The 57,671-nt window shown below is 60.3% G+C and carries 50 protein-coding genes and 1 pseudogene (1 of these 51 running past the window's edge); 25 read left to right on the forward strand and 26 right to left on the reverse strand.

From position 1 onward, the window contains the following. Window positions 1-52: 52 nt before the first annotated feature. Genes AC0L3D_RS17785 through AC0L3D_RS17795 form a run of 3 tightly spaced genes read right to left on the reverse strand, consistent with a single transcriptional unit; the run spans window position 53 to window position 2,145 of the window. Window positions 53-1,108, reverse strand: a complete 1,056-nt coding sequence (locus tag AC0L3D_RS17785) for an HAD-IC family P-type ATPase (RefSeq protein WP_473645215.1) — start codon at window positions 1,106-1,108, stop codon at window positions 53-55. A gap of 7 nt (window positions 1,109-1,115) precedes the next feature. Continuing rightward, complete coding sequence (locus tag AC0L3D_RS17790; RefSeq protein WP_473645309.1) at window positions 1,116-1,649, reverse strand: hypothetical protein; 534 nt, start codon at window positions 1,647-1,649, stop codon at window positions 1,116-1,118. After that, the gene (locus AC0L3D_RS17795) at window positions 1,552-2,145 is read right to left on the reverse strand and encodes a DUF2189 domain-containing protein (RefSeq protein ID WP_473645217.1); all 594 of its coding nucleotides are present in this window, start codon (window positions 2,143-2,145) and stop codon (window positions 1,552-1,554) included. Before AC0L3D_RS17795 ends, AC0L3D_RS17790 begins: the two co-directional genes overlap by 98 nt. 299 nt (window positions 2,146-2,444) lie before the next feature. Between AC0L3D_RS17795 and petA the strand changes: the two genes are divergently transcribed. The 4 genes from petA to AC0L3D_RS17815 all read left to right on the forward strand — a co-directional run bounded on the left by petA (window position 2,445) and on the right by AC0L3D_RS17815 (window position 6,063). Beyond that, complete coding sequence (gene petA / locus AC0L3D_RS17800) at window positions 2,445-3,005, forward strand: ubiquinol-cytochrome c reductase iron-sulfur subunit (RefSeq protein WP_027151039.1); 561 nt, start codon at window positions 2,445-2,447, stop codon at window positions 3,003-3,005. Window positions 3,006-3,022: 17 nt separating this feature from the next. Beyond that, entirely contained in the window at window positions 3,023-4,327 is a 1,305-nt protein-coding gene (locus AC0L3D_RS17805; RefSeq protein WP_287064209.1) for a cytochrome b, read from the forward strand. A gap of 89 nt (window positions 4,328-4,416) precedes the next feature. Continuing rightward, window positions 4,417-5,289, forward strand: a complete 873-nt coding sequence (locus tag AC0L3D_RS17810; protein WP_473645219.1) for a cytochrome c1 — start codon at window positions 4,417-4,419, stop codon at window positions 5,287-5,289. Between the two features lie 228 nt (window positions 5,290-5,517). Beyond that, entirely contained in the window at window positions 5,518-6,063 is a 546-nt protein-coding gene (locus tag AC0L3D_RS17815) for an adenine phosphoribosyltransferase (protein ID WP_091598429.1), read from the forward strand. A 189-nt stretch (window positions 6,064-6,252) separates the two neighbouring features. On the opposite strand, the gene AC0L3D_RS17820 is transcribed toward AC0L3D_RS17815, so the two are convergent. The 7 genes from AC0L3D_RS17820 to AC0L3D_RS17850 form a co-directional block, all read right to left on the reverse strand. Beyond that, entirely contained in the window at window positions 6,253-6,723 is a 471-nt protein-coding gene (locus tag AC0L3D_RS17820; RefSeq protein WP_023799902.1) for a MaoC family dehydratase, read from the reverse strand. After that, the gene (locus tag AC0L3D_RS17825) at window positions 6,720-7,235 is read right to left on the reverse strand and encodes a MaoC family dehydratase (protein ID WP_287230760.1); all 516 of its coding nucleotides are present in this window, start codon (window positions 7,233-7,235) and stop codon (window positions 6,720-6,722) included. Before AC0L3D_RS17825 ends, AC0L3D_RS17820 begins: the two co-directional genes overlap by 4 nt. A gap of 127 nt (window positions 7,236-7,362) precedes the next feature. Beyond that, a complete protein-coding gene (gene corA / locus AC0L3D_RS17830; RefSeq protein ID WP_287260237.1) occupies window positions 7,363-8,337 on the reverse strand; it encodes a magnesium/cobalt transporter CorA in 975 nt (324 codons plus the stop codon). A gap of 257 nt (window positions 8,338-8,594) precedes the next feature. After that, the gene (ychF, locus tag AC0L3D_RS17835; RefSeq protein WP_473645221.1) at window positions 8,595-9,698 is read right to left on the reverse strand and encodes a redox-regulated ATPase YchF; all 1,104 of its coding nucleotides are present in this window, start codon (window positions 9,696-9,698) and stop codon (window positions 8,595-8,597) included. Window positions 9,699-9,795: 97 nt separating this feature from the next. After that, entirely contained in the window at window positions 9,796-10,521 is a 726-nt protein-coding gene (gene pth / locus AC0L3D_RS17840; protein WP_473645223.1) for an aminoacyl-tRNA hydrolase, read from the reverse strand. 22 nt (window positions 10,522-10,543) lie between these two features. Next, window positions 10,544-11,185 (reverse strand): 50S ribosomal protein L25/general stress protein Ctc, encoded by a 642-nt coding sequence (locus AC0L3D_RS17845; protein WP_023799895.1) that lies wholly within the window; start codon window positions 11,183-11,185, stop codon window positions 10,544-10,546. 319 nt (window positions 11,186-11,504) lie between these two features. Continuing rightward, window positions 11,505-12,008: a DUF2938 domain-containing protein gene (locus AC0L3D_RS17850; RefSeq protein ID WP_473645225.1), complete on the reverse strand. Its 504-nt coding sequence runs from the start codon at window positions 12,006-12,008 to the stop codon at window positions 11,505-11,507. 76 nt (window positions 12,009-12,084) lie between these two features. On the opposite strand from AC0L3D_RS17850, the gene AC0L3D_RS17855 reads away from it, so the two are divergent. Next, entirely contained in the window at window positions 12,085-12,804 is a 720-nt protein-coding gene (locus AC0L3D_RS17855; RefSeq protein WP_473532585.1) for an ArsR/SmtB family transcription factor, read from the forward strand. 42 nt (window positions 12,805-12,846) lie between these two features. On the opposite strand, the gene AC0L3D_RS17860 is transcribed toward AC0L3D_RS17855, so the two are convergent. Further along, the gene (locus AC0L3D_RS17860; RefSeq protein ID WP_473645226.1) at window positions 12,847-14,109 is read right to left on the reverse strand and encodes an MFS transporter; all 1,263 of its coding nucleotides are present in this window, start codon (window positions 14,107-14,109) and stop codon (window positions 12,847-12,849) included. Between the two features lie 119 nt (window positions 14,110-14,228). On the opposite strand from AC0L3D_RS17860, the gene AC0L3D_RS17865 reads away from it, so the two are divergent. Further along, a complete protein-coding gene (locus AC0L3D_RS17865) occupies window positions 14,229-15,095 on the forward strand; it encodes an AraC family transcriptional regulator (protein WP_287230749.1) in 867 nt (288 codons plus the stop codon). Window positions 15,096-15,191: 96 nt separating this feature from the next. Here the strand turns inward: AC0L3D_RS17865 and AC0L3D_RS17870 are convergent, their stop codons facing one another. The 7 genes from AC0L3D_RS17870 to AC0L3D_RS17900 form a co-directional block, all read right to left on the reverse strand. Further along, window positions 15,192-16,127, reverse strand: a complete 936-nt coding sequence (locus AC0L3D_RS17870) for a ribose-phosphate pyrophosphokinase (protein ID WP_023799890.1) — start codon at window positions 16,125-16,127, stop codon at window positions 15,192-15,194. Window positions 16,128-16,294: 167 nt separating this feature from the next. Next, window positions 16,295-16,924, reverse strand: a complete 630-nt coding sequence (locus AC0L3D_RS17875) for a hypothetical protein (protein WP_473645228.1) — start codon at window positions 16,922-16,924, stop codon at window positions 16,295-16,297. A gap of 54 nt (window positions 16,925-16,978) precedes the next feature. Continuing rightward, complete coding sequence (locus tag AC0L3D_RS17880; RefSeq protein ID WP_023799888.1) at window positions 16,979-18,130, reverse strand: M24 family metallopeptidase; 1,152 nt, start codon at window positions 18,128-18,130, stop codon at window positions 16,979-16,981. After that, the gene (pgeF, locus tag AC0L3D_RS17885) at window positions 18,130-18,924 is read right to left on the reverse strand and encodes a peptidoglycan editing factor PgeF (protein ID WP_473645230.1); all 795 of its coding nucleotides are present in this window, start codon (window positions 18,922-18,924) and stop codon (window positions 18,130-18,132) included. Before pgeF ends, AC0L3D_RS17880 begins: the two co-directional genes overlap by 1 nt. A gap of 111 nt (window positions 18,925-19,035) precedes the next feature. Continuing rightward, window positions 19,036-20,124: a class I SAM-dependent methyltransferase gene (locus AC0L3D_RS17890; protein ID WP_473645232.1), complete on the reverse strand. Its 1,089-nt coding sequence runs from the start codon at window positions 20,122-20,124 to the stop codon at window positions 19,036-19,038. Between the two features lie 72 nt (window positions 20,125-20,196). Next, the gene (gene lgt, locus AC0L3D_RS17895; RefSeq protein WP_473645234.1) at window positions 20,197-21,072 is read right to left on the reverse strand and encodes a prolipoprotein diacylglyceryl transferase; all 876 of its coding nucleotides are present in this window, start codon (window positions 21,070-21,072) and stop codon (window positions 20,197-20,199) included. A gap of 126 nt (window positions 21,073-21,198) precedes the next feature. Then, window positions 21,199-21,357 (reverse strand): hypothetical protein, encoded by a 159-nt coding sequence (locus AC0L3D_RS17900; protein WP_473645236.1) that lies wholly within the window; start codon window positions 21,355-21,357, stop codon window positions 21,199-21,201. Between the two features lie 154 nt (window positions 21,358-21,511). On the opposite strand from AC0L3D_RS17900, the gene AC0L3D_RS17905 reads away from it, so the two are divergent. The 4 genes and pseudogenes from AC0L3D_RS17905 (at window position 21,512) to AC0L3D_RS17920 (ending at window position 23,845) form a co-directional block, all read left to right on the forward strand. Beyond that, window positions 21,512-21,814, forward strand: a complete 303-nt coding sequence (locus AC0L3D_RS17905) for an accessory factor UbiK family protein (protein WP_027151060.1) — start codon at window positions 21,512-21,514, stop codon at window positions 21,812-21,814. A gap of 311 nt (window positions 21,815-22,125) precedes the next feature. Beyond that, window positions 22,126-22,626 carry a type III secretion system chaperone family protein gene (locus tag AC0L3D_RS17910; protein ID WP_006202532.1) on the forward strand — a complete coding sequence of 167 codons (501 nt, stop codon included), beginning with the start codon at window positions 22,126-22,128 and terminating at the stop codon, window positions 22,624-22,626. Window positions 22,627-22,644: 18 nt separating this feature from the next. Continuing rightward, a complete protein-coding gene (locus tag AC0L3D_RS17915; protein WP_027151061.1) occupies window positions 22,645-23,004 on the forward strand; it encodes a tRNA-binding protein in 360 nt (119 codons plus the stop codon). A gap of 398 nt (window positions 23,005-23,402) precedes the next feature. After that, window positions 23,403-23,845 (forward strand): annotated as a pseudogene (locus AC0L3D_RS17920) (YybH family protein). A 233-nt stretch (window positions 23,846-24,078) separates the two neighbouring features. On the opposite strand, the gene AC0L3D_RS17925 reads toward AC0L3D_RS17920, so the two are convergent. Together AC0L3D_RS17925 and AC0L3D_RS17930 are read right to left on the reverse strand one after the other, a co-directional pair. Then, window positions 24,079-25,164, reverse strand: coding sequence for a glycosyltransferase family 4 protein (locus tag AC0L3D_RS17925; RefSeq protein ID WP_473645238.1), 1,086 nt, complete (start codon window positions 25,162-25,164; stop codon window positions 24,079-24,081). 151 nt (window positions 25,165-25,315) lie between these two features. Further along, window positions 25,316-26,728, reverse strand: a complete 1,413-nt coding sequence (locus tag AC0L3D_RS17930) for an ATP-binding protein (protein ID WP_091598380.1) — start codon at window positions 26,726-26,728, stop codon at window positions 25,316-25,318. A 295-nt stretch (window positions 26,729-27,023) separates the two neighbouring features. Here AC0L3D_RS17930 and AC0L3D_RS17935 point away from each other — a divergent pair, with 295 nt between their 5' ends. After that, window positions 27,024-27,245: a hypothetical protein gene (locus AC0L3D_RS17935; protein ID WP_473645240.1), complete on the forward strand. Its 222-nt coding sequence runs from the start codon at window positions 27,024-27,026 to the stop codon at window positions 27,243-27,245. 92 nt (window positions 27,246-27,337) lie between these two features. Here AC0L3D_RS17935 and AC0L3D_RS17940 read toward each other — a convergent pair whose 3' ends face one another. The 3 genes from AC0L3D_RS17940 to AC0L3D_RS17950 all read right to left on the reverse strand — a co-directional run bounded on the left by AC0L3D_RS17940 (window position 27,338) and on the right by AC0L3D_RS17950 (window position 29,206). Beyond that, the gene (locus AC0L3D_RS17940; protein WP_473645241.1) at window positions 27,338-27,580 is read right to left on the reverse strand and encodes a hypothetical protein; all 243 of its coding nucleotides are present in this window, start codon (window positions 27,578-27,580) and stop codon (window positions 27,338-27,340) included. A 209-nt stretch (window positions 27,581-27,789) separates the two neighbouring features. Then, a complete protein-coding gene (locus tag AC0L3D_RS17945; protein WP_473645243.1) occupies window positions 27,790-28,365 on the reverse strand; it encodes a hypothetical protein in 576 nt (191 codons plus the stop codon). A 97-nt stretch (window positions 28,366-28,462) separates the two neighbouring features. Then, window positions 28,463-29,206: a hypothetical protein gene (locus tag AC0L3D_RS17950; protein WP_473645245.1), complete on the reverse strand. Its 744-nt coding sequence runs from the start codon at window positions 29,204-29,206 to the stop codon at window positions 28,463-28,465. Between the two features lie 1,034 nt (window positions 29,207-30,240). Here AC0L3D_RS17950 and AC0L3D_RS17955 point away from each other — a divergent pair. The 3 genes from AC0L3D_RS17955 (at window position 30,241) to AC0L3D_RS17965 (ending at window position 35,653) form a co-directional block, all read left to right on the forward strand. Beyond that, window positions 30,241-30,675 carry a helix-turn-helix domain-containing protein gene (locus AC0L3D_RS17955; RefSeq protein ID WP_473645247.1) on the forward strand — a complete coding sequence of 145 codons (435 nt, stop codon included), beginning with the start codon at window positions 30,241-30,243 and terminating at the stop codon, window positions 30,673-30,675. A gap of 248 nt (window positions 30,676-30,923) precedes the next feature. Then, window positions 30,924-34,259: an AAA family ATPase gene (locus AC0L3D_RS17960; RefSeq protein WP_473645249.1), complete on the forward strand. Its 3,336-nt coding sequence runs from the start codon at window positions 30,924-30,926 to the stop codon at window positions 34,257-34,259. A gap of 1,241 nt (window positions 34,260-35,500) precedes the next feature. Continuing rightward, the gene (locus AC0L3D_RS17965) at window positions 35,501-35,653 is read left to right on the forward strand and encodes a hypothetical protein (protein ID WP_473645251.1); all 153 of its coding nucleotides are present in this window, start codon (window positions 35,501-35,503) and stop codon (window positions 35,651-35,653) included. A gap of 36 nt (window positions 35,654-35,689) precedes the next feature. Here AC0L3D_RS17965 and AC0L3D_RS17970 read toward each other — a convergent pair whose 3' ends face one another. Further along, window positions 35,690-36,511, reverse strand: a complete 822-nt coding sequence (locus AC0L3D_RS17970) for an NYN domain-containing protein (RefSeq protein WP_473645311.1) — start codon at window positions 36,509-36,511, stop codon at window positions 35,690-35,692. A gap of 288 nt (window positions 36,512-36,799) precedes the next feature. Between AC0L3D_RS17970 and AC0L3D_RS17975 the strand changes: the two genes are divergently transcribed. The 4 genes from AC0L3D_RS17975 to AC0L3D_RS17990 all read left to right on the forward strand — a co-directional run bounded on the left by AC0L3D_RS17975 (window position 36,800) and on the right by AC0L3D_RS17990 (window position 39,658). Beyond that, complete coding sequence (locus AC0L3D_RS17975) at window positions 36,800-36,970, forward strand: hypothetical protein (protein ID WP_473645253.1); 171 nt, start codon at window positions 36,800-36,802, stop codon at window positions 36,968-36,970. Between the two features lie 707 nt (window positions 36,971-37,677). Further along, window positions 37,678-38,550, forward strand: coding sequence for a DUF4238 domain-containing protein (locus AC0L3D_RS17980; protein ID WP_473645255.1), 873 nt, complete (start codon window positions 37,678-37,680; stop codon window positions 38,548-38,550). A 107-nt stretch (window positions 38,551-38,657) separates the two neighbouring features. After that, a complete protein-coding gene (locus tag AC0L3D_RS17985) occupies window positions 38,658-39,086 on the forward strand; it encodes a hypothetical protein (protein WP_473645257.1) in 429 nt (142 codons plus the stop codon). Between the two features lie 92 nt (window positions 39,087-39,178). Beyond that, window positions 39,179-39,658: a DUF488 domain-containing protein gene (locus AC0L3D_RS17990; protein ID WP_473645258.1), complete on the forward strand. Its 480-nt coding sequence runs from the start codon at window positions 39,179-39,181 to the stop codon at window positions 39,656-39,658. Here AC0L3D_RS17990 and AC0L3D_RS17995 read toward each other — a convergent pair. Further along, entirely contained in the window at window positions 39,600-40,442 is an 843-nt protein-coding gene (locus tag AC0L3D_RS17995) for a hypothetical protein (RefSeq protein WP_473645260.1), read from the reverse strand. The genes AC0L3D_RS17990 and AC0L3D_RS17995 overlap by 59 nt on opposite strands. Window positions 40,443-40,861: 419 nt before the next feature. Further along, window positions 40,862-42,310, reverse strand: a complete 1,449-nt coding sequence (locus AC0L3D_RS18000; protein WP_473645262.1) for an RES family NAD+ phosphorylase — start codon at window positions 42,308-42,310, stop codon at window positions 40,862-40,864. Window positions 42,311-43,493: 1,183 nt separating this feature from the next. On the opposite strand from AC0L3D_RS18000, the gene AC0L3D_RS18005 reads away from it, so the two are divergent. The 7 genes from AC0L3D_RS18005 to AC0L3D_RS18035 all read left to right on the forward strand — a co-directional run. Beyond that, entirely contained in the window at window positions 43,494-43,796 is a 303-nt protein-coding gene (locus tag AC0L3D_RS18005; protein ID WP_473645264.1) for a hypothetical protein, read from the forward strand. A gap of 379 nt (window positions 43,797-44,175) precedes the next feature. Beyond that, on the forward strand, window positions 44,176-49,353 hold the full coding sequence (locus AC0L3D_RS18010; protein WP_473645266.1) for a DEAD/DEAH box helicase: 5,178 nt from the start codon (window positions 44,176-44,178) through the stop codon (window positions 49,351-49,353). Then, window positions 49,350-52,112: a helicase-related protein gene (locus AC0L3D_RS18015; RefSeq protein ID WP_473645268.1), complete on the forward strand. Its 2,763-nt coding sequence runs from the start codon at window positions 49,350-49,352 to the stop codon at window positions 52,110-52,112. Before AC0L3D_RS18010 ends, AC0L3D_RS18015 begins: the two co-directional genes overlap by 4 nt. After that, the gene (locus AC0L3D_RS18020) at window positions 52,112-56,119 is read left to right on the forward strand and encodes an Eco57I restriction-modification methylase domain-containing protein (RefSeq protein WP_473645270.1); all 4,008 of its coding nucleotides are present in this window, start codon (window positions 52,112-52,114) and stop codon (window positions 56,117-56,119) included. The genes AC0L3D_RS18015 and AC0L3D_RS18020 overlap by 1 nt, the downstream gene beginning before the upstream one ends. Before the next feature lie 219 nt (window positions 56,120-56,338). After that, window positions 56,339-56,626 (forward strand): hypothetical protein, encoded by a 288-nt coding sequence (locus AC0L3D_RS18025; protein ID WP_473645272.1) that lies wholly within the window; start codon window positions 56,339-56,341, stop codon window positions 56,624-56,626. A gap of 39 nt (window positions 56,627-56,665) precedes the next feature. Then, window positions 56,666-57,427, forward strand: a complete 762-nt coding sequence (locus tag AC0L3D_RS18030) for an HNH endonuclease (protein ID WP_473645274.1) — start codon at window positions 56,666-56,668, stop codon at window positions 57,425-57,427. A 232-nt stretch (window positions 57,428-57,659) separates the two neighbouring features. Next, window positions 57,660-57,671, forward strand: partial view of a GIY-YIG nuclease family protein gene (locus AC0L3D_RS18035; RefSeq protein WP_473645275.1) — the 5' portion only. The gene runs 381 nt beyond the window's last position; only the first 12 of its 393 coding nucleotides appear in the window; it begins with the start codon at window positions 57,660-57,662; the stop codon falls past the right edge of the window.

Here is a 57,671-nt window from a genome sequence, read left to right on the forward strand (position 1 = left end):
CCGGCGATAACATCAGCAAATCATCCATCGTGGCACCTCCGCCAACAATGAATCAGCCGCTCACCATCAATTCAACCGGATTAATAGGTCCTGACCCTAGCTTCCGGATGGCACGCGTCGCGCTAGGACGGACTTCGTCGGCAATCGCAAATGAACCCGCAAGCTTTCCGTCTTTCGAAAGCCACGTGGCGGCTTCACTCGGAACGTTGGCCACGCTTGCGGAGACCCAATCCTTCCTTCCTAGCCTGTAAAACGCTTCGCCAACGCGCCCTTCGATCCCGTACCCGGCAACTTCGCGGAACCCTTCGATAGCCACTCTTGCGACTGTCATCGCGGCCACCGCGCGCCCCACCGGGTGCCTGGAAAAGGAGGCGAGTGCTGCGGCGGCCACAACATCTTGCGGAGCTACCGTGTGCCGTTCGACGCGGGCGGCGCCCGTCGTGAGCGTGCCCGTCTTGTCGAAGACCACGGTGTCGGTCTCGGCAAGGCGCTCTAGCGCGCTGCCATCCTTGAGGGTGACGCCGAGATCGAACAGCCGGCGCGCCGCCACGACCTGGACCATCGGCACGGCAAGGCCGAGCGCGCACGGGCAGGTGATGATGAGGACGGAAATCGCAATCGTAACCGATCGATGCCAGTCGCCTGTAAGCAGGATCCAGGCGGCGCAAGTCGCAAGCGCCAGCAGATGGATGACAGGGGAATAGAGCGCGGCCGCGCGGTCGGCGATGCGGCGATAGCGGGCGCGGCCGTGCTCAGCCGCCTCCATCAGCCTGACCACGTCGGCGAGGAAGGAATCCCGTGCACGCCGCTCGGCACGGACAGTGAGCGCGCCATCAAGACTTAGCGCTCCCGAAAGAACGGCGCTGCCCGGCTGCGCGCGTTCGGGCTTGAACTCACCGCTCACCGCCGAAACGTCGAGGCTGCCCGCGCCCATGACAACCGTCCCGTCCACCGGAATGCGTTCTCCGGGGGCTACCAATATCATGTCGCCCGGCTCGATTTCTGTCAGGTCGCGGAACTCGCGGCTTCCGTCCGCCCCAACCACCGCCGCACCCCTCGGCATCAAGCGGGCAAGACCGGTGACGGCGTTCCGCGCCTTCCGCCTCATCGCATGGTCAAGCCTGCGCCCGACAAGCAAAAAGAAGATCAACGACGTTACCGCATCGAAATAGGCGTGAGGTCCTCCGACAGACGTGTCGTAGAGGCTCAAGCCCAGAGCCAGCAGGATTCCGACTGAGATGGGAAAGTCCATGCTGGCGGTGCGCTTCATCGCCAAATTCCACGCCGAAACGAAGAATATCCGTCCGGAATAGGCGACGGTGGGGACGGCCAGCAGCGCCGAGATCAAGTGAAATACATCGAGTTCCCTGATCTGCGCCAGACCAGACGGACACCGACAGCAACATGATGTTCATGGCGGCGAATCCCGCCACGGCTGTGGCCCGCAGCAGCCGCGACAACTCGGCATCGCATGCGCCGTCTTCCGTCTCCGTGAGGCAGGCATCGTATCCGACAGCCTTCAGGGCGTCGAGCATCGGAGGGACACGACCTTCATTCCTCCACTTCACGGCGACACGTCGGGACGTGAGATTCACTCGTGCCGCGATGATTCCGTCGAGACTTTGCAGCGCGCCTTCGATCGCAGCTATGCAGGCAGCGCAATGCGCTTGCGGTACCGAAAACTGGGTCTGGAAAGCGCCATCCCCCATGTCGCGCCGCACGCGTCCACAGAAGCAGGAGCAAACACAGTAGTAGGCCCGTGAAGAAGACCTGTGCGCCGCCGGTGGGGCGCACCAGGAGCATCGAGGCGAGGCCGATGGCGCGTCCTTCCTCTATTGCCCGGCTCTTTTCATACAGGCCTAGCGCCAAAAAGGGGACCACGATCATGAACCCGGCAAGCGCCGGAAACAGAATGTAGTCACGACCGAATCCGACAAGCGTCCAAACGAAGGCGTCGGACAGGAGAAAGACGACAATCCCATAGGCCAGGCTCGACGCGGGCCGGATCCAGAAATCCCGCCAGCCCGCAGAGAGCCAGCGGAGTCCCTCGAAAAGCGGCAGTCCCCGGTCGAGGCGCCGGTCGCGCGTTTCGCCAATGCCCGAGGTCTCGCTGAGCAGCCAATACGACTTGTCGGTCTCGCTCATCTCACTCCTCCTCTCCTGTCGAGACAGACGCCGGCGCTGCTTCGCGGGTTGATTTCGCTCGTTTTCGCCGTGTTCGACATGTGCGAGTCGCCACGCCGTCCGCCGTCGAATTGCGTCCCCGCGACAATCTGCCCTTGTGCCTTCACCCGTCTGGACAAAAACGGGCTTCACGCATAAACCGAAGGCCAATTGCCGGAGGAATTCGCTAGCCTGTTCGCCATGCGCTGTCGGGTTGGCGTGAAAGAGCGGGGAACAAGCCTCGGCCACCGGCACGGAAGAGGCGAAAGGATCAGGCACCCGTGAGCGCAACCGACATCCAGGATCCCAACCGTCGTGATTTTCTCTACGTCGCCACGGGCATGGCCGCGGTGGTCGGCGCGGGTGCCGTCGCTTGGCCGTTCATCGACCAGATGCGCCCGGATGCCTCGACGCTGGCCCTGGCCTCGGTAGAGGTCGACGTCTCCTCGCTGACTCCGGGAACGTCGCTTGTCGTGAAATGGCGCGGCAAGCCGGTGGTGGTGCGCAATCGCACCGAACAAGAGATGAAGGACGGCGAGGCGGTCAATCTGGCCGAGCTCAAGGATCCGCTCGCTCGCAACGCCAATCTGCCGGCCGATGCGCCGGCGACCGACGCCAACCGCACCATGCCGGGCAAGGAGGCCTGGATGGTGATGGTCCAGGTCTGCACCCATCTCGGCTGCATTCCGCTCGGCCAGGAAGGCGAGTTCGGCGGCTGGTTCTGCCCATGCCACGGTTCGACATACGATACCGCCGGCCGCGTCCGCGGCGGACCGGCGCCGGAGAACATGTCGGTGCCGGTATTCCAGTTCATTTCCGACACCAAGATCCGTATCGGCTGAGGCGAGGGGACATTTCGATGAGCGAGGGACACTCGACCTATACGCCCAAGACCGGTATCGGACGCTGGGTCGACGCCCGCATGCCGCTGCCGCGGCTGGTCTATGACAGCTTCGTCGCCTATCCGGTGCCGCGCAACCTCAATTATGCGTGGACCTTCGGCGGTATCCTGGCGCTCATGCTGGGGGCGCAGATGCTGACCGGCATCGTGCTGGCCATGCACTACGCGGCGGACAGCAGTCTCGCCTTCGATTCGGTCGAGAAGATCATGCGCGACGTGAATTCGGGCTGGCTGTTGCGCTATCTGCATTCGAACGGCGCGTCGTTCTTCTTCGTCGCCGTCTACATCCACATCTTCCGCGGCCTCTATTACGGCTCCTACAAGGCGCCGCGCGAGCTTCTGTGGATCCTCGGCTGCATCATCTATCTCCTGATGATGGCGACAGGCTTCATGGGCTATGTGCTGCCCTGGGGACAGATGTCGTTCTGGGGCGCGACCGTCATCACCGGCTTCTTCACCGCCATCCCGCTGGTCGGCGAATGGATCCAGCAGCTTCTGCTCGGCGGCTTCGCCGTCGACAACCCGACGCTGAACCGCTTCTTTTCACTGCACTATCTGCTGCCGTTCATGATCGCCGGCGTCGTCGTGCTGCATATATGGGCGCTGCATGTGGTCGGCCAGTCGAACCCGACCGGCATCGAGGTCAAATCGAAGACCGATACCGTCGCCTTCACCCCTTACGCGACCATCAAGGACGCGTTCGGGATGCTGGTGTTCCTGTTCATCTTCGCCTATTTCGTCTTCTACCTGCCGAACTTTCTCGGCCATCCGGACAACTACGTCGTCGCCGACCCGCTGAAGACGCCGGCCCACATCGTGCCGGAATGGTACTTCCTGCCGTTCTACGCGATCCTGCGCGCCATCACCTTCAATATCGGGCCGATCAACTCCAAGCTCGGTGGCGTGCTCGCGATGTTCGGCTCCATCGCCATGCTGTTCCTGGTGCCGTGGCTCGACACCTCGAAAGTGCGCTCGGCGGTCTACCGGCCCTGGTACAAGCTGTTCTTCTGGCTGTTCGTGATTGATGCCGTCCTGCTTGGTTGGCTGGGCTCGCAGCCGGCCGAGGGCAGCTATGTCTTCATGGCGCAGATGGCGACATTGTTCTACTTCGCCTTCTTCCTGGTCGTGCTGCCGGTGCTGGGCTTGGTCGAGAAGCCGCGGCGATTGCCGAACTCGATCACCGAGGCAGTTCTCGAGAAGAACAAGGGTGGCGGTGGCGGGCATCCGGCTCGCGCGACAGCCGCGCCGGAAACCAAGGGCTGAGCATGACCCCGAAAAGTGGAGACCGGTTTTCGGACAAGATCATGCTCGAGACGACGACAGCGCGCCAGAGAATCTCAAGGGGATTTGGTATGAAGACGATTCTCACCTCGCTGGCGCTGCTCGGCCTTGTGCTGGCAGGCACTGCGGCCGCGACCACCGGGGCGATCGCCCAGGAGGAGGCGCACAGCGAAGCCGCGCCGACGCATTTCCCGATACACCAACCGAAGGAGATGGACTGGAGCTTCGCCGGGCCTTTCGGCACCTACGACAAGGCGCAGTTGCAGCGCGGGCTGAAGGTCTTCAAGGAAGTTTGCGCCACCTGCCATTCGATGAAATTGGTGGCGTTTCGCACGCTGGAAGATCTTGGCTATTCGGAAGCGCAGGTCAAGGCGCTGGCCGCCGAGTACACGATCAACGATGGTCCCAACGATGCCGGCGACATGTTCGAGCGTCCCGGCATACTGTCCGACCATTTCCCGGCGCCGTTCCCCAACGATCAGGCAGCAGCGGCCGCCAATGGCGGGGCTGCGCCGCCCGATATGTCGCTGCTGGCCAAGGCGCGCGGCGTCACGCGCGGTTTTCCGCGTTTCGTCTTCGACATCTTCACGCAATACGCCCAGGGCGGTCCCGACTACATCCACTCGCTGCTGACCGGCTATGACGAGCAGCCGCCGGCGGGCATGGAGATACCGGAAGGCACCCACTACAATCCGTACTTCATAGCCGGCGTCTCGCTGAAGATGCCCAACCCGCTTTCCGACGATCAGGTGACCTATGACGACGGCTCGCCGCAGACGGTCGACCAGTATTCCCGCGACGTGTCGGCCTTCCTGATGTGGGCAGCCGAGCCGCATCTGGAAGCCCGCAAGAAGACCGGCTTTCGCGTGCTGGTTTTCCTGTTGCTGTTCGGTGCGCTGGTCTATCTGACCAAGCGCAAGGTGTGGGCCGGCGTGGCGCACTGAGCTACGGAAAACCACGAAATCGAAAAGGGCGTCGAAGGGGCGCCCTTTTTGCATGTTCTGAGGACTGCCTCCGAAGACGCCTCCGAAGGTAGCCGGCTCCAGTCCTTTGCCGGACAATTTTCTTCCAGGCGCCACATCGCGGTAGCCGTCGCCGGCCGCGCCGGGTTACGATCGGCCAAAATTCCCTTTCATGTCTTCAAGTCGGACGAACGCCCGGAGAGCCGCCCCATGAAACCTTCGCTCGAAGACACGCTGCTTGCCGCGATCCGCACCATTCCAGACTATCCGAAGCCGGGCATCCTGTTTCGCGACATCACCACGCTGCTAAGCAATGCGCGCGCCTTCCGCCGTGCCATCGACGAGCTGGTGCATCCCTATGCCGGCCAGAAGGTCGACAAGATCGCCGGCATCGAGGCGCGCGGTTTCATCCTTGGCGGCGCCGTCGCCCACCAGCTCTCGGCCGGCTTCGTGCCGATCCGCAAGAAGGGCAAGCTGCCTTACGAGACGGTGCGCGTCGCCTACAGCCTCGAATACGGGCTGGACGAGATGGAGATGCACAGGGATGGCGTGTCTCCGGGTGAGAAGGTGATCCTCGTCGACGATTTGATCGCCACCGGCGGCACGGCAGAGGCAGCGGTCAAGCTGCTGCGGCAGATCGGCGCCGACATCCTCGCCGCCTGCTTCGTCATCGACCTGCCGGACCTCGGCGGTCGCGACAAGCTCGAGGCGCTCGGCGTGCCGGTCAGGACGCTGATCGGGTTCGAAGGGCATTGAGAGAGTGTTCTGCCTTCTCCCCTTGTGGGAGAAGGTGGCCTCGCGAAGCCGAGGTCGGATGAGGGGTGCTGCATAGAGGTCGGATGAGGGGTGCTGCATGGAGTGCCGCAGTGCCAAGCTGGAGCACCCCTCATCCGTCTCGGCGCGGCGCGCCGCTCCACCTTCTCCCACAAGGGGAGAAGGAAGAAACTATTCCACCTTCACCAGCACGGCGCTTTCGAACTCGATGACCTTGTCGCCGGTCGAATCGAAAGCTTCCGAGCGCAGTGTCAGCACTCGCCAGCCCGGCCGCGATGCGATGGGGCGGTGGGCAAGCGCGGTGCGGGTGAAGGTCACGGTTTCTCCGGCATAGACGGGTTTTAGCCATTTGAGGTTCTTGAAGCCGGGCGATGGCCCGAATTCGGGGGCGGGCCCACCGCCGGCCCAGCTGATGCCTTCGGCCTCCACGCCGGTCTCGAGGTTCAGCTTCATCCAGGTTGCAGCTGTGTGCCAGCCGGAGGCGCACAGGCCGCCGAACACGCTGTTCTTCGCCGCCTCTTCGTCGAGATGGAATATCTGCGGATCGTATTTCCTGGCGAACGCCTTAATCGCCTCGGGCTCGAATCTATGCGACCCGAGGGTGACGGTGACGCCGATGCAGAAGAACTCGTCCAATGTCATGAGCGGCCCTGTGCGGCATCACGGGCGAGGAACATGACCGTGTTCTCGAGTTCGAAGACGCCTTCGCCACGCTGGTTGAAAAGCTCGCTGCGCAAAGTGACGAGGCCGAGCTGGGGCTTGGACCTGGACAGACGTTTGGCAAGGACGGTGGTGCTGCCGCTCAAGATGTCGCCGGCCAGCACCGGCCTCTTCCACCGGACCTGGTCGACCCCGGGGGCGCCTTGCGAGGTCGAGTCCAGCAGGAAGGCGTCGCACAGCATGCGCATGAACATCGCGCAGGTGTGCCAGCCGGAGGCCGCCAGCCCGCCAAGGATGCTGGCCCTGCCCGCCGCCTCGTCGAGATGCATCGGCTGCGCATCGAACTCTTGCGCGAATTCGACGATCTCGGCCGCACTCACCAGCTTCGTGCCGAGGTCGAGCGAGGCGCCCTCGACGAAATCCTCATAGGCCCAGGTCTTTTCATAGGCCCCAGTCTTTTCATGGGCCGAGGTCTTTGCGTTCTTTCCGGTCATGGTCTGGAATCCGGTTCAAGATTGTACGATCGCCACGGATCGTGGTTTCCCGGATGCAGGCGGGGCGGTCAAGTCATTTCTGGTGCGCCAGGCCATCACGCCCAACCCAATAGAAGCTCCGAAGCCTCTAAAGCCAGCCGCGGCGGCGGAAATACCAGAAGGGCAGGATCGCCGAGAGGATCATCAAGCCGATGGCGAAAGGATAGCCGAAGTTCCAGGTCAGTTCAGGCATGACGTTGAAATTCATGCCGTAGATCGAGGCGACCAGCGTCGGCGGCAGGAAGATGACCGCGGCGACGGAGAAGATCTTGATGATGGCGTTCTGCTCGATCGAGATCATGCCGAGCGTCGCGTCGAGCAGGAAGTTGATCTTCTGCGACAGGAAGGTGGCGTGGTCGGCGAGCGACAGCACATCGCGCGACAAGGTCTTGATGCGCGCGCGGATGTCCTTGCTCATCTTGGTCTGGGTCGAGGCGTGGGTGAGGAAGCCGGCGAGCCGCTGCAGCGAGATCAGGCTGTCGCGGATCGAGGAGGCGATGTCCTCCTTGCGGCCGATGGCTTTCAGCAATTCCTGGAAATCGCGATTGCGCTTCGACGCCTTGGTCGAGCTTGGCTGGAAGATGTCGCGCGAGATCGCCTCGATGTCGCGGCCGGCACGCTCCAGAATGTCGGCGAGGCGGTCGACGATCGCCTCCAGCAGACCGATCAGGATGGTGTCGCCGCTGGTGCAGCCGGTCGCCACCTTCTCGGCACGCTGCGGAAAGGTCTTGAAGGCCTTCGGTTCGTGGTAGCGCACGGTGATCAGCCTGTTGCCGGCCAGCACGAAGGTGACCGGCGACATCAGGGGATCGTCGGCCTCGGTCTGGGCCGGCAGAATGGCGGTCATGAAATAGGCGCCGTCCTCGACATAGAGGCGGCTCGAAATCTCGATCTCCTCCATCTCCTCGCGCGTCGGAATGGCAACGCCGAGCCACGCCTCGATGGCCGCTTCCTCTTCCTTTGTCGGGCTCACAAGATCGACCCAGACGACCTGGTCGCTGTTTGCCAGGAGATCGTCGGCAAGGCGCAGGCGATCATTGTCGACGACGAATGCCTTGATCATCGCCGGGTCTCCCTTGCTGAGGCCAAAAGGATGGGTTCGAGCGGACGCGTCGTTTCGAATTGCACGCGCTTTCGACGAAAGCAGGGCCGGTGCAGACGCCCCTTAGACCGGGCGTTGCGGGCAGTCAAGCCGCGCCGGAGGGAGCCGCGCAGCCTCTTCCTTCTCCCCTTGTGGGAGAAGGTGGCCTCGCGAAGCGAGGTCGGATAAGGGGTGTTCCAGCTTGGCACCAGAGAAGGAAGAAGGCGCCGTCGGTGACCTCAAGTATTGAACTTGAACAGCATGATGTCGCCGTCCTGGACGACATACTCCTTGCCTTCGTCGCGCGCCTTGCCGGCTTCCTTGGCCGCCACTTCGCCGCCCAGCGTGACGAAGTCGTTGTAGGCGATGGTCTGGGCGCGGATGAAGCCGCGCTCGAAATCGGTGTGGATGACGCCTGCCGCCTGCGGCGCCTTGGCGCCCTTGTGCACGGTCCAGGCGCGCGTCTCCTTCGGCCCGACGGTGAAATAGGTGATGAGCTGCAGCAGCTCGTAGCCGGCGCGGATGACCTTGTTCAGGCCGGGCTCGTCGAGCCCCAGGGTCGCCAAAAATTCCATTTCCTCTTCATCGCTAAGCTGCGCGACCTCGGCCTCGATCGCCGCTGAAATCACCACGGTGCGGGCGCCCTGCGCGGCAGCCATCTGTCCGACCGCTGTGGTGTGTGCGTTGCCGGTGGCAGCATCGGCCTCGGCGACATTGCAGACATAGAGCACGGGGTGCGATGTCAGCAGGTTCAGCCCCTGCAGGATGCGCAGATCCTCCGCGGAGATATTTTTGAGCAGGATGCGGGCCGGCTTGCCGGCCTGCAGGAGTTCAAGGGCGGCTTCCATCATCGGAAGCACGGTCAGCGCCTCCTTGTCCTTGCCGGAAGCGCGCTTGCGGAACTGCACGATGCGGCGCTCGAGGCTGTCGAGATCGGCGAGCATCAGTTCGGTCTCGACGGTTTCGGCGTCGGCGACGGGATCGATGCGGCCCTCGACATGGGTGATGTCGTCATCCTCGAAGCAGCGCAGCACATGGACGATGGCGTCGACCTCGCGGATATTGGCCAGGAACTGGTTGCCCAGCCCTTCGCCTTTCGAGGCGCCACGCACCAGGCCGGCGATGTCGACGAACGAGATGCGGGTCGGGATGATCTCCTTCGACTTGCCGATCGCGGCGATTTTTTGCAGGCGCGGGTCGGGCACCGCCACTTCGCCGGTGTTCGGTTCGATGGTGCAGAACGGATAGTTGGCGGCCTGCGCCGCCGCCGTTCTGGTCAGCGCGTTGAAAAGCGTCGACTTGCCGACGTTGGGCAAACCAACGATGCCGCATTTGAAACCCATTTTTATCCGGTCCTATCGGGAAATCGTAATTTGTTGAGGGCTATGGGCGAAAGGGGTGACGAACGTCAAGCCCTGCAGCCCCGATCCGTGGCCAGGCTCAATCCTTGCCGCCAAACAGCTTCTTCAGCATGGCGGCCATCGGGCCGGTTTCGGGCAGCTTGGCTGCCGGCTGCTGCGGCCGCGCCTGGCGAACGTGGCTTTGTGCTTTCGGCGCCTTGGGTGGCGGGCGGTCGTCGTCGCCCGTCGGCGTGAGCTTGTCGCGCAAGGCCAGCGTCACGCGATTCATGAAGGAATTGTCGTCGCCCTTGGCAAGCAGTCCGGCATCGTCGGCGATGGTGTCGAGCAGCACGTCCAGCCACTCGCGGTCGCTTTTGGCGAAATCGCCAAGCACATGGCCATGCACCATTTCCTTGACGCCGGGGTGGCTGACGCCAATGCGCACACGGCGGAAATCCTTGCCGACATGCTGCTCGAGCGAGCGGATACCGTTGTGGCCACCGGAACCGCCGCCGACCTTGACCCGCACCTTGCCGGCGGCAAGGTCGATCTCGTCATAAAAGACGGTCAGCGCCGCAGCGTCGAGCTTGTAAAAGCGCAGGGCCTCGCCGACCGACTGGCCGGACAGGTTCATGAAGGTCTGCGGCTTGATCAGGATGATTTTCTCGCCGGCAAGCGTGCCTTCGGTGACCAGGCCCTGGAACTTTTTCGACCAGGGCGAAAAGGAATGGCGGCGGGCGATTGCGTCCGCCGCCATGAAGCCGACATTGTGCCGGTTGTCAGCGTATTTCGCGCCCGGATTGCCGAGGCCTGCAAACAGCAGCATCGTCACCTCCGGGCGGAAAGGATTACTTCTCTTCGTCGGCAGGAGCCGCTTCGGGTTCAGCCGCTTCGACCGTCTCTTCAGCCTCCGGCTTCATCGCCGCGGAGCCGGCTATGGTCGCGACGGTGAAGTCGCGGTCGGAGATCACCGGCTTGACGCCGGCCGGTAGCTTGACCGCCGAGATGTGGATCGAATCGCCGATATCGGTGCCGGTGAGATCGACGGTGATGAATTCCGGGATCGCATTGGCCGGGCAGTGGAACTCGACCTCGTGACGCACGATGTTGAGCACGCCGCCGCGCTTGATGCCGGGCGACTTGTCCTCGTTGATGAAGTGGACCGGCACGTCGACATTGACTTCGGTGTCCTTGCCGATGCGCAGGAAGTCGACATGGACCGGAAAATCCTTGACCGGGTCGAGCTGGTAGTCCTTCGGCAGGACCTGGATCTTCTTGCCGTCGACATCGATCGTGGCGATCGTGGTCAGGAACCCGCCGCCATGGATCTTGTAGTAGATGTCCTTGTAGGTCAGCGCAATCGCCAGGGGAGGCTGCTTGTCGCCGTAGATTACTGCAGGCACTTTACCGTTGCGGCGAACTGCACGGGCGGACCCCTTACCGACCTGTTCGCGCGCTTCGGCCTTGAGCTCGTAAGAAGCTTGGCTCATGGCATTTCCTTTCGCGTTGTTCTGGAGCGTTCGCGGCCGGCGAGATGCCTGGGCCGTAAACGTCGAAAGCCGTCATGGCCTTACATGATCTGGTCCAAAATCTATTTGGGATCACGTGAGGCCGGACAGCCTTCCGCCGCGTTGCCTCCAAGGGTGTCTACGCGGGTGGCGGCTCTATAGCGGAAGGTGGGGCGGGGTGCAAGCCAAAGGCGGGTGGCCAATGCGGGTGGGCAGTGTCTCGCTTTTGAATTTCGTGCTTGCTCCCGCATTTGCAAAATATTGGGGTTGCGTCCTGAAAGCCGACCGCAATCGACCGGTATCAGATCGGGAACAGGTGTGCGGAAAACAACGCAGCGGCATACAGCCCGACCCCGAAGGACAGATGAGTCATGAGGCCGCGCAGACGCGCGGTGCTCGGATTGGGCGTTTTCGAGGCTGCAATTCCGGCTCCAAAGGCTGGCTGCATTATGAAAAACGGGGCAACGACAGTGGACATGCCGACAACAAGGGCGGGAAGCAATGTCGGGTCTCGTGCCCAGTCGAGGCCCCATACTGCCATCAGCAATGCAGCAAAGACGATGCCGATCGCGTAATGCGCGACCCAGCCAACAGGCGTTTCGCCGCGAATTCGGGGCGCCTGCGCGATATTCGCATGTGCGAAACGTCCTCGCGGAAAGTGGCCGATCCAGCGGCCGACCCAGGCATAATCAAGCGGCGGAATCGCCAACGTTCGTTTCAGAAACAATCCCCAAAGATCCATCACCGCCGTCGCCCCCGTTCCGATCGCGGCTGCGCGGACAACGAACTCCAACTGCTCGTTCATTTCCATGCTCCTGTCTGGTCCATGCTCCTGTCTTGGGCGTCCGACACTAGCCGGTTGAAATAAGACATTCAATGTATTGATTGATCGTTTGATTGATTGTACCATGCAATCGATCAATATGAAAAACGCAGATGTCCATCATCCGATCTTTGACGAGATAGCCGATCTCGCCCGCACGCTGGGGCATGCACACCGGCTGGTTCTTCTGCGCCACATTGCCGACGGCGAACTGGCCGTGGAGCAGCTGACGCAACTTTCCGGGATCGCCTTGGCCAACACGTCGCAGCATCTTCAACAGCTCAAGCGGGCCGGCTTGGTGCAGACCCGGCGAGACGGGAAACGCGTGCTTTATCGTCTGGCCGATGGTCCGATCGAAAACGTGCTTGGGGCCCTGCGCAGCCTTGCGAACCACAGGCGCGAGCAAATCCGCGAGCTTATCGATGACACAATGAGCCGGCCGGACAGGCTGGAGAACATCTCGCGCGAGGAACTGGTGCGCCGCATACGGGACGACGAAATCGTGCTGCTCGACGTCCGGCCGCAAGAGGAATACGCGGCCGCGCATTTGCCGGGTGCGATCAACATTCCCGCGGGTGAGCTGGAAGAACGACTTGCGGAGCTTCCACGAGAGAAGGTCATCGTCGCCTATTGTCGTGGTGTCCAGTGCGTTCTCTCTGCCGACGCGCTGGCAATCCTGAGGGCGCGAGGCTGGGCATCACGTCGGTTCGAAGGTGGCTTTCCCGAGTGGCTGGCCTCAGACCTTGATGTCGACGGCATGAACTACGAAAGCGGCTGACAGAGCCGAAGCCCGCGTCGCCGGGGCAAGCCAACTCAAGGTTCACCCGATAGTGGTTCCAGCTTCGAGCTTCCTCGCCTCCTTCATGTTCGGCAAAAAAACCGTCAGCAGCCCAAGCAGCGGCAAATACGAGCAGACCTGAAAGACGAAGTCGATGCCTTTCATATCGGCGACGACGCCGAGCACGGCGGCGGCGATGCCGCCCATGCCAAAGGCGAAGCCGAAGAAGATGCCGGCGATCATGCCGACGCGGCCGGGCACCAGTTCCTGGGCGAAGACGACGATGTTCGAGAAGGCCGAGGACAGGATCAGGCCGATCAGCACGGTCAGGATCATCGTCCATTCGAAATTGGCGTAGGGCAGGGCCAGCGTAAACGGCAGCACGCCGACGATCGAGAACCAGATCATCGGCTTCTGTCCGTAGCGGTCGCCGAACGGGCCGCCGAGCAGGATGCCCAGCGCCGAGGCGCCGAGGAACAGGAACAGCATGACCTGCGACATCTGCACCGAAACGCCGAATTTATCGATGGCGTAGAAGGTGTAGTAACTGGCGAGGCTGGCAACGTAGGCGTTCTTGGTCAGCACCAGCAGGGTCAGCACCGCCAGCGCGCTCATCACCTTGCGGCGTGGGAAGGGTGAGACGAAGCCTGCCGCCTTGCGGTTGGCGAGCGAGGCGCGCAGCCGGCTGTACCAGCCGCCGACCCGCCACAGCACGACGATGCCGATCAGCGAGCCGGCGGCGAACCACGCTATGCTGGTCTGGCCGAACGGCACGACGATGAAGGCGGCGAGCAGCGGCCCGATGGCCTGGCCGAGATTGCCGCCGACCTGGAACAGCGATTGCGCCAGGCCGAACCTGCCGCCCGAGGCGAAGCGGGCGATGCGCGAGGATTCCGGGTGGAAGATCGCCGAGCCGATGCCGATCAGCGACGCGCCGATCAGCAGCAGCCAATAGTGTCCGGCATAGGCCAGCACGATCAGGCCGATCAGCGAGGACGCCATGCCATAGGGCAGCGAATAGGGCATCGGCCGCTTGTCGGTGACCATGCCGATAAGCGGCTGCAGCAATGACGCCGTCACCTGGAAGGTGAAGGTCAAAAGACCGATCTGCCAGAAATCGAGATGGTAATTGTCCTTCAGCAGCGGATAGATGGCCGACAGCAGCGACTGCATGATGTCGTTGACACAATGGCAGAAGCTCACCGCAAGGATGACGGTGAAGGCCGTCGCTTGCGCCGAAGTATGGCTGGCCGTCGCCGGCGTGGCGGCGGAGGTGGCTGTCGTATCAGTCAACGCAGGCTCCATGGTCTTTTCGGCGGACGCTCCCGCAGGCGGCCCTTATGGGCCCGCTGCCTTATAAGTTACTTGCCGGGCGACTTCTTTCGTGGTTTGGTCCAATAGTTTCGCGAGTGGGCCAATAGCCAATGCCGCATGGCAAAGAAATCTTCAAAGCGGGCGACACCGATCTCGGCCAGTTCACCGATCTCGGGCTGTTGCGCCGCTGGCAATGGCTGGAGCAGGCTGTCGGGCCGGCGGTGGCCCTGCCGACCGAATTTCCCGACGGCTACCACGTTCCGCAGCACCGTCACAGCCGCAGTCAATTGCTGCATGCGCTTGTCGGCGTCGTGCTGGTGACGACGCGGCATGGGCGCTGGATGGTGCCGCCCGATCATGCGATGTGGATACCTGCCGGCACCGAGCATTCCGTCGAGATGCTTGGCGACGTCAGCATGCGCTCGGTCTATGTGATGCCGGACGCCATCGCCGGGCTGCCGGATGGCTTGCGCGTCGTCGGCATCACCGATCTGATGCACAGCCTGATCGTGGAATCGGAAAAGCTGCCGCAGGGCGCCGAGTTGGAGGGGCGCGGCGGGCTAATCATGAGCCTCCTGCTGCATGAAATCCCGAACCTGCCGGAACGGCCGCTTGGCCTGCCTTTTCCTTCGGATCCGAGGCTTGCGGCACTGTGCCGGCGCTTCGTCGCAGCGCCCTCGCCGCACGCGACGATCGACGAATGGGCCGATATCGTCGGCATGAGCCGGCGTTCCTTCACCCGCGCCTTTCATCGCCAGACCGGATTGTCGTTGTCGACATGGCGCCAGCAGGCCTGCCTGTTCGCGGCCTTGCCGAGGCTGGCGGACGGCGAGCCGATCACAAGGGTGGCGCTCGATCTCGGCTATGACAGCGTGCCGGCCTTCATCACCATGTTCAAGCGCATGCTGGGGGCGTCGCCACGCGGCTATATGCGCGGCTCAAGGGACAACATCAGGGTGTCGAACGCTAGCGCATGACCCCGAACCTTTTCGGAGAGGATCATGCGCAAAATCAAGGTGCTACAGCGTCCTTGGCGCGTCTCTGGACGCGCGGCGTTGTATCGCGGGCAGATTTCAGTCGAACAGGCTCGACACCGACTCTTCGGTCGCCGTGCGCGAGATCGCCTCGCCCATCAGGTCGGCGATGGAGACGACGCGGATGTTGCTGGCGTCGAGCACCGCCTGGGTCGGCTGGATGGAATCGGTGATGACCAGTTCCTGCAGCTTCGAGGCGCCGATGCGTGCGATGGCGCCGCCGGACAGAACGCCATGGGTGGTGTAGGCGGTGACGCTGGTGGCGCCGGCGGCAAGCAGCGCATCGGCCGCATTGCACAAGGTACCGCCCGAATCGATGATGTCGTCGATCAGCAGGCAATCCTTGCCGCGCACGTCGCCGATGACGTTCATGACTTCCGATTCGCCAGGGCGCTCGCGACGCTTGTCGACGATGGCAAGCTGGGCGTCGATGCGCTTGGCGAGAGCGCGGGCGCGGACCACGCCGCCGACATCCGGCGACACGACCATGACATTGGCAAGCCGCTTGTATTTCGCCTTCACATCGCGGGCCATGACCGGCACCGAAAACAGATTGTCGGTCGGGATGTCGAAAAAGCCCTGGATCTGGCCCGCGTGGAGATCCAGCGTCAAGACGCGATCGACCCCGGCCCGCGTGATCATGTTGGCGACCAGCTTGGCCGAGATCGGCGTGCGGCCCGAGGCGCGGCGGTCTTGCCTTGCATAGCCGAAATAGGGAATGACCGCCGTGATGCGCTTGGCCGACGAGCGCATGAAGGCATCGATCATGATGAGCAGTTCCATCAGGTGATCGTTGGTCGGGAACGAGGTGGACTGCAGGATGAAGACATCCTCGCCACGCACATTCTCCTGGATCTCAACGAAGATTTCCTGATCGGCGAAGCGCCTGACGCTGGCTTTGCCCAGCGGGATGTTGAGATAGCGGGCGACCGCTTCGGCCAGCACCCTGTTGGAATTGCCCGCGAAAAGCTTCATGCACCGTTCCTGGTGAAGGATGGAGACTCTGGCAGACTCTCTTGAGCCCCTTAGTCGGGGCTTTTAGCGGCCCGTGCCGGTATTGCAAGCGTCGTGATCGGGAATCCGCCGGCTAATCTCAATAAACGTCGACGGCGAGGGAAGCCGGCAACATGTCAGCCCGCCGGTCAGCCCGCTTGGCCGCCAAGCCATGTGGCGAACTGGTCGATCGTCTGGTCGGCGATCGCCTGCATGGTTTCCGACGCGACCGCAGCCCACCCTTCGCCACCATTGACCGAGGCCGCCTTCTGCTGGCCGTTGATGCGATGCAGCCGGTTGCCTGCCGGGTCATAGACGTCCCAGACATAGATGACGGTGGTATCCTTGCCTTCCGACATCGTCGAGAAATAGCCTTTCAGCACGTGCGTCGGGGTCTGGCCGGCGCTGCCTGCCAAGGTGATGCCGCGCTGCTTGGCTCGCGTCTGAAGCGCCGCGGTCAGCGGTGTCGCGGCTTCCACCGAGGCGCCGACGATCGGCGCTACCTGCAGGCGGGTTCGTGCGATGACGGCGGCGCTCTTTGCGGGCGGCGCGGTCGTGGTTGCAGGCTGCGCAGGGGCGGAAGGCTGTGTTGCTGCGGGAGGCTGCGCGGTCGTCGCAGGTGCGGTGGGTGTTGCAGCCGTGCCGCTTCCGGCCGTTGGCACGGTCTGTGTCGACTGCGGGGCGATGGCCGAGGGTTCGAGAACGTCCTTCGCGTTGGTGCAGGCGGCCAGCGCCAGCGCCGCGAGCAATGACACGGTCGTCGCATGCGATCGCCTCATTTGCCTCAAAACTCCCTGGCGATGAACGCCTCTTGCATTCTTACCATTATGGATTCATTGCACAATCAAGTCGAGATCATGGCGGGACAGCGGCTTCGGCTGCGATTCAGTCGTCAGATAGGTGCGGCCAAGCGTCATTGCCGTCTCGGTTTCGGAGTCCATGATGATCATATGGGCGAACAGCGTCATGTTCGGCGCGATCGGTTCGGGATTGCCCTGATAGAACATCGGCATGTCCATCCATGATGGGGTGAAGCGGGCGCCGAGCGAATAGCCGCAGGCGTTGAGCCGGTGCTTGGTCAAATTGTGGGTTTCGAGCGTGCGGGCATGCGCGTCGAACACGTCGCCGAAGGTATTTCCGGGCGTCATCGCCTTTTCGACCGCCAGAAGTGCGGCGCGCGCAGCATCGAACAGCTCCTGGTGACGTTTCGACACCTTGCCGGTCAGCACGGTGCGCATCATCGCCGCATGGTAATGGTGGAAGACGCCGGCCCATTCGAGCGTCAACTGGTCGTTCTTGCTCAGCTTGCGGCGGCCAGCCTTGTATCGGCAAAGCAGTGCGTCCACGCCAGAGCCGATGATGAACTCGTTGGCCGGATAGTCGCCGCCGCCGGCAAAGATCGCGCCCTGCATGGCGGCGAGGATCAAGGCTTCGTCGCCACCCTGCTTGATCAGCGGCAGGGCCGCGTCCAGAGCGTCGTCGGCGAGATTTGCGGCCTTTTCCACCTTGGCGATCTCGGCCGGGCTCTTGAACAGGCGCAGCCGGCTGATGATGCCGGACGCGTCGGCGATCTGGCCAAAGGTCTGCAATTGCTCGTCCAGGCGCCGGCCATTGTAGGCGGTCAGGCCGTGGGTGTCGTATTCGACGCCGATGCGGGCGCCGAGCAGGTCGAGGTCGTTGAGCAAATTGCGCAGGTCGATCGCCGGATTGGCGCCGTCGCGGTCGGTCCACAGCACGATGTTGTCGATGATCGAGGTGTGGCGCGCCTGGCGCAGATCGGCCGAGCGCGTGAGCAGGATCATCGAGCCGTCTGCCTTCACCACCAGGCACTGGAAGAAGCAGAAGCCGAACGTATCGTAGCCGGTCAGCCAGTACATGCTCTCCTGCGCAAACAAAAGGACGGCATCGAGCTTCTTCTCGGCGATCTCGATCATCAGCCGATCGCGCCGCGCGTCAAATTCCGACCGTTCGAAATGCAGCGCCATTATTCTGTCTCCAAAACGATTGCCGAAATCTGCCGCCCGTAATCCGGCTCCTTGCGATGGGTGCTGCGCCGGTAGGAATAGAACAGATCCTCCTCGGCGTAGGTGCAGCGGCCGAGCCCATCGGCGGTGACGCCGGCCCGGGTCAGCCGATCGACCGTATAGCGGTTGAGGTCGAACATTGCATGTTCCGGCTTCGCCGAGGGCGCGAAATAGCCGATATTGTTGGCATCTGCCTCGACGAAACGAGCGATGAATTCCGGGCCGACTTCATAGTTTTCCGGGCCGATGGACGGGCCGAGAACTGCAACGATGCGCTCGCGCCGGGCGCCGAGGCTTTCCATCGCCGCAATGGTGTTTTCCAGCACGCCTGACAAGGCGCCCTTCCAGCCGGCATGGGCTGCGCCGACGATTCGCGCCTCGGTATCGGCGAACAGCACCGGTCCGCAATCGGCCGTCGAGGCGCCCACCGCAATGCCCGGCCGGTCGGTGACGACGGCGTCGGCCTTCGGCCGCTCGCCGGAAAAAGGCTCCCTGGCGATGACGACGTCGGGCGAATGGATCTGGTGGGCGGTCAACAGATGGCTTGATGGCACGCCCATCCAGTCGGCGACGCGGCGGCGGTTCTCGGCGACCTGCGTCTGGTCGTCGCTCGAGCCGGTGCCGATGTTGAGGCCCTGATAGATGCCGCTGGAGACGCCGCCGACGCGGGTGAAATAGCCGTGGCGAATGCCTTGCGCCCGCGCTTTCTCCAGCAAGGGCGACCGAACGGGATCCGGTTTGGTCTGATTCAGCATGGCTGCGTTGTTGTCCGTGAGAGCGATTTCGTCAAGCGACAGTCGAAAGATGGCGACAGTCCAACGGCGACAGTCGGAAGGCGGGAGAGTGGGAGAGGCGGCAGTGAAAAGTCAATCCGCCGTTGCAAAGGGCGGAACGGCGATGCCGGCAGGCAGGACAGCAAGCACCTTGAACAGGTCGCCCATGGCTTGCGGGCCGGCGAGGCGTTCGACCTCGCCCGCAATCTTTTCGCGCGCCGCCTCATTGGCATTGGCGCCGAGCTGGCCGGCGCGTTCGAGGAGCCCCATTTCCACCAGGAATTCGCCTTGCGTGGAGAGATGGGCATCGAGGCCATGCGCCCGCACAACCGCGGCAAGGGCGGCGAAATCGACATGGGCGGTGAGATCGGCTTCGCCCGGATTGGCCAGCACATCTTCGTGATCGTGCTTGCGCAAGGCCTGCAAGGTGTCGCCGATCCCTGGCTGGAGGTAGCCATAGTCGAGAAACAGGCCGGCGCCGCCGAGCCCGGCCAATCGCTCGGCGATGGTCGCCATCAGCGCGGCTCGGGCCGGCGCGACCTCGACGATCGCGCCCTGTGGGGCGTTTTCGGCATCGTCCGGCAACAGCGTTGGATCGACCGATCCGGCGCCGGCGAAGATGTGCAATTGGTCGGCGCCGTCGAGGCCGATCATCCGTTCGCGCCAGCCTGTTCCGGCGCGGACGAACTGGCGGATCGGCACCGCGTCGAACAATTCGTTGCCGACGATGAAAAGCGGGGTTTGCGGCAAAGTGTCGATGCTTTCGTGCCAGCCGATCGCGGCAGGAGTGGCGGCAAGCGTTTGCCTCTGGACATCGGCCAGCCGCGGGCTGGTCTCGATCATGGCGAACGACGCACCGGCGGTCAGCGCCGGATCGAGCCGCGCAAGCGTGCGCAGCATGTCCTTCATCAGCGTGCCGCGGCCGGGGCCGATCTCGGCGATGGTGGCCGGCATCGGCCGGCCGGTCGCCAGCCAGGCTTCGTAGAGCCAGACGGCGATCAGCTCGCCGAACATCTGGCTGATCTCCGGTGCGGTGACGAAGTCGCCGGCAGCCCCGAACGGCTCGCGCGTCGTATAGTAGCCGTCCAGCGGATCGAACAGGCAAAGCGCCATGTAGTGGTTGACGGGGATCGGCCCCGCCGCACCGATCAGCTCGACGATGCGGGTTTTCAGCCGGGTCATACCGGCTGTGGCTGCGTTACCGCCCTAGGGCGACGTGCGTCCATTTGGAAAGTACGCCCTGGCACTTTGATTCTACGCATCGTGCTTTCCCAAAATCGATTCCGATTTTTGGCCCGAAGCGGTAGCGGTCGCCATCGCCCAGATGCCGGCCAGCAGCATCGGCAGCGACAGCACCATGCCCATCGTCAGCCAGTTGGTGCCGAGGAGGTAGCCGAGCTGCTGGTCGGGCTCGCGGAAGAATTCGACAAGGATGCGCGAGAGACCGTAACCGGCGATGAAGGCGCCGCCGACGAAGCGCGGCGTCTTCAGCTTGAGCCTGGAATGGGTGAAGAAGCGCAGGACCAGGAACAGCACCAGGCCTTCGAGCAGCGCCTCGTAGAGCTGGCTCGGATGGCGCGCAAAGGGCCCGCCATTGGGGAATTCGACAGCCCATGGCACGTCGGTCGGCCGGCCCCAGAGTTCGGAGTTGATGAAATTCGCCATGCGGACGAGGCCAAGGCCGACCGGCACGCCGGCCGCCACCACGTCGAACAGCGACCAGGTGCGGATGCCGCGCGACCAGGAAAACAGCGTCATGGCGAGAATGACGCCGAGCAGCCCGCCATGGAACGACATGCCGCCCTGCCAGACGGCAAGGATATCAAAGGGTCGATCGATGTAGCGTGGCAGGTCGTAAAACAGCACGTAGCCGACACGCCCGCCAAGCACCACGCCGATAGCCGCCCAGACGATGAAGTCGTCGAGATCCTCGGGCCGCATTGGCATGGTGCCGTCGGGCCAGAGCCTAGCATTGGTGACGAGCCGCTTGGCATACCACCAGGCGAAGAGAATTCCGACGATATAGCCGACGCCATACCAATGCACCGCCAGCGGCCCGATCTGGACGATGACCGGGTCGATATTGGGGAAGGGCAGGGCGGCCAGCGGCAGCATAAGATACTCGCTCAACAGGATCTCCCGGTTGCGATCACGTTCGGGCGCGGACCATGCGGCAGGGTTTTGGCCCGGTCAAGGCGACGCTGGCGCGGCAAATACGGCTTCGGGAAGCAGGCTGATCGTGCCGGTACTGCCGCCTCACAGCTTGGTCCCGGCCAATGCCCTGTATTTGGCCTCCAGGCGGTCAAGCACCTCTTCCGCAGGCTTCACCCGCCCTGCGTCGGCATCGCCAATGCCCTTGGCGAGCGCGGCGTCGCGTGCGGCAAGACGCTGGTCCAAATTCGCACTGAAAGCCATTGCAGTCCCCGTCGGAATGCTCTTCCTTGGATGGTACCAGCTATGGCTTGCGAGACTAGGTCAAATTGCATCGACTTGATGACGCAGCAGCCTCAACGTTCTTGCATTCCGCGTCGCGCGCCACTACGTCAAATCGAGCAAGCGAGGATTTGCCATGTCGACCGGACCGAACCGCATTCTCGATGAATTCGCCAAGCTGATGACCGACGCTGCGGGTGCCGCGCAAGGCGTGCGCCGCGAAGTGGAAACCGCCTTCAAGGGGCAGGCCGAGCGTGTTCTCAACTCGATGGACCTGGTGCAGCGCGAAGAATTCGAGGCCGCCCGCGACATGGCGGTAAAAGCCAGGGAAGAAAACACCCGTCTCGCTGCCCGCATCGAGACGCTTGAGGCAAAGCTCGCCGATCTGACCGGGCAGGCCGCGCCTGCGGCTGCGGCAAAGCCCAGACCAAAAAAATAACGTTAAACTTTTCCACAAAGCACAATCGCAAAAAGCGCTTTGTCGTGAATCGCTTACCGGCATTGCGTGAATCTTTGTGACAGCGGCTTTCCACATGCGAATGACGCAGTGCGAAAAATTGGGCTGGTCACGCGACTCCCGATCAATAGACTGAATTTGTTGCATGATTCGGAGCAGGGTCATGCGCCGGGCGGTGGGGTCCGGTCTGGGGTCTTTGTGCGTTGACGAAGTCCCGGCCGTCCGAGTTCTAGACAAAATTGTTCGTTGTGGGTGCCCCGCCGGCCGAGGCGAAGGAACGACAGGAAGCATTCATGGAACTTCTCGAACTCGAATTCTCGCGCGAAATCCATCCGGTGGATGTTATCGAGCAGGTGGCGCACAACAACGACTGGTCCTTCGAACGGGCCGGCGACGACGAGATTTCGATTTCGGTTGCCGGAAGCTGGACCGACTACCACGTCTCATTTTCCTGGATGGAGGATTTCGAGGCGCTGCATCTGGCCTGCGCTTTCGACATCAAGGTGCCGGAGGCGCGCGCGCTCGAAGTGATGCGGCTGCTTTCGCTGATCAACGAGCAGATGCTGTTCGGCCATTTCGACCTCTGGGAGCAGGAGGGCGCGATCATGTTCCGCCAGTCGCTGCTGCTCGCCGGCGGGGTCGAGCCGTCGAGCCAGCAGGTCGAGGTGCTGTTGTCGTCGGCGCTGGAAGCCTGCGAATGCTACTTCCAGGCGTTCCAGTTCGTCGTCTGGTCGGGAACCTCGGCCAAGGATGCGCTGGCCGGCGTCCTGTTCGAAACCTACGGAAACGCCTGAGCCAGGTCCTGACCCGCCATGAGTTCGAGCAGCCAGCGCAAGCCCGAGATCAGCTTCGCCGATTTCGACCGAGTCGACATTCGCGCCGGCACGATCGTCGAGGCCGAGCCGTTTCCGGAGGCGCGCAAGCCGTCGATCAAGCTGAAGATCGATTTCGGCGCTGACATCGGGGTCAAGAAATCGTCGGCGCAGATCACCAAATACTATGCGCCCGAGACGCTGATCGGCCGGCAGGTGTTCGCGGTGGTCAATTTTCCGCCGCGGCAGATCGGCCCCTTCATGTCGGAAGTGCTGACGCTTGGCTTTCCCGACGAGGAGGGCGCGGTCGTCCTCGGTGCGATCGAACGCAGGGTGCCTGACGGCGGCCGACTGTTCTAGCTTCGTCACCGAAGCCGACGCGCAGACTTTCCGTGGCCGTTCCTGGTTTTGATCTCAAACGCATCGAGCGCGCCATTCTGACGCGAGCTCCACCGATCTCCCACGAAAAATGGTTGCGCTCTGGACAGTTATAGGTGCGAGCAATTGTTTGGACTCGACCATCGGCACGAGGATGAAGCGCGTGGTTTCCCCAAAGTCGTGATCACCAGAACCTCGGCGACAACATCGATTGAGCTTTCGTTGTGGGCGGCCATATGATCGTTTTTCAGTCGAAGAGCCCTTGAGAGATTAGATGGTTTGGACCACCCCAAACGGATTAGTCGACAGTCCAACGGCCCAGGCGTATTGTTTTGACGCGGCATCTGTCGGGCTGTGCCGCCAATTCTCGGGAGGATACGATGGTTCGACTGCTGACTGCGATTTTCGCTGTGCTTTCCCTTTGCCTCTTTTCGTGGTCGTCCGCCAACGCTGACCCCGTCGACGATCAGGTGAAAGCCGCTTACGTGGCCTGGGACGCTGCTTTCAACAAGCAGACGCAAAGGCGGTTGCGGCGTTCTACACCGACGACGCGATCTTCTTACCCGCCACCCATGACGTCATCAAGGCACCGGACGGGGTCGAGAAATTCTTTGGCGGCCTCTTCGGCATGGGAGTGACAGGCCACAAGCTCGAACTGATCGAAGCAGGAGGTGACGGCAACCTGCTGTTTGGCACGGCGAAATGGTCGGCCAAGGGTAAAGACGCCAATGGTGCGGATCAGCCGTGGGCCGGGGTGGCAACCCACGTCTTCGAAAAGCAGGCAGATGGCAGCTTGAAACTTCGGCTGCACACCTTCAACTGATCAACGGCGTTCTCTGCTTCCGACGGTCCGCTACCGGGTCGCTGCCCCAGCTAGCGCAGTCACGACCAGACGGACGCCAAGAGCTGCACCCTAGCTCGCGCAAGAAATTGAGATCGATCAGCGCCTCCGCTGCCTGTTCTCGGCAAAAGCGTTCCGGATGAACCTGTGGAGCAAGTGCGGCCCGCCGCCGCCTCAACCCGACAAGTTCTTCACCGAAACGGGCCGCTCGCAGGTCACGAAATGGATCCTCGGGTCTGCGCGCCGGCGTTGCCGCCGCTTCGCCCGTGGATGGCGAAAGGTGGTGTCAGTTTTCGCTGGCTGCCCAGCGCCTCTCCAGCCGTTTCCAGGAACATCTCCGCGCAGGCCTTCCAGCTGTAGCGCATGGCCCGTTGGCGCGCCTCTTCGCGGTCGACATCGAGCGCGGCGAGCGCGGCCTCACGCAAATCGTTCGACACCGCTCCGCCGACGCCGTCGCCGACAATGTCGATCGGCCCGGTCACCGGATAGGCTGCGACCGGCGTGCCGCTGGCCAGCGCCTCGATGATGACATTGCCGAACGTGTCGGTGCGGCTGGGAAAAATGAAGACATCGGCCGAGGCATAGATTTCGGCCAGTTCGTCGTTCGGGCGGTGGCCAAGGAAATGGGCATCGTTGTATCTGGCCTTGAGTCTGGCCAACTCCGGTCCCTCGCCGACGACCACCTTACTGCCGGGCAAATCCAGGTCGAGGAAGGCGGCCAGGTTCTTTTCGATCGCGACGCGGCCGACGCAGAGGAAGATCGGTCGCTTGAGCCCCATATCCTTTTTCTTGTCCGGCCGGAAATGGTCGGTATCGACGCCGCGCGTCCATGGCCTTAGCTTGGTGAAGCCGCGCGCCGCCAGATCGTCCGCCAGCGACTGGGTGGCGACCAGCGTGCCTTGTCCGGAATTGTGGAAATCGCGAAGCCAGCGATAGGCCCAGGCTTCCGGTATTGGCAGCCGCGCGCTCAGATATTCCGGAAAGCGCGTGTGATAGCTTGTGGTGAACGGCCGGCCGGCCTTGCGGCAATAGCGCCGCGCCATGATGCCGAGCGGGCCCTCGGTGACGATATGGATATGATCGGCATTGCGCGCTTCGATCAGGCGCGCCACGCGGCCTGGCGTCGTCAGCGCCAGCCGGATGTCCGGGTAGGTCGGCAGCGGCAAGGTGCGAAAGATATTCGGGGTCAGGAAGTCCGTCTCGACGTCGAAGGATTTCAGGGTTTCTGAAAGCCGTTCCAGCGTATGGACAACGCCGTTGACTTGCGGGCGCCAGGCGTCGGTGACCATCAGGATGCGCATAGCAGGCCTTTGCTTGAAAGGTCGTCGGTTTCCTTGATGCGGGGCCGCAAGGCCGAATCAATCGGGATCACGCGCTTCATGCGCGCTCTTCAGCATGGTTTCATGACGGGCCGATGAAGCAGTACGTCCAATTGGACGCATGTCATTCTAATCAGGCCGGAACCTTGATGACGGCGCGCAAGCCGCCGAGCGGGCTCTTGTCGAGCATGATGTCGCCGCCGTGGCTGCGGGCAATGTCGCGTGCGATGGCAAGGCCAAGGCCGGTGCCGCTGGCATCGAGGTTGCGGGCTTCGTCAAGCCGCACGAAAGGCTTGAACACGTGCTCGCGCTTTTCAGGCGGAATGCCCGGACCGTCGTCGTCGATGGTGACGAGCAGCGAGCCGCGGCCGTGGTTGGCGTTGATCTCAACCGTCTTGGCATAACGGAAGGCGTTGCCGACGACATTGGACAACAGCCGGGCAAAGGCATGGGGCCGCACATGCACATTTGGATCGCCGGCGAGCGAGGTCGACAGTTTGCGCTTGCGCAGCGTCGCCTCCTCGCCGAGCTTGTCGAAATAGGCTTCAAGGTTGAAACGGCCGGCGTCTTCCGTTGCCTCGCCGCGGGCAAAGGCGAGATAGCCTTCCAGCATCGACTGCATGTCGTCGATGTCCTGGCCGAGCGCCTCGGTGTCGGCCTTGGTCCCGGTCAGCGCAAGCTGCAGCTTGAAGCGCGTGAGGATGGTCCTCAAATCGTGACTGACGCCGCTCAGCATGGCGGTGCGCTGTTCGAGCTGGCGTTCGATGCGTTCGCGCATCTGGATGAAGGCAAAGCCGGCGCGGCGAACCTCCTCGGCACCGCGCGGACGGAAATCGAGCGGCATCGGCCGGCCCTTGCCGAAACTTTCGGCGGCCTCGGCCAGCGTCAGGATCGGCCGGATCTGGTTGCGCAGGAACGGGATGGCGATCATCAGCAGCACCAGCGAGGTGCCGACCATCCAGATCAGGAAAATGTGCGTGTTCGAGGCATAGGCCTGGCTCCGGCGCACGAAGGCGCGCAGCACCTTGCCTTCGAGCTGGACGCGGACCTCGATGATATTGGAATTGCCGACCGTATCGATCCAGAACGGACGGTTGATCTGATGGGTGATCTCGGACGAGAGAATTTCGTCGAGGATCGAGAAGAACGGCTTTGGACCGGGCGCCGGCAGCGGATCGGGCGGCAGCAAGTCGATCTTCAGCTGCATGCGATCCTGCGCGATGCGGATGATGTTGGCGTAGTCGGCGTCGTGCGGATAGGTTTCCACCAGGTCGACGATCGCGGCAATGTCGCGGACCGTGGCCTGCGACAGGCGCTGCGTCACGGTCTGCCAGTGGCGTTCCATAAAGACAAAGGCGAGGACCGATTGCAGCAGTATCATCGGCGCGATGACGATGATCAGCGAGCGGGCATAGAGCCGCTTCGGCATGTAAAGCGAAACGAGGCGCCAGAACCGTTTCCAGGCAAGCGGCACGGCCTTCAGTGCCCGCCTGGCGCGAGCGCTCAAGCCGCGATCTCCCGGCCGTTCCAGTTGCGTGGTCGCCATTCGCCCTTTTTGCGCATCCGCAGCCGCTCGACAAGGGGCTGCGGGCGGCAGTCTATTCCACGCTGAGCCGTTCTGGAACAGCCATGGGAGTTCAAGCGGTTAGGTTGTCAAACGTGCGCTGACCGCTCATTGAAAACAAAGGCTTTATTCCTAGATTGTCAAACCGTGGTGTCGTATGCCTTCGGGTCCGCTGCCGCTTCGTTTGGGAGGTATTCAGGCTCATATAAGCCATTTCCTCGAACTCACCAGGCCTGAGTTGGCACCTCCGAGTGGTGCCGTCGGCAGGGGGTAAAGTTTGGCGACGACGATTGCCATGCTGCTGCGGCGCCGATCGGAAATGGTTAAGCGGTTCGAACTCATTGCCCTCAAGACGGTTGGTCGTGAGATCGGCATTGCCGACAGGACGCTTGATGCAATCCAGGGCCATGCCGGACGAACTGCGGGCGACGACTATGGGGACGTGACAATCGCTGCGAAGGCGTCTGCGATTGCGCGGTTGCCCCGGTATGAGTTCTAGGCACCCTCAGCGCTGGTCTCCGTTGATCAATTTCGGATAGCCTGTTCTACGGAGCGGAGACGGCGAATGATAGCGAGGCGGAATTGCGACGCTTAGCCGGTTCCGACTTGGCAGGTTTTTCCACCGAAAACTCTAGGCATCGGATTATCCGGTGTGAGGATCGGCTTTCGACGCAAGGCTTCGCTGTAGTCACCAAGATCGATCACCGGGTGAACAACTGTCTTACCAGCCACCCGCTGCTGCGCCGCTGTCGTTGGAGCTGCGCTGTATTCCAGCACGACCTGGCGTTTCGGATATTTGACGGCTCTAAGGACGACTTTGGTCGAGTAGTTCATCTGTGACGGCCATCCATCGAGCAGCCGGTCGACTACACCGGATGGCCTTTGTCCGAGTCGCATCGCCCGTGCGACGGGCACTTCAGAGCCCGAGGCCGTTTCCGTCTCGCTAATTTTGGACGCCGCGGGCCCCTTGTGCGCATCGCTTCGTCCAGGGACGCAGTAAGATGTTGGGGCCGCCCATCCCAGTGGGGATACTTTGCGGAATATTAGATAGTAGAAGCCCGTGATGTCTGCAAAATGAGATCGTTGAGAATGTCTTGAGCAGCTTCAGGATTTGGGGCATCCTTAATCTGCGCCCTACTGTGGACAATGAGATCGCGAATCTCATCGGCTCTTTTGTAATACTCTCCTGACTTGGCTATCGCGAGGCTTCCGAAGGCGGTCAGGATCGCAGCGAGTGCTGCAAGGAACGCAATTAGCCGAACGCTCCTTGATGGAAATCCTGTCGTGTCAGGAGCTGTTCCGTTCGCTCCCACTGCGCGCCCATAGAACCCAGCAATAAGAGTTATTAATGCCGTCGCTGCGAAGCTCAGCCATGCCCCCACATCACCAGCTGTGCGCAGCCGGACGCCGCTACTGTTAACTTGCACCATTTGCAAACGTGCATCCTCAAACACCTTTACAATGGTTTCTTTAGGGAGCTGGAGGTTTCCCTCAAAGTCGCTGCCCAACCCCAGAATGTTCGGATTAGGGTGAGACCCTACGGGAGCTACTATGCTGATTACAATCCAAACGATTAGCCCGACGGAAAGTAGAACTCCGGTAATTCGTGCAATGGGCATCCCTCGATCCTCTTTGTCAGGCCGGTTCACATTTATTATCCGCGTGATCTGAGACCCAATTTTGATGTGGAAGCGCGCATAGTCATAGCGGCCTCCGTCACTGAAATGTATCGAAATACTTTCCGTTTTTCGCTCGACAATCTTTGAACTCAGCCACTATCTGCGCAGACTGCTGCGAAGGGGCTAACCGGTTCACGGTCTCCATCAGGCGAAACACTAGATTCGGATGCGAATAGCCGCGATCCCAATAGAGTGTGGGTGTCAGGCACATTATCTCAGCCAGGCCTTGGCTCAGTGTGATAGCGTAGTAGATGTTATTTGAAAGTATGGAGAGGTTGGTCACCACCGCAGACGCCGTCTCAGCTTGGCTACCACCACTGTGAAGTCGTTCGACCAGCGCTGCTTCTGCAAAGGCGTCGGCGTCGGCCTCCGCCAACTTCTCGTCGGTGATTTGAAGGTTCAAGGAGAAATTGGGATCTTCGCTCGTCAGATAGCCACCGGGTTTTCCCCGCACAATATGACCCATCTCATGAAGCAACATGAACGCAACTACATATCGTTCATCGAACAGGTCGCCATAGCCACCGGCATTTCGCGCCTGGTTTAACCAGCGCCGAAGCGCCGGCGCCTGAACATAGACGCATCGGCAACCGGGTGGAACCCATATCACATCCGACGTCGCGAGGTTGAGGCTTGACAGGACGAATATCGGGATCTCACGGGGACTTGCTTCTAAGAGAAGATCGCGCCTGAATAAAAAGCCGCCGCTCTGCATCAGGATATTGTTGGCGACTTCGATCGCCCGATCTACGAGGTCGGATTCGATGTCCGTCCTAGTCAAGCCAAAACTTTCCGGCAAGACAATTGTTTGGTCAGCGTGAAAGCAGCCTGATACGACAAGTCCCAAGAACATGGTGACCGCAGTGCGCCTCAGCGGCACTCCGGAAAATCTTCGCAAGTGGTTGACCCGTCGCTATGATAGCATGGGCGCTGAGTGTCAGGACACTCTATGGCATAGTAGGGATTCCACTGCCCGCATGATCCGTAGCCATTTTCGCATGTAGCGGCAACTTCCTTTGTCCATTTTGACATGGGCACTTGAATCATAGGCTGAAAAAGAGAGACAGGTTTTACAACGCTTGCGCCAGGGCTCGTGCCGTCGGCTGCTACATGAGTTGTAAGAATTGCGAGTGGCGACAATGCCGTCAAAGCGAAAATGAAGAGTTTCATACAACCCTCCTTTGGCAGATATCGACTTTCGTTGTGCAGATTAACATAAGCAGTTGCTGAATTAAAGCCTAAGGCAGATTCGTTTGTGAAAAATATCACTCCTAGGCAGCTGTGGGCTATCGATATCCAAATGACCCGTTCTGATGCGAGTCTATGGGAAGCATGCGTCCCACCCGGCAATTGACCGTTTCCCGCCGTGCCTTATTGACGCCTGTCAGCATCCATCCGTAACGCCAGCTTCAACGCAAGCGGACGTCTTTCCGTTAGTTGGGCAAGGCAGCGTTCGCGACTGGGTTCCAGCAGGAAGTGGAAAGGCGCGACGGATGGTTCGTTTATGCGTCGAACACAGCCCATGGGGGTGCCGCCTTACTTGGCTCGGGTTCCCCAAGACCCTCGGACGTCGGAATGTGGAGCACGTTCAGTGGTGCAATCCGCCGACCACAGGCCCTCTTGGTTGACGAAGGTCGATCACCCCCGAGGGTAGCTTTATCCAAGTTATATCAACGGTGCGACAGCGTTTGACGCCATTCCGGCTAGGCGCGAGCCTGAAGTCCGTGACCTATCTAGCCGATGGGAAAATAAATTCCCCTACCATTAGTTGTTATATATTAAGCAAGAAGAGATACTTAAAGAAAGAAAACAGGCATGAACAACAATGGCAGCAGTGCACATCGGAAATCTGAGATTGCCAAATTCTTGGACAAACGCATCTACGAGCTAAGAGACAGAAAGAGCCAAAGGGAAATAGCCAGAGAGATCGGTTTTGCTAACGACAATGTCATTTCGATGATGAAGAGCGGGAGAACGAAAGTGCCGCTTTATCGCGTTGTGAGCATTGCAAGGGCGCTAGAGATCGATCATCGCGAGCTGTTCATCTTGCCCCTCATGCAGAATGGTAACGAAAAGGACCGTGCAGCCATTCGGGAAATGGTGGGCGTTTTTGTTTCAGAAAATGAGCAGGAGTTCATTGGCTTGCTGCGCAAGTTCTCGAGCGGAACGGATCCGAAGATATCGGTCCTGCTTCGAAAGATATTGCGCGCCATCTTTGGTGCCGTGGACGGCAAGAAGGAGGGCGAATGATGCAGAGTGACGCCAGCGTCGAAACCCGATCACCGTGACCTACCGAGGTCGACCTTTGTGGTCGTTCAGTTGCGAGTGTTGCATGACGCGATCTGACCGATGCGGACGCTTGATCACTAGGAGCGCATCGTCCGCTTTGCTGCCAGAAGCTGTCACCGCCGCGGTAACCATGTCGGACTACAGCATTTCCCTGGCATTTGAGTTAATATTGCGGCTGAGGGACCCGAATTCAGCCTTGGGAGAGCTGTGTGGACGTTGCCGCTTGGTTGCGAGGCCTTGGCCTCCAGCAATACGAGCAGGCATTTCGCGACAACGCGATCGACGCGGAAGTCCTGCCGGAGCTGACCGATGCCGACCTCGAGAAGCTCGGTATGCTCCTTGGTCATCGCAAGCGATTCCGCAAGGCGGTAGTGGGACTGGGGCCGTCGTCAAGCCATCCCGACGCGAGCACCGATTACATCGCGGCTCAGAGCCGCACCCGGGAGTTAAGCGCGGAGCGTCGACAGCTGACCGTCATGTTCGTGGATCTCGTCGGCTCGACGGCGCTGGCGACGCGTCTGGATCCCGAGGACCTGCGTGAGATCATCGGAGCGTATCACCGCTGTGTCGCCGATACGGTCGCCCACTTCGGCGGCTTTGTCGCCAAGCACATGGGCGACGGAGTTTTGGTGTATTTCGGCTACCCGCAGGCGCACGAGAACGCCGCCGAGCAGGCGGTGCGTGCTGGCCTTGCTCTCGTCGATGCCGTTAGGCGACTCCTAGAGTCCGAGCCATTGCGGGTTCGTATCGGCATCGGCACCGGACAGGTCGTCGTCGGCGATCTGATCACCGCCGGCGAAGGGCACGAGCGCGGCGTCGTGGGCGAGACGCCGAACCTCGCCGCCCGCCTGCAAGCTCTTGCCGAACCCGACGCGGTCGTGATCGGGCCGCAAACGCGGCAGCTGGTCGGCGATCTTTTCGAATATCGCGATCTTGGCGCCGTCGAGGTGAAAGGCTTTCCGGAGCCGATCCATCCCTATCAAGTGGTTCGTGAGAGCGCTGTCGAAAGCCGGTTCGAGGCGCTGCATGGGACGACGCCCACGCCGCTGGTCGGGCGTGAGGAGGAGGTCGACCTGCTGCAGCGCCACTGGCATCGCGCGAAAGGTGGCGAAGGCCGGGTAGTCCTGCTCTCGGGCGAGCCGGGCATCGGCAAGTCGCGCCTCACTGTCACCTTGCAGGAGCGGATCCAGAATGAGCCACACACCCGCTTGCGCTATTTCTGTTCGCCGCACCATCAAGACAGCGCGCTCCACCCGACCATTGCGCAGCTAGAACGTGCCGCCGGGTTGGAGCGCGACGACCCGCCTGAGAGGAAGCTGGATAAGCTTGCGGCCCTGCTTGCCCCGGCCTCACCGGAGGACGGGGCGCTGCTGGCCGAGCTGCTGTCGTTGCCGACCGAAGGCCGCTTCCCGCCTCTCCAACTGACGCCCAAGCGTAAGAAAGAGAAAACCTTCGATGCGCTGCTCCGGCAGCTCGAAGACCTGGCGCGACAAGGTCCGGTGCTGATGCTCTTCGAGGATGTGCACTGGATCGACCCCAGCTCGCGCGAGCTGCTCGACCTAGCCATCGAGCGGGTGCCGCTCCTGCCAGTGCTGCTTCTCCTCACGTTCCGCCCCGAGTTTCAACCGCCGTGGACCGGGCAGGCGCACGTCACGGTTCTGGTCCTCAATCGGCTCGACCGTCGTGAAGGCGCCGCGTTGGTCCAGCGGGTCGTCGGCACCGGAGAGCTGCCGAGCGACGTTGTCGCGGAGATCATCGAGCGCACGGATGGGGTGCCACTGTTCGTCGAGGAACTGACCAAGGCGGTGTTGGAGAGCGGCAACGCCAGGACAGTGCTCTCAAGAGCTGCTGCGACGGCGTTGAACGTCCCCGCCACGCTGCATGCCTCGCTGATGGCGCGGCTCGATCGCCTCGGCTCAACCGTTAAGGAGGTCGCACAGGTCGGCGCGGTTCTCGGTCGGGAGTTCTCCTACGAATTGCTGGCAGCGGTTGCACAGCGAAATGCCGCTGATCTAAATGGCGCACTGGATCAACTCGTCGGCGCCGGTCTGGTGTTCTGCCGCGGGACGCGGCCACTGGCCACTTACCTCTTCAAGCATGCGCTCGTTCAGGACGCAGCGTATGGCACGCTGCTGCGCGCTAAGCGCCAGGAGCTACATAAGCGTGTCGCAGATGTGTTGGAGGAAAAGTGGACCGAAATCACTGACGCGCAACCCGAGCTCCTCGCGCACCACTTTCAGGAAGCTGGGGATTGGGCGGGCGCGCTCGATCACTGGCAAAAGGCGGGAGGGGCCGCCGTGGCCAGAGCTGCCACTAGGGAAGCCGTGTCGCACTTTGCCAGTGCGATCGACTGCAGCAGGAGACTTGGCGACGTCTCCGGCGGTGCCGAACGGATGACACGTCTCCACCTTGCGATGGCCAATGCCTTGATGCAGGCTGAAGGGTATCGTTCTGAGCGCCTTGGGAAGGCGCTTCAAGATGCACGTCTTGCTGCCGCGAACACTGCATCGGTCGAATTGCAATGTGACGTTGCGCTTTCACTCGCTCCTTTTTTTTATGCCACTGGGCGCAATCAAGATTACCTCACCCTGGCCGAAGAGCAGCTCGCAAACGATGCCAATCTCGTTCCAGCGGCCTATCTGAGTGCACTTTGGGCGGCAAAGGGGATTGCTCACTACAACCGGGGAGAACAACCGCTGGCAGCGGAGGCCCTACGCAAGGCCTTAGCTCTGGTTGAACGTGTTGAAGCAAGTCGTCGTATCTTGTTCGCTGGTGCGGATCAACGTCTCTCTGCCCAAGAGTATCTTAGCGGTTCGCTGACCATATTGGGCTTCTTTGACGATGCCGTCGAACAAAAAGAGCAACTGATTCGAACTGTCAGTCAGCTCGATAAACCCTTCGACCTCGCCTGGTATCTTCTCCTTCAGTGCCATTTTTGCGAGCTACTCGGTCAATACGAGAAACTACTTGAGAACGCTACGAAGATCGTCGAGATTTGCGAACGGCATGGCTACGCGGCGCGTCGAAGCAGCGGCATTAGGTGGCGTGGCTATGCCCGCTCGCATTTAGGTGAACTGGATGCCGGCATCGATGACGTCCGGGAGAGTATGGTTCTTTGGCGTGGGCAAGGCGTGGTATTTCACTCCGCTGACAAAACATGCGCACTTTGTGATCTTCTCCTGCGGGCCGGTCGCATCGAAGACGCATCGCAAGTGCTTGATGACGTCGATGCGCTCGTTCTCGATACGGACGAAGCATGCTACCTAGCAGAATGTATTCGCTTCCGTGGCCAAATCGCCGCTGGCCGAGGTGACCTGACGGGTGCCGCTCGGCTATTCGAAACAGCGATTGCAACTTCAAAGCGGCAGAAAGCGCGACTTTTTGAACTCCGCGCCACAACGCAACTGACACTGGTTCTCGCACGACAAGGTCGTGTCAATGACGCCAAAGCGCGCCTACAATCCGTCATCAACACATTTGAAACCAGATATCCAATCGTCGACCTCATCGCGGCACAAAGGGCGCTGGACGCCCTGAGTCGTTGAGGTCGCATCATCTGCGTCATCTGCGTCGGTTCCGACAACGTAGTTTGCGTCGATTTGATGCAAGCTTGGCTCATTGCGCTACCCGGGACGCGCGTTCGTCCGATTGGACTGGAATGTAACGGAATGGTTGAGATGAGACGTTCACACTTGTCCCCGCGTAGGTCCGAATATGGCGCAACGTGCTCGTTCTGGCAGATGACCGAACGGCAACTACGTATCCATCTAAGCCATTGGTGGCAGCCAGCTGATTTTTCACCCTACTACTGCCCTCAGGCTCCAGGGCAGACCGCGAGCATGGGCCGCATGTTCGGTCAGTCCCGCTAATCCAGTGGGATCAGCGAAGTAAGCGCCGTCAGCGAGTGCACCACGGGTGCCGGTTCTGGATGCCATGAGAGGGAGCAGCAGATGATCGCCCAGGTTCCTAGGAACCGATCGACTTTGTTCCTGAGTCTGGATGAACCCCAAAGATGGAAGTCCTAGGATTTTCTTGGTTAGATCAAGGGAATGCCTTTTGTTGCGGCAGACAAATATCCCCTCAATGCACCGCTTTGTGTGGGGTGTCGGCTGGACATCTGAAGGGAACGAGCTTTGACAAGCCCGAGGTTGACAAACGTCAACTTAGGCCATCGATCACTCGTGATCCGCAACGAATTCTGTCAACCAGAAACGTGCGTTCTCTTAGCCGAAATAAGAGTCTGCTTTACCCTAAGTTTACATCAGGTTGACAAAACCGTCCGAAATCCAAGTTTTTGGAAAAGTGTCAACTAAGGCGGGATCCAGGAGGCGCTCCGCGTCGGAGGCAGACTGCTGTATGGGCCGAAGTGTAGGATGATCGGGCGCTACAAGCCTCGATACCGCTAGGAACCTATTTCTCGTCCTGCCCAGTTCCAAGATCAGTCATCCACTAAGGCTCTGACAGACCACACCTAAATAGGCGCATTGACCTGTGTCGAATGCGCGCGCTTGGGAGACATCCGGGACTGGCGCTCAACGATACTCGTCGTTCCTTTCGCTGCTAGGAAGCCCCTGGTGCTGGGGTCTGTGTGGCAGCAACGTATCGCGGGTTGCTTCATCGTCGGACTTGGCATCCGCATGGCTTTCGGCAACAGCACAAGCCGCTAGAGGGATCATCCGTTCCGGCCTGTTGCCCGATGCCGCATGCGCGCCGCTTCCCCCAGCACCTGCCCCTGTGAGCGCCGGAAGCCGTCCTTCGGCTGATTGGCCTTCAGGGTGCGGTCCGCATGCTCCGCGATTTGGCTGGCAAGGTGCGCGTCCTGTCGGGGTTTGCCGGAACCGCTGACGTTGATGGCGAGGTTCGGCGCATAGGTGTTGGCGAAGCTGTTCCTGCCGACGATGCCGCCCGTGGCGAAGGCCGGTGCCTTGCCGATCTCTGAATTCCATCGGCCGGCGAATGGCGATCACTGGCAAGGCTAGTTAGCCACTCGCGGAGTGCCGGAGGTGGCACAGGCGCACGCGGAAACGAGACCCTGTGTATCACCCCTTCGGAGCAACATTTTTCCGGCCTGCTTCGTCACTCGCATTCTGACACGCCCAGCAGAATCGCGTGGCCCATCGACGACAAACGGACGTTTGAGTGCAACAAGCAGATCTCTTAATCGAACATGTCCGTAAGTTCGCGTATCGAAATCGGTGCTTCGGCGCTCAAGTTCGCGCTCGAGAAGGTCAATCGCCACCCAGTCTGCGGGATGATCAACAAGGCTGGCCATTGCACTCTTCACGATAAAATGGGCCTCGCCGAGCGGGCGTAGCGGCTTCATTTTGGAATGAGGTGCATGCAGCAGATCGAACCTCAGGTTCTCCAGATACACGAACCGGCTGCATGCTTGCTTTAGCCGTTCGGGGGCGCTTTCACCGCCGAAAACATAACATTCAAGATGCTGCTCCCGAATGCGGATCGCCAGGTTGGTGAAATCGCTGTCGCTTGACACGATACAAAATCCGCCGAAGGCGCCATCGTGTAGAAGATCCATCGCATCAATTACCAGCGCGATGTCTGCAGCATTCTTGCCCCTGCCGGAAATCGCCAGATGACGCGGCACGATTGCGTGCCGGACCAACGTCTCCCCCCACACCGCGCCTTGTGGTCCAGCAAAGTCGCCATAGGCTCGCTTCACTACTAACTGGCCGTATTTTTCCATCTCTGTGATGGCTCGGCCGATCATCTTCGCCGGGACATTATCCGCGTCGATCAAGACAGCCAGGCGAGGGAAGCGTTGTTCTGTGGGCATCATGGTCTCCAATGCAATGCATCCACGCGTGCCAACACCAGCCCTCGGAGGGCATCGCGGCTCGTTCGTCAGGAAGAGCACCCGAGCGGGCAACCTGCAACAGGTGCGCTCGCTAAGTGGCAAGGGCCCAGGAAGCTGGCGGTCCTGGGCCCTTTAGAGTCCGTAGTTCTGGAGGTGAAAGCCATTTGATTGGCGCCACAAATAGACGGTAACATTTTTTGAACGCTCGTCAAATTGAAAATTCTACCGATGTCATTCATTCATAGGAGTGCCAAAATAGGAGAATGAACGATGGCCGATAAATCTGACGATGGCAGTGATCGCCCGATACGTGACATGAGCTTTAAGATGCCTGACGAGTTTCACTATCAATTCAAGCTATCGGCTCACAACGCCGGTATTACGATGAAAGAACTTCTTGTTGAGTCGTTCGATCTTTGGCGACGCTTTAACGCTAAATAAGATCGAATAAATCCAGCATTATACGATTTTTAGGATAGGAATAGTTGTTGTCAATCGTAAGTCACCAATGACTTATTGTGCTGCCATTGGAAAAAGAGATTTCCAGAAGTTCAGTGCGTGCTGCCAGGTGTCTCGTCCCTTCCGCAGTAGTCACGGCCGGAACTACCGGCCACAATCGACACAGCCGGTCGCAGGTGCGTGCTTTGGCATTCTGAGTGACACTCCAGCGGACGGTGATGGTGCGCGCCCTAGACGCTCAGTGACAATCTTCTCGGCCTCGGACATCGTAATCCTTCAGTGGTGGATCCGGAGGTCTTGAGGTGACAAGCTCACCGGTTTGGCCGTCTTTGCTTCAACCGTGCCGGCCCCCATCGAAAGCGGCTTCGATCGCAGCATCGCGAAACGCCGAAACATCGTGTCGAGCTCCGGGGCTCCAGTTTGATTCGCGATCCATCCACTAGGCCAGGACCAGCATAGGGTCGGCAATCGCGACGGCGCCTTCCCGCTGCCACATGGCCGAGGCGGCGAATTCCACCACAGCAGTCCCGGTCCCGATCCTCGCAGCCGGCCGAAGGGGCCGAAGCCGCGCAATACCATTGACCCTATGGCCACATTGATCAGATCAAAGTGAAAACGCGAGATTCCGATAGAAAGCCGTGAACGACTGCCGAAAACGGGAACTCAATGAGGACGGAGCAATTGCGAGCATGAACGACCCAAGGCGTCACCACTATGTGCCGCAATTCCACCAAAGGCGGTTTGCAGACAATGCCGGTCGGCTCTGGGTTTGGGACAAAAAAACGGATCGCGTCTTTCCATCGATGCCGGGATCGATCGCAGTGGAATCTGACTTTTATCGGTTGCATAAATTCGAGAAACTTGGACACGACGCTTTCACGATGGAAAAGCAGCTGTCGGAAATGGAAGGGCAAATGTCCTTGATCACGGACGAATGGCTCCAACGGTTACGGGCTGTTGAACCGGGTCAACAGATCCCAATTCCAAAGCCAAACCGGGAGATCGTGTCACGGTTCATGGCCGTCCAATTCCTGAGGACCGCCGACACCAGAGACATCCTTTGTGCAATGCATGATGAGGACCATCCCGATGAACCGCTTTCCGATGACGACAGGGCAAATACGCACACCGATCTCATGTGGGACCTCGGTGTGGTTGAAAGCATTGCGAATCATATCAACGAGGCGATTTGGATATTCGCAAAAAACACCACAGGAACACCGTTCATGACATCCGATAATCCTGTTGCTTTCAGGACAAAGGATAACGCCATGTGGCTCAAAATTGGTTTTGTGGCCGAGGGCAGTTACGCCGTTTACCCGCTCGCTCCGGACATTATCATGTTCTGTCATGAGCGGCGGTTCTGGAAAAGGATCGAAGCGTTGGACGGGTGTCTGTCGCCTATCGCATTGGATAAGGAGATGGTCGAGAGTGAGAACTCAGGGCAAGTCTTTATGGCCAAGAGATTTGTAATTTCTCCCGTCAATGACTTTCGGTTCGCCCGTGGATTCGCAAAGACGATCGGAACAGATACATACGCGAGATTCCGTCACAGCGATTGATGGTGCGGGTGGGCAACTCCAACGTGCCTGGACGAGACGCCACGCCGTTCCGGGCCGTTTAGAATTGCCAGCGCCCGCCAGACGAATCTCATGATGTAAGGAACAAGATGAACGAAGAGCAGCGTTGGGCCTTCATCGCGAATTTGGACGAGGAACTCCTACAAGGTGGAGTCACGTTATCGGAGTGGTGTTCGTTCATCGTTCGGGAAGCAGATATCGCTTTCGTTGCCAGCGCTCACCTCGCAACCGTCGTCACAGCCATGGCGGGCATCGAGACATATCTGCGCTCGGAATACGCAGGAGATCGGCGAGCGACCCTGTATGAACTGATCGAACGATCTTCGATTTCGGAACCGCTTAAGCGCGACATTCATGCTCTTCGGAATTACCGCAATCGGTGGGTTCATCTGGCCACCCCTCAGCACGATCAGGATGTTCTTGAACAGCCGGAAAAATACGAGCATGAGTTGGAGGGCAAGGCGAGAGATGCAATTCGGACCTTGAGACAGACGGTCTACGAGAATCAATGGATTTAGGGCACGACTGATCGATCGCCCCGCCCCTACAGAGTTAATCCATTCTTTCCGGAAGACGGCGCAGATTCTAAACGGGACACGAGGGATCGATCATGTCGGACCGCATTTTCACCTTCGGCTACGAAGGTTTGTCGCTGGATATCTTCATCGAACGCCTCAAGGATGCCGGTGTTGAAACGGTGCTCGATGTTCGGGCAAATCCTCTGTCGCGCAAACGCGGCTTCTCGAAAGGTAGTCTTTCTATCGCGCTAGGCGACGCTGGTATCGCTTACACTCACGTTCCAGCCCTGGGCTGCCCCAAACCTGTCCGCGAACGTTACAAGCAAGACGGTGACTGGACGGCCTACACGCGTGGATTTCTTGCGCATAGCAGGGAGCAGACGGAGGCAGTAGCCGAGATTGTGAAGGTCGCCAAAGGCTCGACTTCGTGCCTGATTTGTTTTGAAGCCGATTTCAATCGCTGTCATCGAACCTTCGTCGCGCGAGCAGCCGCCGCCATCGGCAGGTTCAGCATCACTCACCTAACGGATCGAAAAGAGATCCCTGACGCCAGGGTTCGGTCGGCAGCTTAGGCGGGTAAATCAGGCTTACGATAAGCCACTGGTTCGGAAACCGGTGGATCGTGCCCATCAAGAAGATAAGGTCAGCACCTGGCAAAGCGGTCTCAAGTTTGGCTCGAAACGGAACCTCCCACGCATCCCGATAGCGGTGGCGGCAGGTCCAGTAGAGCGCGCCAGCTTCCCAATCGGCTATCTTGTGCCGATACTCGCGATTTTCACCGCCGATCGCGCACGAATAGCGATAGTGGAACTCGAAAGGGATTTTCTTGAGGGTCGCGATGCGTTTGGCGTCAGCCTCATCGAACAGTCCGCCTTGCCGCTCATACTGAATTAGCTTTTCCCTCTCTTCTCGTGTCCAATCGGGCCTCTCACAGGCTGTAATATCTAGGCCGATCACTCGCGAAGGACGAAGAAGTCCTAGTGTAAAATGGCCCGAGACGCGAGCTTCTTCGAGCATCGCGAAATCCCTAAACGTTGGTATATTGGCAAGTTGCGCCCTTCTCGCCAGCCAGCCCTGCTTTGTCGGTAGAGGGTCGCCCATGCATTGTATAGTATCAACGAAAATCTTGTGACTTTCACGACGATGATCGCCTGGGGCTTTCTCGATCCGGGCCGCGATCCACTGCCATTTCTTAAACTGCTTGTCGTCGCCCACAAGTCGAAACGGAACGGGAAATAGCCTAATAAGGCCCCCTTCTTGTTCTATGCCAGCGACGCAGCATGTTTCGACGTGTTTGCCGCTCGGCGAAGGATAGGTCTTGCAAAGAATGAGTATGCGCGTCTGTCGGGAAGCCATCGCTTGCTTGCATCCAATTGCGCCAATTCAATAATCCATAACAAGTCCCACGAATGCACGCTGCTTGCTGGCTGTAAAGCATTCAGATGAGTGGTAGGGAGAACTCTTCGGTGCAACCAGAGTTCAGGCAACATGTGGTGGACGGTGTCGACCGCCAGGAACTAGGCCTCAGGTCTGGAGTGCCAACCGGCTGGCTGGAGCATAAGGACGTGCCGGTCTTGATACCGGGCAATATGCGGGCGCCAGTCAGCATTTGCGAAACGCGGCGGACGAAGCAAACTCATTCAGCCCCGCAATCGCCGTCAACGGCGAGCCTGATGGCGCTTTCATTTCACCCTCCCCGCGGGCCACCGCGATGAATTCCACCACGGCAGCCCAAACCCGACGCGAGATCGCTGCCAATCTGACCAATGCACCTCTTATAAGTCGGGCTCGCGCCTTTCCCAGCGGTGCCGCCGAACACCATATTCGACTGTATCGAACTCTACCCGACGCACCAGATGCACCTTTATCGACTGCAAATCGATGCGAAGCGCCACCGCCCTGCCATCCGGGTCCGGCGGCGACCATGCGAAATTTGCCCATCCGTCATCGTCACCCGTTTGCGCCGTTGGCGCAGGTGCCGGCGGAGCCCGTTCGATGACGACGTATTCCCGCTCCCAGCCTTCCGGATACATTTCGCCGGTCCTCGCCTCGATGTCGGTTCCGTCAGGCACGTCGATGCCCTCAACTCGCGCCCCCTTGTGAAACAGCACCACATTCAGCACATGGCCCGCCGCTTGGACCGATGGAAAGACGATGCCATCTATCTCAGCTTCGTCAGTGGCGAGGAAGTCCGCGATGGCTTGGGTGGGCAGGTAGTCGAAGGCTTCGTCGTCCGGCATTACTGGCCGGGTGATGCGTTGGCTGAGTGAGCGCAAGAACATCGCGCGCTCCATGCGACTTGCTAGCTCGGGGTCGAAGACGCTACCGCCTTCGCTGACGTCGCCGAGTGCGGTCAAATCGAGCAACCGCAAAGGCCGGATGATTTCGAAGCGCGCGACGGCAACCTGGCTGCCGACCGGAGGCCGCACCTCGGCGATGGCAACGCGCGGTTCATCGGCGCCATAGAATACCGAGATGCCTCGCGCGTTCATGCGCCCCGCGCCTGCAACGCTGGCAGGTGGCGAACCTAAATGCTGATCCGGCCTACAGAGCGCTGCCTCAAGCCGCTCGTCCGATTGAAATACGCGTGCACGATAAACGGCGTCCAGCGACGTCCCGGGACCGGCGTCGATCACCAGCGGCCTACCATCGGTCGCGGACATCGTCTCGAGACCCCGAAAGACAGACGAGAGATGGGCGGCCGCCGTCCGGCTGAAAAAGCGAGCTTCCGTCTTCAGCGACCGCTCAAATTCGCCCCACTCTTCCTGCCAGGCCCGATCGCTGGTCCCCTTTTCCTCATAGTAGCTGTCGGAACAGAACTCGGTTTCTTCGCCCATCGCTGCGGAATCGAAGTCGCCATACCTCTCATCGAGGAAACGTTGAATGTCCTCCGCCGCCGCCTCAGGCATCCCCGCGGCATTGGCGATAGCGTGGATAACAGGCTCGCCGTTGCGCTCCCAGTCGTAGTCCGATTCACGGTCTGATAGCAGAATCTGCTGCCAAGAGTTTGGTTGGTCCGAGGTGCGGACGTAGTGTTGTTCGAAGACCTCTTCGATACGCTCGGCCAGATCGCCGACTGTGTAGGACTTAGCAGTCCGATCACAATACGAACAAGGACGCCGCCGTCCTTGGTGCTGCATTTCGGCGCGGAGATACGCTTCATCGACGCAATGGTAGCAAAGGTTCTTGGCCTTCAGCTCGTCGATCTCATCTTGGCTGAGCATCTAGCAGACCGCCAGCGGCAGGAGTTGGCACGGGCCTCGTGCTTTGGACCCTTCTGATAGCATCCTGTAATTCAGTTGTCCGCCGGTCGAAAGAATGATGCACGGTTTTCAAATCTGAATACCTAGCTGTCGCTACGGCTCCGACGGTGTCCATATTGAGAGAGCTCATCGGCAAGGGCCGAAACAACTCGACGTCCGGCTTCGTCAGATTGATCCAGCCCCTCCAATTCGGAGGCTGAAGCACAACCACTTGCTAATTATGGATGGGCGACGCAACATCCGGCCCCTGGCTCCGTCGTCAGCATGGTGAACGTGGGCGGCTTGTTGCCGGCGCCTTCTCCCACAAGCCGGTGATCGCCATAAACTACGAGCCGTTCGCCCTGTCCACCATTTCCTCTAACCGAGGTATGTCTCCTCGGGCACAGAACCGGATCGGTTAGTGTGGACCGCAGCCTGTCCGCCATTTCCTCTAACCGGAAGGTGATTCTTTTGGGAACCGCGACTTTCCGAAGAAAAACGCACCACGACCTGTTTGAGTCATACGTGAGCCGCCAGGCACTGACGGCAATTTCGGGCACTTCGCAGCATGCAGGAACAAGGAACGCTTCTACGGCCCGTCTACGGCACGATGAAGTGCTAGACCGGATCTGTTAGTGTCGAACCGGAAAGGTTGAAAGCTACGTCTTCCGGTCCGAACAGAAAGTTAGGCCGCGCGAAGCGCGGGCAAGGCCCGAAGGGCCGCGCAGGGAGGGCGCGAAGCGCCCGAGTAGACACACTTACCGCTCAGTGTGTCCACCATTTTCCAACGTAGTTCTTCCCTTATTTCTTACTGTCTTATCTAACTTACTTACTAAAGGAGGAAATGGTGGACATTCCTCTGCTGCCAACGCGAAACCTCGGACGCACCTTTGCCTGGCTCAGTCGTTAATCGTAGGAATAGTTCCCGCTTTTTTGCCGTCGCGGTTCAGACTCTGCTATACTGTAATCGCACTCGAATGATTGCGGTTCTTGGCGGAATCGGGCACCTAACCGGTGTCGCCCACATTCGCCCACAATCAGATCGATCGCCGGCCCCGCCAAGCCGTAACCCAATCGTATCGAAGGTTACACCACTCCTATGCCCCCTGATATCGATGCCGGACTACCGGCGACCCCATGCGCAGCTGGGGCACGCGTGTCGCCGTTGAAAAAAGCCGTCCAGGGTTGGAAGGCAAAGTCCAACGCCAGCACTCAAAGGCGGTTTGACCAGCAAGGCGATGCTAACCGAGCAGCCTGGAGCGCGCGTGCCCGCGCTGACTATTTAGCCAAGGCAGCGGCCGAAGGGCGCGCGGTTCGCCCTTACACCCGTCTAGACGCCATGACCGATGAGGACCGCGCCAGCCACGAGAGAACTAAGCAGCGCGAAAAGAAGCAGCGCCTGCGAGCTAAGAAGAAAGCAGTTGACGCCGCAAAAATGACGGCGCTGCCCCTGTATGGACGGTTCTAAGGAACCTCGAACGACACATATAACCAGCTCATGCTGGCCCTCGCCGAGATCGAACCTTGCCCTTTCAGTGGCAGGCGTGCATGGGGCGCAGCTCCTGCGGCGTCGCGATGGCAAATCCTCAACATAGTGCCAGTCAGAGGCTCAAGAGGCACTTTCGCCACTGCCGATAGCAGCATTGCGGCTACGGCCGCGGTAGCGATTGCCGACACAACGTAGCTCACACATCTGAAAAGAAAGTGATTGCACAGGCCGGCCTCTGGTTCCGTCGATAAATCGGAGCTACTTGGCCTATGGGTATCAAATTTGAAACCGTTGACCCCAGAGTAGTTTTCGCCAAAATTGTCGACTGGTGGTGCAGCGTCTGCTGCGGGGGAATTCTATGAATGTGTTCGAACTCGACAGAGTTCTCGTAAACGACTACGAGCGCTTTTCCCGATCGTTTACCCGCATCAGGGCCGCGGATATCCGGCGAAGTGTTGATGAAATCTATGCCAGCGGACGATTTTGGCCAGAGCCACTGATCTCTATCAACCCTCACTTTGAACGTGGCGCTGGGATAGCTGACCTAGTTAGGGACGGCACGCTTCACCCTGAAACCGGCAAAGTCTTTCGGGTGGGCGGCGCTCCGATCACATTGCACCGGCACCAGGAACAGGCTGTTTCCAAGGCGATCTCCCGAAAATCGTTTGTCGTCACAACGGGAACTGGTTCGGGCAAGTCGCTTTGCTTCTTTGTTCCCATCATAGATGCGGCTATTCGCGCCCGTGCAGCAGGCGAGCCGCAGAGAACGCGAGCTATCATCGTCTATCCGATGAACGCGCTTGCAAACAGCCAAATCAAGGAACTCGAAAAGTTTGTAGAGCAGTCTGGGCTCGATGGCCGGCTTCGCCCGACCTTTGCCCGCTATACGGGTCAAGAGTCCGCCGAAGAGCGGGAACTGATAAGCCGCGCAAAACCCGACATTCTGCTCACCAATTTCATGATGCTGGAATTGTTGATGACGCGTCAGAACGCGCTCGACCAGACGGTCATCATGAATGCACGAGGTCTGGATTTCATCGTTCTGGACGAGTTGCATACCTACCGCGGTCGGCAAGGTGCGGACGTGGCGATGCTTGTGCGTCGTGTCCGAGATCGGCTCTGTTCTGATGAGCCGGTGTGCATTGGAACATCGGCCACGATGGCCAGCGAAGGATCCGAGACGAAGCGTGCAGAGGTGGTGGCTGCCGTGGCGACCAGGCTGTTCGGAACCAACGTTTCGCCAGATGCGGTGATCGATGAGACCCTGGAGAGGGCCACTGATCAGTCAATCAAGACCGATGCTTTGAAGGCGCTTCTCGCCGACGTCGTCAACAAGGATATCGTCGGCGACTACGACGATGCTGCTCTTTGGAAGCATCCGCTGGCTGTCTGGATCGAATTAGAGATCGGACTGCTTGATAAGCAAACCCTGAGCCGCCGCCCACCGACTACGATATCCGAGGCTGCCCGGAAGCTCGCCGACTTCACCGGGTGCGTGGAGAAGACTTGCCGTGAGCGGATCGAGGCGATGCTGACCTTGATGAGCCGGCCAGAGAAAGACAGGGGCGGCTCTGGAGACCGCGCATTCCTAGCCTTTAAGTTGCACCGGTTCTTTTCTGGGGCGGGCGGCGTCTATGCGACACTGAGAGCGGACGACCGACGGGTCACGCTCGACGGGCAGCGTTTCGACCCCGAGGATACGAAGGCCAGACTTTATCCGACTTTCTTTTGCAGAGGGTGTGGTCAGGAATTCCATTCAGTAACGCTTGCGGATGACGAGGGAGTGCGGCGAGCGTTGCCACGATCAATCGACGACACGCCGGTTGATAACTCCGATAGCGAAGACGAGGCCGGCTACTTCATGCCGATTCCGGAAGGCGACTCTGATTTCAGCTTCAGCGGATCGCCCGAGGATTTTCCCGAGGACTGGACGGAGCTTGGTCCCAAGGGTCTTCAGTTGCGGAAAGATCGGCGAAAATGGGTGCCAAACCCGCTCACCGTTCAGGTCGATGGGCAGCTCGGCGAAAGTGGCAAGCATGGCTTGTTTATCTCCGGGAAATTCAGGTTTTGTCCGGCCTGCGGGCATCAGCCATCCAGTAGAGCGCGCGAGAGAAACAAGCTCGCCAGCCTTTCTGCTGAAGGACGGAGTTCGGCCACAACTCTTCTCGTATCAAGCACACTGCGGTGGATGAACAAGCGCGAGAATGGCGTCCCGCAGGACAAGCGAAAGCTCCTTGGGTTCACGGACAATCGGCAGGACGCAGCCCTGCAGGCCGGCAATTTCAACGACTTTCTGTTCGTGACTTTGTTGCGGGCTGCCCTCTTGGCGGCGGTCCGCGCTGCTGGCAATGAGGGACTTGGCGAAGACGAGTTCGGCCGCAGGATTCAGGCAAAGCTGGGATTTGTTGCCAGCAAAGACGATCGTCGCCAAGAGTGGATGATCGCTCCCGAGACAAAGGGAATTCACCGCCAGGACGCGGAACGCGTCCTATCGCGTGTTCTGACCTATCGGGTTTGGGCCGACCAAAAACGCGGCTGGCGCTTCACTAACCCCAATCTCGAAGAGCTCGGCTTGATTTCGGCCGAATACGCTGCCCTGGATGAATTGGCTACAGACGACGAAGCGTTTTCAAACGCCCCAGCCGAGCTTCGGAACCTATTGCCAGAGAGAAGACGACAAGCTTTGCGCATTCTGTTCGAAGCACTGCGGCAAGGGCTCGCTATTTCCGCGGAAACTCTTGAGCTGCAGGCCCTGGAGACGACCATGCGCTCCGCTGGGCAATTCTTGCGGGAACCCTGGACGATTTCAGACCGCGAGAATCTGCGGTCGGCGGCCGCGCTGATCGTCGTTGCACCGAGCAAGAACGACACCAATCTCCGTAGTGAGTCTTTGATCATTCGTGGCGGACCTAGGAGCAGGCTCGCCAGGGAGTTGAACCGCTCCAGCATCTGGGGCGAACGGCTGTCCGCGGCCAGGTATCAAGAAGTCCTCGAGGCACTGCTACGCGCAGCCGCTGAGTATCAGCTTGTTCGACCTGTTCAGACAGTCTTTGATGTCGAAGGCTGGCAGTTGGCGGCCAGCGCGGTTCGACTGGTTGCTGGAAGTCCGGCGCTTCAAGAAAAGCAACCGAACCCCTATTTTCTTGAACTCTACAATCATCTCGCGGCAGCGCTGGGCGCTGGCGGAGAGGGTTTGTTCGGCTTGGAAAGCCGTGAGCACACAGCACAGGTTGACCAGGAACGACGAGAATGGCGCGAATGGCGATTTCGGTTTGGGACCGACGATCGGGCTCGCATCGCAGAGCACCGGGAGGAAATGCGGATTGCGCAAGAACCTGATCAGTTCCTGCCAACGTTGTTCTGTTCACCGACGATGGAACTGGGCGTCGACATCTCGGCACTTAATACCGTCTATCTTCGAAATGTCCCGCCAACTCCAGCAAACTATGCCCAGCGATCCGGGCGGGCTGGACGCTCTGGGCAGGCGGCACTTGTCGTCACTTACTGCGCGGCCCAAAGCCCGCATGACCAGTATTACTTTTCACGTCGAGATCAGATGGTGGGTGGAATTGTTCGCCCACCGGCTCTCGACCTCGCCAATCGGGATCTGGTCGAAGCCCATCTCCACGCTGTTTGGATCGCGGAGGCCGGCCAGGAGTTGTCGCCCGACATACCGCATGTTTTGGACCTCACAAGGACGGGTCTTCCGGTAGCTCAGACAATTGCTGAAAACCTTCGCTCTGATGCATTGGCCAAGCGGGCTGCAGACCCAATGCGCCGGGTCCTCGACAGCATCGATTTCGAGCTTACGGCTTCCGGAGCGAGCTGGGCCAGTGAGCGGGAGGAATTCCTTGCTTCTGTTGTCGCAAACGCTAGCAGGCAATTCTCCGAGGCTTTCGGGCGTTGGCGTCAACTTTACGAAGGGGCTCGCACACAACTGATCGAAGCTAACCGTAAGTCGGAGATGCATGGCCTCGAAAAACAGGAACGAAGAGACGCCAAGATCGCGCAGGCGCAAGCGAACGAGCAGCTCGCTCTTCTCGAGAGGGGGAGAGCAACTGGCGGATCCGATTTTTACACATATCGCTACTTGGCGACCGAAGGCTTCTTGCCAGGCTACAACTTTCCACGGCTGCCACTCTACGCTTACGTGCCGGCCATCGGTGCCGGCGGACCCAAAGCGGCCTATCTCCAACGTGCACGGTTTCTTGCAATCGCCGAATTCGGACCTCGGAGTCTCATCTATCACGAGGGCCGCGCCTACCGTGTCTACAAGGCCAAGCTGTCGCCGGATATGCGTGGCACGACAGACGGCAAGCTCATGACGACCAAGATTTACATCTGCGACAGATGCGGCGCTGCGCACGACCGGGAACAGGATCGATGCCATGCCTGTGGTGCATTGATCGCGGATATCCATCCGATCCGTAACATCCTGCGCATCGACAATGTCGAGACGACGCCTGCCGAGCGAATAACAGCAAACGATGAGGATCGGCAAAGGCAGGGGTTCGAGATACAGACCGTTTTCTCATGGCCGTTGCGCGATGGTCAGATCGATGTGACCTCGGCGACACTGCAGGATCAGGATGGTCCGATTGCTAACATCCACTATGCACATGGCGCGCTGATCAGCCGGATCAACAAGGGCCTTCGGAGGCGAAAGGAAAAAAGCATTCTCGGTTTCGGCATCGATGCCGCCACCGGACGATGGACCAAGACTCCTGACGACGATGGCGATGAGGTCGACACACCGGACGGGCCCGTAACGCAGCGGGTCGTTCCGATTGTGCAGGACAATAAGAATACAGCGCTGTTTCGCCCTTCCGACGAGGACCTCAGCGAAACGGCTATCACCACCGTTCAGCACGCATTGACACGCGGTATCGAAATTGCGTTCCAGCTCGAAGAAGGAGAAGTCCTCACAGAGCCGGTGCCGGGTCGCGAGAACCGTCGCGCCATACTCGCCTTCGAGGCGACAGAAGGAGGTGCCGGCGTTCTTGGGCGGATTGTAGGCGAGCCGGCGGCTATCAGAAGAGTTGCTAAGATCGCATTGCAACTCATGCATTTCGACAAGGTGGACGAAGCGATCGCTTCCCGCGACGCGGACATGCTGGTGGATGTGCCGGACGCAAATTGCGTGAAGGGATGCTATCGCTGTCTGCTGTCCTACTACAACCAGCCGGATCAGGAACTTATAGATCGCACGGACAACGATGCGAAGCGTATGCTTCTGCGATTGGCCTGCAGCGAAGTTGCACCGGTTAGGCGTCCACTGGACGCTGTCAACGGGACCTGGGCCTCTGCATTCAAGGAAAACGGAATCTTAAGCCCCGATGCAGAGCCTTTGAAAATCCGTTCGCAGACATTGCCGTTCGTGTGGCGAACGCATCTTGTGGCCGCAAGTGATTCTTCAGTGGGACCTGAAGATCTTGCCGAGATCGAGGCGCAAGGGTTTGCGCTTGTTGAACTACCGCATACGCCTTCGCTATCGGCATTGGCGGAATTGCGTCGCTTGTTGGGGGTGGGCGATTGACGGCGGCATTTTCTCCTGGAGACCTCGTCTACGCTCGAGGTCGCGAATGGGTGGCCTTGCCTTCGCCGGAAGAAGGGTGGCTATGCCTTCGGCCGCTTTCGGGGGCCGAGGCGGACATCCAACTGATACACCCCGATCTCGAAACCGAGAAACCCAGGCCTGCTCGATTTGCACCCCCTGAACGGGAGCCGTTAGCGACTCAGTCCGCCGCGCAACTTCTATCGGAGGCCTTGCGGCTTTCACTTCGCCGAGGCGCGGGGCCGTTTCGCTCTGCTGCACGCCTCTCGTTTGAGCCTCGAGCATATCAGCTTGTTCCGCTTATTATGGCGCTGAGGCTTCAAACCGTCAGACTGCTGATCGCCGACGACGTAGGAATCGGCAAGACGATCGAGGCCGGGCTGATCTTGCGCGAGCTGATCGATCGCGGCGAAGCCGATGCATTCACCGTTCTTTGCCCGCCGCATCTGGTCGAGCAATGGACGGGAGAGCTGAAGGAAAAATTTGACATCGACGCGGTCGCCGTCACGGCTGCGTCGGCGGCCAGGCTCGAGCGCGGACTGCCTCAGCACATGACGCTATTCGATGCCCATCCGCAGACGGTGGTCAGCCTCGATTATATCAAAGCGGAAAAGCGTCGCGACTCTTTCGCAAGGGCCTGCCCCAATCTCGTTATCGTGGACGAGGCGCATGCATGTGTTGGCACGCATCAAGGCCGTCAACAGCGGTTCGAGTTGCTGATGCGGCTTTCCTCGGACGCCGCCCGCCATCTCATCCTGCTGACCGCCACGCCGCATAGTGGTGACGAAGAGGCATTCGAGCGCCTGCTTGGACTTATAGACCCGGAGTTTTCCGGGCGCGCATTCGAAGATGAACGGTCGCGGATCCGACTTGCCCGCCATTTTGTGCAAAGGCGGCGCATCGATGTCACTTCGCGGGAATGGGGTGAGGAACGCTCATTTCCTCGTCACGAAACGAGCGAGAGTCCCTACAGTTTCGACAACGCACAAACCGCCTTCCATGATGCGGTTCTCGACTATTGCCTCGGTGTTGTGGAGGGCGCCGGAGCAGGCCAACGCGAGCGACGCCTGGCATTCTGGGGCACGCTTGCGCTGATGAGGTGTGTCGGCTCGTCACCGGCCGCCGCCGCAAGCGCGCTCCGCAACCGCCTCAAGTCGGATCCAGATCGCTTGGGTGATCATGTGTTCGACGACGACGGAGAGGACGAGGATGCGATCGATGTTGAACCTGCCTCGGGGCTCGATACCGGACCGCTTGCGTCCCTCGTAGCGCAGGCGGAACATCTGGCCCGCTCGCCGGATCCCAAGATTGCGGCGACGGTGAAAGTCTTGGCGCCGCTTATCAAGGCCGGTGCCAATCCCGTTGTGTTCTGTCGCTACATCGCCACTGCCGATCACGTCGCTAACGGGCTGCGCAAGGCGTTCCCGAAGCTGCGGATCGAAGTGGTTACCGGCGCCCTGACCGGTGACGAGCGTCGTGCCCGCGTCGAAGCCATGGCAGACGACGCACAGCGCTTGTTGGTCGCCACGGATTGCTTGTCCGAGGGCATCAATCTGCAGCACCTCTTCGACACAGTAGTCCATTACGACCTCTCCTGGAATCCAACCAGACACCAGCAGCGCGAGGGGCGTGTCGACCGTTTCGGCCAGCCCGCACCTCTGGTGCGTTCGGTTCTTCTCTTTTCGCCTGACAGCGCCATCGACGGGGCGGTGCTGGAGGTAATCCTGCGCAAGGCGGAAGCCATCAGGAAGGCCACGGGCGTAAGCGTGCCGCTGCCGGAAGAACGCGGCGCGGTCACTGGCGCCCTTATGAACGCCGTGCTTTTGCGAAAAGGCAGAGCCCGGCAACTGACGCTCGATTTCGGCCTCGACCAGGATGCCAGAAATTTCGAAACGCGCTGGCGTGACGCCGAGGAAGGCGAAAAAGCGTCCCGCGCACGCTTCGCGCAAAACGCCATGAAGCCTGAGGAAGTGGCGCCGGAGTGGAAGAAGTGGCGCGATCTGTTGGGTGGTCCGGCTGAACTGCTTCGCTTCACCGGCCGCGCCATGAGCCGTCTCGACGTGCAACTCGATATGCAGACACATAACTCATATCGCGCCCATTTAAGCGAACTGCCGAAACAGATTGCTGAGCGTCTCGCCTCGCGTGGTCTTGAGGGCACGATCAAGCTGTCCTTCGACGAGCCACCGTTGCCCGGCCACACTGTGATCACGCGCTGCCATCCGCTCCCTTCGACGCTGGCCGAATCCCTTCTGGAGGGGGCGCTTGACCCGGTGTCCAACCCGCTTAACCCGATCGGACGCGCTGGTGCGTGGTCGTCGTCTTCAGTGAAGGTTCTGACGACCGTCGCGCTACTTCGTCTTCGCTTCAAACTCACTGTGCATGGTCGAGTTGAGCGCATGCTTCTGGTCGAGGAGGCCAGCGCCATTGCCTTTCAACCCGGAGGCATGATCGCAGCCGGCGAGGCAGCGCGAAAACTGCTGGACGCGGAGGCCGCCGGCAATTTGGCGGACGTCGCGCGGAGTCGCCTTGTGGAGGCCGCACTGGCTCGCATGGCATCGCTTATAGACGGCCCTGTCGTAGAGCACGCGCGAACCCGCGCGCAGGCGCTCGCCGAGGATCACGATCGGTTGCGACGGGCAGGCGCGGACGCAAGCCGCTTCCTCTCGCGCGTGTCCGTGGAACCCGTGCAGCCGGCCGACATCATTGGCCTCTACGTCCTCGTTCCGGCCGCAAGCTGATGAAGAAGAAACCTGTCGCGCTCGAATTCACAGCACTACAGATCGAGGGAAACCTGATTTCGCCCATGATGCTGTCGGCAATCGACCGCCGAACTGCAGGCAACCAGACTGAGGCAGATTACGGCGTGCCGAAGGGCCTCGCCGTCCGCGATGAGATTGCCCGCTACTTCCGCATCGGCCAGGCATTGTTCGAGGACTTTGCCAGGGTGGAAGCACCATCATCGATCGCTACAACCCGCTTCGTCGAGCAGCTTCTCAACCAGGTCTTCGGCTTTTCCAATATCGTCCGCGTTGGCAGCCGCACGGAGGACCACCGTCTCTTTGCCGTTACACTCGAAGCGCTGGCAGGTCGCGTGCCGGCAATTGTCGTTCCCCTGTCGGACGATCTCGACCATGCCAGTGAAAGTCTGCCGACCGATGGTCGCAAGCGTTCGGCTGCCACGGCGATGCAGGATTGGCTAAACCATTCGGACGCGGCACTCTGGGGCCTCGTCTCAAATGGCGAAAAACTGCGCCTGATGCGCGACAACCAGAGCTTTACGCGGCCGACCTATATTGAGGCGAATCTGCGCCAGATCTTCGAGGCGGAGGATTTCGCCAGTTTTGCGGCAGTCTGGCTGCTTCTGCATGTAAGCCGCTTCGGCCAGCCGTCGGAACCCGTCACGGACTGCGCGCTGGAAAATTGGCGCGAACAGGGCTCGAAACAGGGCCTCGTCGCGCGCGACCGGCTCCGCGATGGCGTTGAGGCTTCGCTAGTCGCGTTGGGCTCGGGTTTTCTCGCCGACAATCCGGCCCTGCGTGAGCGTGTCGCATCCGGTGAATTGCCTCTGACTGATTTCTTTTCGGAACTCTTGCGGCTCGTCTACCGGCTGATCTTCCTGATGGCGGCGGAGGACCGCGACCTGCTGCATCCGCCCGCTGCCCCCGCCACAGCGAGGAAGCTCTATGCGCAGGGCTATTCGCTAGCAGCCTTGCGCGAACGCTCGATCCGCCGCTCGGCATGGGATTGCCATTACGATCGCTGGGAGGGGTTGAAGATCACCTTCGCCGCGCTCGATCGCGGCGAGAAGCTGCTCGGCCTGCCGGCATTGGGCGGCCTGTTCGCCCGGGGCGAGGTTCCGGATCTCGAATATGCGCGCCTCTCCAACAGGGCGTTAATGGAGGCGATTTATCGCCTTGCCTGGATAAAGGATTCTTCTTCCCTGCAGCCGGTCAACTGGCGTGACATGGAGACCGAGGAACTCGGCTCCGTCTATGAAAGCCTGCTGGAGCTTACCCCGCGCCTGACCAATGATGGCCGCGTCATGACCTTCGCCGAGGGAACTGAGACCAAGGGCAACCAGCGCAAGACCACGGGCAGCTATTACACGCCGGACAGCCTGGTGCAGACGCTGCTGGATAGCGCGCTCGACCCGGTGCTCGACCGCATCGAGGCCGAGGCGGATGACCCGGCGAAGGCGCTATCGCAGGTCACAGTCATCGACCCCGCCTGCGGATCAGGCCATTTCTTGCTCGCTGCCGCTAGACGCATCGCGACACGTCTTGCCCGCGCGCGGTCGGGCGGCGTGGCGAACGCGGCGGATTATCGCCACGCGCTACGCGATGTTGCCCGCGCGTGTATCCACGGCGTCGACCGCAACCCAATGGCTGTGGAACTTACGAAGGTCGCGCTTTGGATCGAAACGGTGGAACCGGGCAAGCCGCTCGGGTTCCTTGATGCCAACATACGCTGCGGCGATGCACTGCTCGGCCTATTCGATCTCGATGCGCTGAAGGCGGGCATTCCCGACGGCGCCTACAAGCCGCTGACCGGCGACGACAAGGAAAGTGTTAAACACTTCGCCGCGCGCAACAAGGCCGAGAAGAAAGGCCAAGGCTCGCTCGACTTTGCCGGCGGCGGCGGCAAACTTCCGACCGCTCCACCGCTTGGCCGGACCGCCGAGGCGTTGCGCGCGCTGCCAGAAGATACGGTCGAGGAGATCGAGCGGAAGAAGCGAAGCTGGGCCGTCGCTGAGCGCGATCCAAGACGCTGGTCGTGGCGGATCGCCGCCGATCTTTATATCTCCGCTTTCCTTTTGCCGAAGACCAGCGGGGTGCCGCAAAACCGTGTGCAGGTGACAATTCCGACTACCGGCCAAGTCTGGCAGGCGTTGTCTGGCGCCACGGTCGGGTGGGGGCCGCTGGTCGACCGCGCGCAGGAAGTCGCGGGTGCCGCACGCGCTTTCCACTGGCCACTGGAATTCGCTGATGTCATCGAGCGCGGTGGTTTCGATTGCGTGCTCGGCAACCCGCCATGGGAACGAATCAAACTTCAGGAGCAGGAATTCTTCGCTTCCCTCGATCCGGAAATCGCCGAGGCCCCGAACGCTGCTGCACGCGGCAACCTGATAGCGGCACTTGCCAAAGCCGAGGCCGGCTCGCGCGAGCGCAACCTGCACAACGCGTTCGAATTCGCCAAGCGGGTCGCCGAGGCGGCCTCCGCGTTCGTTCGGACGCCGGGCGAGGAGGGCGGCAGGTTTCCCCTTTCGGGCCGTGGCGACGTCAATACCTACGCGCTCTTTGCGGAGCTATTTTCGTGTCTCGCCGGGCCTAAAGGCCGAGCAGGCGTCATCGTGCCAACCGGAATCGCCACCGACGCGACGACCGCTCCCTTCTTCGGAGCACTAATCGACAATCGGCGTCTCGCACGGCTGGTCGATTTCGAGAACCGCAACGCGATCTTTCCCGCCGTTCATCGCAGCTACAAATTCTGCCTGCTCACCATCGGGAGCGATGTGAAGGAAGCGGGGTTCGCCTTCTTTCTAGCCGGCCCGGCGCAGCTTGCCGAGACGGAGCGCAACTTCACGCTTTCGCCCGAACAGATCGCCGCTATCAACCCGAACACCAAAACGGCGCCGGTCTTTCGCGCCCGCGCCGACGCCCAACTGACGACGAAGATCTACTCCCGGGTGCCGGTTCTAGTTGACGAGACGAAGGGCGAAAAAGGCAATCCGTGGGGGATAGCTGCACACACACGTATTTGGCATATGTCGGAGGACTCGGACTGGTTTCGCACTGCTGTGGAACTTGGTGCGGCCGGCTTCGTGCCCGACGGGAGCACCTGGGCAACGCCCGACGCCGCACGTCCGTTACAGAGCGCGCCTAGTCTGTCCGTTGGCCGCGATTCGGGCGGCCTCGGCCTAAAGGATCGAGAGGGTCAAAGCGCGGAGCGCTATGTGCCGCTATATGAAGCGAAGATGATCCATCAGTTCGATCATCGTTGGGCGACTTATGAGGGCACCGACAGCCGTGACGTGACAGTCGCCGAGAGGCAGGATTTCAGTTTTGAACCAGTGCCGCGCTACTGGGTGCCAGAGGAGGAAGTTTCAACCCGACTCGCCGCCAAGGGCTGGAGTAGGGGCTGGTTAATCGGTATGCGCGGCATAGGACGTGCGACGGACGAGCGCACATTAATCCTCGCGCCACTTCCGAAATACGCAATCGGAAACAGTTCACCTGTCATTCTAGTTGATGCTGACGCTCGAACCACAACGGCCCTGGTGGCCGCAGCTTCCGCCTTGGTCTGTGATTTTTGCGTTCGTTCGAAAGTGAATGGCGCCAACCTAAACTTTTTCTTAGTGCAACAGTTTCCTGTTCTCCCCCCTTCCTTCTACACAGACGTCGACCTAGACTTCATCGTCCCGCGGGTGCTGGAGTTGACCTACACCAGCCATTCGATGAAGCCCTTCGCTTGCGATCTGGGATATGACGGCCCGCCTTTTGCGTGGGACGAGAACCGCCGTGCTTGGCTCCGCGCCGAGCTTGATGCCTTCTACGCCCGAGCCTACGGCCTCACCCGCGACGAACTGCGCTACATTCTCGACCCCGCCGACGTCAAAGGACCGGACTATCCATCCGAGACCTTCCGCGTGCTGAAGAACAACGAAGTCAAGAAATTCGGCGAATATCGCACACGGCGTTTGGTGCTCGAGGCCTGGGACAGGCTCGACAATGAGAAGATTGCCTGATCGGGAGGAGCAACAATGCCGGAACGAGACCGCGAGGACGATTACATCTATCCCCCTTTGATCCAATCCACTGAAGAGGCAGCAGACAACATTCGAAAACTGAATGCGTATTTTTCGTCGCGATTGGAGCGCGTCGACAAATCCTCGCGGAGCGCTTGGGACAATTCCTTGCGGAGCGTCAAGCGATGGTATGCGATATGGGATCCAAAGAAAGGATGGTTGGTCGGATATTCCAAGTTCATCGGCTACAAGGACATGACCGGCGAACGCTATTCGAGATATCTGCTCGAAGGCAATCCGGATCGCGAAGCACTCAGTGGTCGGCGAACCGAAGGCCAGCGCGAAATCCTGCGCCAGAACGCTACCGAGATTGACACTTCCGATCCCTTTTGGCCGGAATTATCCGACGCACTGCTAAAATTCCTCGTCAGCCAAGGACGAAGGGCGCCGCGACGGGACGCGACGATCAGGATACTGCGCGGATATGAGCGGCCGCTAAATGGCTGATCACAGCTGCACTAGCGGGATGCCCTCCGCCAGGTCGACATGATCGAAAACCCGCCCGGCTTTATCGTTCGCACTGAGGCAAGGAAAGCTGCCTTCGCCAACGGCTTTCGTATCGATTGCGGTGAGAAAGACGGCTGGGCGATTTTCGGTTCCACCACTGCGCAAGGGCAAGTTTACATTGCCAGCGAAGGCAGCATCGGGCCGTGGTATCTCGCTCTCGATCATTCAGGTGTGGTTGCAGAACTGGGATTGGCGTCGTCGGACACGGAAGGGCCAGGTCTGGCGCGTTATCGGTTCGAAGGCCTCTCGGCACTCTATGCCGCCCTCTCTGAAGCCTATCGCTTGGGGGACAGCCTACCAGACGCTCCGCTGGAGCAGTTTGAGACGGCGATCAAAGACCTTCCGGTTACCACCGATGTCGAGCGCCTCGTCATCCAACGCGTCGGACAGGACATTTTCCGAAGATCCCTGCTGAGATATTGGCGCGATCGGTGTCCGCTCACCGGGATCAGCGAACCCGCACTTCTGCGCGCCTCGCATATCGTCCCATGGGCGTTGTGTGACAGCGATGCCCAGCGACTAGACGTTCACAACGGGCTTCTTCTGTCCGCGTTGTGGGATGCCGCGTTCGATGCTGGGCTGGTCTCATTCAATGCTGAAGGTTTGGCGCTGTTCTCGCCTTCGATTGGTAAGGAGGCGCAACTTGCCTTGCGCGCTGAGGTGTCGTCTCCCTTGCTTGGTCTCACCTCGGGCCATTTCAAAAATCTCGCTTGGCATCGCGCCCGCCATGGCTTCGCGTGAGGGCAGCTTAGGCGGTGTTGGGGACGATCGTGGATACTCAAAAGCTTGCTGGCTATTCGCTCGAATCGGCCGCATGATGATGCTGGTGGGCCGCAGTTACAGGCATAATGTGGTGGTCCCGTCCGAGCGCTCGTGAAACATTTCGGCAGGGTTGATAGTGGTCGGACCAACTAAAACGCTTGGTGCATTTGAGCACGTAAGAACTTTTCAATGGGTTGATGGCGAATACACGATGACGCCTACG

The sequence above is a fragment of the Mesorhizobium sp. WSM4837 genome (assembly GCF_055811435.1).

Bases quoted from the DNA above. Each gene is read 5' to 3' on its own strand.
- AC0L3D_RS17785 (WP_473645215.1), bottom strand. From the start codon at position 1,108: ATGAGGCGGAAGGCGCGGAACGCCGTCACCGGTCTTGCCCGCTTGATG.
- AC0L3D_RS17795 (WP_473645217.1), bottom strand. From the start codon at position 2,145: ATGAGCGAGACCGACAAGTCGTATTGGCTGCTCAGCGAGACCTCGGGC.
- AC0L3D_RS17805 (WP_287064209.1), top strand. From the start codon at position 3,023: ATGAGCGAGGGACACTCGACCTATACGCCCAAGACCGGTATCGGACGC.
- AC0L3D_RS17810 (WP_473645219.1), top strand. From the start codon at position 4,417: ATGAAGACGATTCTCACCTCGCTGGCGCTGCTCGGCCTTGTGCTGGCA.
- AC0L3D_RS17815 (WP_091598429.1), top strand. From the start codon at position 5,518: ATGAAACCTTCGCTCGAAGACACGCTGCTTGCCGCGATCCGCACCATT.
- AC0L3D_RS17820 (WP_023799902.1), bottom strand. From the start codon at position 6,723: ATGACATTGGACGAGTTCTTCTGCATCGGCGTCACCGTCACCCTCGGG.
- AC0L3D_RS17825 (WP_287230760.1), bottom strand. From the start codon at position 7,235: ATGACCGGAAAGAACGCAAAGACCTCGGCCCATGAAAAGACTGGGGCC.
- corA (WP_287260237.1), bottom strand. From the start codon at position 8,337: ATGATCAAGGCATTCGTCGTCGACAATGATCGCCTGCGCCTTGCCGAC.
- ychF (WP_473645221.1), bottom strand. From the start codon at position 9,698: ATGGGTTTCAAATGCGGCATCGTTGGTTTGCCCAACGTCGGCAAGTCG.
- pth (WP_473645223.1), bottom strand. From the start codon at position 10,521: ATGCTGCTGTTTGCAGGCCTCGGCAATCCGGGCGCGAAATACGCTGAC.
- AC0L3D_RS17845 (WP_023799895.1), bottom strand. From the start codon at position 11,185: ATGAGCCAAGCTTCTTACGAGCTCAAGGCCGAAGCGCGCGAACAGGTC.
- AC0L3D_RS17850 (WP_473645225.1), bottom strand. From the start codon at position 12,008: ATGAACGAGCAGTTGGAGTTCGTTGTCCGCGCAGCCGCGATCGGAACG.
- AC0L3D_RS17860 (WP_473645226.1), bottom strand. From the start codon at position 14,109: ATGGAGCCTGCGTTGACTGATACGACAGCCACCTCCGCCGCCACGCCG.
- AC0L3D_RS17865 (WP_287230749.1), top strand. From the start codon at position 14,229: ATGCCGCATGGCAAAGAAATCTTCAAAGCGGGCGACACCGATCTCGGC.
- AC0L3D_RS17870 (WP_023799890.1), bottom strand. From the start codon at position 16,127: ATGAAGCTTTTCGCGGGCAATTCCAACAGGGTGCTGGCCGAAGCGGTC.
- AC0L3D_RS17875 (WP_473645228.1), bottom strand. From the start codon at position 16,924: ATGAGGCGATCGCATGCGACGACCGTGTCATTGCTCGCGGCGCTGGCG.
- AC0L3D_RS17880 (WP_023799888.1), bottom strand. From the start codon at position 18,130: ATGGCGCTGCATTTCGAACGGTCGGAATTTGACGCGCGGCGCGATCGG.
- pgeF (WP_473645230.1), bottom strand. From the start codon at position 18,924: ATGCTGAATCAGACCAAACCGGATCCCGTTCGGTCGCCCTTGCTGGAG.
- AC0L3D_RS17890 (WP_473645232.1), bottom strand. From the start codon at position 20,124: ATGACCCGGCTGAAAACCCGCATCGTCGAGCTGATCGGTGCGGCGGGG.
- AC0L3D_RS17900 (WP_473645236.1), bottom strand. From the start codon at position 21,357: ATGGCTTTCAGTGCGAATTTGGACCAGCGTCTTGCCGCACGCGACGCC.
- AC0L3D_RS17905 (WP_027151060.1), top strand. From the start codon at position 21,512: ATGTCGACCGGACCGAACCGCATTCTCGATGAATTCGCCAAGCTGATG.
- AC0L3D_RS17910 (WP_006202532.1), top strand. From the start codon at position 22,126: ATGGAACTTCTCGAACTCGAATTCTCGCGCGAAATCCATCCGGTGGAT.
- AC0L3D_RS17915 (WP_027151061.1), top strand. From the start codon at position 22,645: ATGAGTTCGAGCAGCCAGCGCAAGCCCGAGATCAGCTTCGCCGATTTC.
- AC0L3D_RS17925 (WP_473645238.1), bottom strand. From the start codon at position 25,164: ATGCGCATCCTGATGGTCACCGACGCCTGGCGCCCGCAAGTCAACGGC.
- AC0L3D_RS17930 (WP_091598380.1), bottom strand. From the start codon at position 26,728: ATGGCGACCACGCAACTGGAACGGCCGGGAGATCGCGGCTTGAGCGCT.
- AC0L3D_RS17940 (WP_473645241.1), bottom strand. From the start codon at position 27,580: ATGAACTACTCGACCAAAGTCGTCCTTAGAGCCGTCAAATATCCGAAA.
- AC0L3D_RS17945 (WP_473645243.1), bottom strand. From the start codon at position 28,365: ATGCCCATTGCACGAATTACCGGAGTTCTACTTTCCGTCGGGCTAATC.
- AC0L3D_RS17955 (WP_473645247.1), top strand. From the start codon at position 30,241: ATGAACAACAATGGCAGCAGTGCACATCGGAAATCTGAGATTGCCAAA.
- AC0L3D_RS17965 (WP_473645251.1), top strand. From the start codon at position 35,501: ATGCTCCGCGATTTGGCTGGCAAGGTGCGCGTCCTGTCGGGGTTTGCC.
- AC0L3D_RS17970 (WP_473645311.1), bottom strand. From the start codon at position 36,511: ATGATGCCCACAGAACAACGCTTCCCTCGCCTGGCTGTCTTGATCGAC.
- AC0L3D_RS17975 (WP_473645253.1), top strand. From the start codon at position 36,800: ATGGCCGATAAATCTGACGATGGCAGTGATCGCCCGATACGTGACATG.
- AC0L3D_RS17980 (WP_473645255.1), top strand. From the start codon at position 37,678: ATGAACGACCCAAGGCGTCACCACTATGTGCCGCAATTCCACCAAAGG.
- AC0L3D_RS17985 (WP_473645257.1), top strand. From the start codon at position 38,658: ATGAACGAAGAGCAGCGTTGGGCCTTCATCGCGAATTTGGACGAGGAA.
- AC0L3D_RS17990 (WP_473645258.1), top strand. From the start codon at position 39,179: ATGTCGGACCGCATTTTCACCTTCGGCTACGAAGGTTTGTCGCTGGAT.
- AC0L3D_RS17995 (WP_473645260.1), bottom strand. From the start codon at position 40,442: ATGGCTTCCCGACAGACGCGCATACTCATTCTTTGCAAGACCTATCCT.
- AC0L3D_RS18000 (WP_473645262.1), bottom strand. From the start codon at position 42,310: ATGCTCAGCCAAGATGAGATCGACGAGCTGAAGGCCAAGAACCTTTGC.
- AC0L3D_RS18010 (WP_473645266.1), top strand. From the start codon at position 44,176: ATGAATGTGTTCGAACTCGACAGAGTTCTCGTAAACGACTACGAGCGC.
- AC0L3D_RS18020 (WP_473645270.1), top strand. From the start codon at position 52,112: ATGAAGAAGAAACCTGTCGCGCTCGAATTCACAGCACTACAGATCGAG.
- AC0L3D_RS18030 (WP_473645274.1), top strand. From the start codon at position 56,666: ATGATCGAAAACCCGCCCGGCTTTATCGTTCGCACTGAGGCAAGGAAA.